Annotated in this window: 51 protein-coding genes (2 of these 51 running past the window's edge); 26 read left to right on the top strand and 25 right to left on the bottom strand. The window is 63.4% G+C overall.

From position 1 onward, the window contains the following. Positions 1-20, top strand: the 3' end of a protein-coding gene (gene gcvA / locus ACFWXH_RS15025) for a transcriptional regulator GcvA (RefSeq protein WP_379121499.1). The gene continues 922 nt to the left of window position 1, outside the view; only the last 20 of its 942 coding nucleotides appear in the window; its start codon lies beyond the left edge, outside the window; the stop codon is at positions 18-20. 27 nt (positions 21-47) lie between these two features. Here gcvA and ACFWXH_RS15020 read toward each other — a convergent pair whose 3' ends face one another. From ACFWXH_RS15020 to ACFWXH_RS14985, 8 genes are all read right to left on the bottom strand, one after another. Further along, positions 48-464, bottom strand: coding sequence for an NUDIX hydrolase (locus ACFWXH_RS15020; protein WP_379122220.1), 417 nt, complete (start codon positions 462-464; stop codon positions 48-50). Positions 465-512: 48 nt separating this feature from the next. Then, complete coding sequence (locus tag ACFWXH_RS15015; RefSeq protein ID WP_054312533.1) at positions 513-1,205, bottom strand: response regulator; 693 nt, start codon at positions 1,203-1,205, stop codon at positions 513-515. Beyond that, positions 1,202-3,898: a DUF4118 domain-containing protein gene (locus tag ACFWXH_RS15010; protein ID WP_379121497.1), complete on the bottom strand. Its 2,697-nt coding sequence runs from the start codon at positions 3,896-3,898 to the stop codon at positions 1,202-1,204. The genes ACFWXH_RS15015 and ACFWXH_RS15010 overlap by 4 nt, the downstream gene beginning before the upstream one ends. Positions 3,899-4,018: 120 nt before the next feature. Next, entirely contained in the window at positions 4,019-4,588 is a 570-nt protein-coding gene (gene kdpC, locus ACFWXH_RS15005) for a potassium-transporting ATPase subunit KdpC (protein WP_379121495.1), read from the bottom strand. 2 nt (positions 4,589-4,590) lie between these two features. Then, the gene (gene kdpB / locus ACFWXH_RS15000; protein ID WP_379121493.1) at positions 4,591-6,630 is read right to left on the bottom strand and encodes a potassium-transporting ATPase subunit KdpB; all 2,040 of its coding nucleotides are present in this window, start codon (positions 6,628-6,630) and stop codon (positions 4,591-4,593) included. Positions 6,631-6,743: 113 nt separating this feature from the next. Beyond that, entirely contained in the window at positions 6,744-8,453 is a 1,710-nt protein-coding gene (gene kdpA / locus ACFWXH_RS14995; protein ID WP_379121491.1) for a potassium-transporting ATPase subunit KdpA, read from the bottom strand. Between the two features lie 26 nt (positions 8,454-8,479). Then, positions 8,480-8,572 (bottom strand): K(+)-transporting ATPase subunit F, encoded by a 93-nt coding sequence (gene kdpF, locus ACFWXH_RS14990; protein WP_244483472.1) that lies wholly within the window; start codon positions 8,570-8,572, stop codon positions 8,480-8,482. Positions 8,573-8,784: 212 nt separating this feature from the next. Next, the gene (locus ACFWXH_RS14985) at positions 8,785-9,546 is read right to left on the bottom strand and encodes a DeoR/GlpR family DNA-binding transcription regulator (protein ID WP_379121489.1); all 762 of its coding nucleotides are present in this window, start codon (positions 9,544-9,546) and stop codon (positions 8,785-8,787) included. 368 nt (positions 9,547-9,914) lie between these two features. On the opposite strand from ACFWXH_RS14985, the gene ACFWXH_RS14980 reads away from it, so the two are divergent. From ACFWXH_RS14980 to ACFWXH_RS14970, 3 genes are all read left to right on the top strand, one after another. Further along, complete coding sequence (locus tag ACFWXH_RS14980; protein WP_379121487.1) at positions 9,915-10,802, top strand: phosphotransferase; 888 nt, start codon at positions 9,915-9,917, stop codon at positions 10,800-10,802. Further along, the gene (locus ACFWXH_RS14975; protein ID WP_379121485.1) at positions 10,799-13,252 is read left to right on the top strand and encodes an FAD-dependent oxidoreductase; all 2,454 of its coding nucleotides are present in this window, start codon (positions 10,799-10,801) and stop codon (positions 13,250-13,252) included. Before ACFWXH_RS14980 ends, ACFWXH_RS14975 begins: the two co-directional genes overlap by 4 nt. Before the next feature lie 118 nt (positions 13,253-13,370). After that, positions 13,371-14,000 (top strand): CDGSH iron-sulfur domain-containing protein, encoded by a 630-nt coding sequence (locus ACFWXH_RS14970; protein WP_379121483.1) that lies wholly within the window; start codon positions 13,371-13,373, stop codon positions 13,998-14,000. 16 nt (positions 14,001-14,016) lie between these two features. Here ACFWXH_RS14970 and ACFWXH_RS14965 read toward each other — a convergent pair whose 3' ends face one another. Both ACFWXH_RS14965 and ACFWXH_RS14960 read right to left on the bottom strand, forming a co-directional pair. Further along, entirely contained in the window at positions 14,017-14,931 is a 915-nt protein-coding gene (locus tag ACFWXH_RS14965) for a DMT family transporter (protein WP_379121481.1), read from the bottom strand. A gap of 142 nt (positions 14,932-15,073) precedes the next feature. Continuing rightward, positions 15,074-16,015 carry a LysR family transcriptional regulator gene (locus ACFWXH_RS14960; protein ID WP_379121479.1) on the bottom strand — a complete coding sequence of 314 codons (942 nt, stop codon included), beginning with the start codon at positions 16,013-16,015 and terminating at the stop codon, positions 15,074-15,076. 114 nt (positions 16,016-16,129) lie between these two features. Here ACFWXH_RS14960 and ACFWXH_RS14955 point away from each other — a divergent pair, with 114 nt between their 5' ends. The 3 genes from ACFWXH_RS14955 (at position 16,130) to ade (ending at position 21,224) form a co-directional block, all read left to right on the top strand. Continuing rightward, on the top strand, positions 16,130-17,929 hold the full coding sequence (locus tag ACFWXH_RS14955) for an adenine deaminase (RefSeq protein WP_379121477.1): 1,800 nt from the start codon (positions 16,130-16,132) through the stop codon (positions 17,927-17,929). 49 nt (positions 17,930-17,978) lie between these two features. After that, on the top strand, positions 17,979-19,364 hold the full coding sequence (locus tag ACFWXH_RS14950) for an NCS2 family permease (protein WP_379121475.1): 1,386 nt from the start codon (positions 17,979-17,981) through the stop codon (positions 19,362-19,364). 72 nt (positions 19,365-19,436) lie between these two features. Further along, positions 19,437-21,224, top strand: a complete 1,788-nt coding sequence (gene ade / locus ACFWXH_RS14945) for an adenine deaminase (RefSeq protein ID WP_379121473.1) — start codon at positions 19,437-19,439, stop codon at positions 21,222-21,224. Between the two features lie 21 nt (positions 21,225-21,245). On the opposite strand, the gene ACFWXH_RS14940 is transcribed toward ade, so the two are convergent. Beyond that, positions 21,246-21,881: a methyltransferase family protein gene (locus ACFWXH_RS14940; protein WP_379121471.1), complete on the bottom strand. Its 636-nt coding sequence runs from the start codon at positions 21,879-21,881 to the stop codon at positions 21,246-21,248. 209 nt (positions 21,882-22,090) lie between these two features. Between ACFWXH_RS14940 and ACFWXH_RS14935 the strand changes: the two genes are divergently transcribed. Next, entirely contained in the window at positions 22,091-22,783 is a 693-nt protein-coding gene (locus ACFWXH_RS14935) for a response regulator (protein ID WP_379121469.1), read from the top strand. Next, positions 22,780-23,943 (top strand): ATP-binding protein, encoded by a 1,164-nt coding sequence (locus tag ACFWXH_RS14930; protein WP_379121467.1) that lies wholly within the window; start codon positions 22,780-22,782, stop codon positions 23,941-23,943. The genes ACFWXH_RS14935 and ACFWXH_RS14930 overlap by 4 nt, the downstream gene beginning before the upstream one ends. Before the next feature lie 20 nt (positions 23,944-23,963). Here ACFWXH_RS14930 and ACFWXH_RS14925 read toward each other — a convergent pair whose 3' ends face one another. Next, positions 23,964-24,227 carry a hypothetical protein gene (locus ACFWXH_RS14925; protein ID WP_379121465.1) on the bottom strand — a complete coding sequence of 88 codons (264 nt, stop codon included), beginning with the start codon at positions 24,225-24,227 and terminating at the stop codon, positions 23,964-23,966. Positions 24,228-24,431: 204 nt separating this feature from the next. On the opposite strand from ACFWXH_RS14925, the gene ACFWXH_RS14920 reads away from it, so the two are divergent. The 7 genes from ACFWXH_RS14920 to ACFWXH_RS14890 all read left to right on the top strand — a co-directional run bounded on the left by ACFWXH_RS14920 (position 24,432) and on the right by ACFWXH_RS14890 (position 30,884). Further along, positions 24,432-25,082: a helix-turn-helix domain-containing protein gene (locus ACFWXH_RS14920; protein WP_152979948.1), complete on the top strand. Its 651-nt coding sequence runs from the start codon at positions 24,432-24,434 to the stop codon at positions 25,080-25,082. A 157-nt stretch (positions 25,083-25,239) separates the two neighbouring features. Then, positions 25,240-26,322 carry an extracellular solute-binding protein gene (locus tag ACFWXH_RS14915; protein WP_244483465.1) on the top strand — a complete coding sequence of 361 codons (1,083 nt, stop codon included), beginning with the start codon at positions 25,240-25,242 and terminating at the stop codon, positions 26,320-26,322. A gap of 4 nt (positions 26,323-26,326) precedes the next feature. After that, positions 26,327-27,190 (top strand): ABC transporter permease, encoded by an 864-nt coding sequence (locus tag ACFWXH_RS14910; protein WP_379121463.1) that lies wholly within the window; start codon positions 26,327-26,329, stop codon positions 27,188-27,190. Beyond that, complete coding sequence (locus ACFWXH_RS14905; RefSeq protein WP_379121461.1) at positions 27,190-27,987, top strand: ABC transporter permease; 798 nt, start codon at positions 27,190-27,192, stop codon at positions 27,985-27,987. The genes ACFWXH_RS14910 and ACFWXH_RS14905 overlap by 1 nt, the downstream gene beginning before the upstream one ends. Further along, complete coding sequence (locus tag ACFWXH_RS14900) at positions 27,984-29,099, top strand: ABC transporter ATP-binding protein (RefSeq protein WP_379121459.1); 1,116 nt, start codon at positions 27,984-27,986, stop codon at positions 29,097-29,099. The genes ACFWXH_RS14905 and ACFWXH_RS14900 overlap by 4 nt, the downstream gene beginning before the upstream one ends. A gap of 23 nt (positions 29,100-29,122) precedes the next feature. Further along, on the top strand, positions 29,123-30,508 hold the full coding sequence (locus ACFWXH_RS14895) for an NAD(P)/FAD-dependent oxidoreductase (RefSeq protein ID WP_379121457.1): 1,386 nt from the start codon (positions 29,123-29,125) through the stop codon (positions 30,506-30,508). Positions 30,509-30,527: 19 nt separating this feature from the next. Continuing rightward, positions 30,528-30,884, top strand: a complete 357-nt coding sequence (locus ACFWXH_RS14890) for a cupin domain-containing protein (RefSeq protein ID WP_379121455.1) — start codon at positions 30,528-30,530, stop codon at positions 30,882-30,884. Positions 30,885-30,995: 111 nt separating this feature from the next. Here the strand turns inward: ACFWXH_RS14890 and ilvD are convergent, their stop codons facing one another. Beyond that, complete coding sequence (ilvD, locus tag ACFWXH_RS14885; RefSeq protein WP_379121453.1) at positions 30,996-32,831, bottom strand: dihydroxy-acid dehydratase; 1,836 nt, start codon at positions 32,829-32,831, stop codon at positions 30,996-30,998. A 280-nt stretch (positions 32,832-33,111) separates the two neighbouring features. Here ilvD and ACFWXH_RS14880 point away from each other — a divergent pair, with 280 nt between their 5' ends. Beyond that, positions 33,112-33,588 carry a VOC family protein gene (locus tag ACFWXH_RS14880; protein WP_379121451.1) on the top strand — a complete coding sequence of 159 codons (477 nt, stop codon included), beginning with the start codon at positions 33,112-33,114 and terminating at the stop codon, positions 33,586-33,588. A gap of 118 nt (positions 33,589-33,706) precedes the next feature. Here the strand turns inward: ACFWXH_RS14880 and ACFWXH_RS14875 are convergent, their stop codons facing one another. Then, a complete protein-coding gene (locus tag ACFWXH_RS14875) occupies positions 33,707-36,796 on the bottom strand; it encodes an efflux RND transporter permease subunit (RefSeq protein ID WP_379121449.1) in 3,090 nt (1,029 codons plus the stop codon). Further along, positions 36,793-37,989, bottom strand: coding sequence for an efflux RND transporter periplasmic adaptor subunit (locus ACFWXH_RS14870; protein WP_379121447.1), 1,197 nt, complete (start codon positions 37,987-37,989; stop codon positions 36,793-36,795). The genes ACFWXH_RS14875 and ACFWXH_RS14870 overlap by 4 nt, the downstream gene beginning before the upstream one ends. A gap of 153 nt (positions 37,990-38,142) precedes the next feature. Between ACFWXH_RS14870 and ACFWXH_RS14865 the strand changes: the two genes are divergently transcribed. Next, positions 38,143-38,712, top strand: coding sequence for a TetR/AcrR family transcriptional regulator (locus tag ACFWXH_RS14865; RefSeq protein WP_054312512.1), 570 nt, complete (start codon positions 38,143-38,145; stop codon positions 38,710-38,712). A 20-nt stretch (positions 38,713-38,732) separates the two neighbouring features. Here the strand turns inward: ACFWXH_RS14865 and ACFWXH_RS14860 are convergent, their stop codons facing one another. Further along, the gene (locus ACFWXH_RS14860) at positions 38,733-40,133 is read right to left on the bottom strand and encodes a sensor histidine kinase (protein ID WP_379121445.1); all 1,401 of its coding nucleotides are present in this window, start codon (positions 40,131-40,133) and stop codon (positions 38,733-38,735) included. Continuing rightward, positions 40,130-40,804, bottom strand: a complete 675-nt coding sequence (locus tag ACFWXH_RS14855; RefSeq protein WP_054312510.1) for a response regulator transcription factor — start codon at positions 40,802-40,804, stop codon at positions 40,130-40,132. The genes ACFWXH_RS14860 and ACFWXH_RS14855 overlap by 4 nt, the downstream gene beginning before the upstream one ends. 205 nt (positions 40,805-41,009) lie before the next feature. On the opposite strand from ACFWXH_RS14855, the gene ACFWXH_RS14850 reads away from it, so the two are divergent. The 8 genes from ACFWXH_RS14850 to ACFWXH_RS14815 all read left to right on the top strand — a co-directional run bounded on the left by ACFWXH_RS14850 (position 41,010) and on the right by ACFWXH_RS14815 (position 48,974). Then, a complete protein-coding gene (locus ACFWXH_RS14850) occupies positions 41,010-41,609 on the top strand; it encodes a class I SAM-dependent methyltransferase (RefSeq protein ID WP_054312657.1) in 600 nt (199 codons plus the stop codon). Next, the gene (locus tag ACFWXH_RS14845) at positions 41,606-42,223 is read left to right on the top strand and encodes a DedA family protein (protein ID WP_379121442.1); all 618 of its coding nucleotides are present in this window, start codon (positions 41,606-41,608) and stop codon (positions 42,221-42,223) included. The genes ACFWXH_RS14850 and ACFWXH_RS14845 overlap by 4 nt, the downstream gene beginning before the upstream one ends. A gap of 39 nt (positions 42,224-42,262) precedes the next feature. Then, positions 42,263-43,174, top strand: coding sequence for a LysR substrate-binding domain-containing protein (locus ACFWXH_RS14840; protein WP_054312508.1), 912 nt, complete (start codon positions 42,263-42,265; stop codon positions 43,172-43,174). A gap of 142 nt (positions 43,175-43,316) precedes the next feature. Then, entirely contained in the window at positions 43,317-44,477 is a 1,161-nt protein-coding gene (locus ACFWXH_RS14835) for an ABC transporter substrate-binding protein (RefSeq protein ID WP_379121440.1), read from the top strand. A gap of 183 nt (positions 44,478-44,660) precedes the next feature. Then, positions 44,661-45,659 carry an ABC transporter ATP-binding protein gene (locus ACFWXH_RS14830; RefSeq protein ID WP_379121438.1) on the top strand — a complete coding sequence of 333 codons (999 nt, stop codon included), beginning with the start codon at positions 44,661-44,663 and terminating at the stop codon, positions 45,657-45,659. Continuing rightward, a complete protein-coding gene (locus ACFWXH_RS14825) occupies positions 45,656-46,630 on the top strand; it encodes an ABC transporter permease (protein ID WP_054312506.1) in 975 nt (324 codons plus the stop codon). The genes ACFWXH_RS14830 and ACFWXH_RS14825 overlap by 4 nt, the downstream gene beginning before the upstream one ends. Continuing rightward, positions 46,620-47,435 carry an ABC transporter permease gene (locus ACFWXH_RS14820; RefSeq protein ID WP_379121436.1) on the top strand — a complete coding sequence of 272 codons (816 nt, stop codon included), beginning with the start codon at positions 46,620-46,622 and terminating at the stop codon, positions 47,433-47,435. Before ACFWXH_RS14825 ends, ACFWXH_RS14820 begins: the two co-directional genes overlap by 11 nt. 111 nt (positions 47,436-47,546) lie before the next feature. Then, on the top strand, positions 47,547-48,974 hold the full coding sequence (locus ACFWXH_RS14815; RefSeq protein WP_379121434.1) for a gamma-aminobutyraldehyde dehydrogenase: 1,428 nt from the start codon (positions 47,547-47,549) through the stop codon (positions 48,972-48,974). Positions 48,975-49,108: 134 nt separating this feature from the next. On the opposite strand, the gene ACFWXH_RS14810 is transcribed toward ACFWXH_RS14815, so the two are convergent. The 8 genes from ACFWXH_RS14810 to ACFWXH_RS14775 form a co-directional block, all read right to left on the bottom strand. Continuing rightward, the gene (locus tag ACFWXH_RS14810; RefSeq protein ID WP_379121432.1) at positions 49,109-49,423 is read right to left on the bottom strand and encodes a hypothetical protein; all 315 of its coding nucleotides are present in this window, start codon (positions 49,421-49,423) and stop codon (positions 49,109-49,111) included. A 110-nt stretch (positions 49,424-49,533) separates the two neighbouring features. Next, positions 49,534-49,896 carry a nuclear transport factor 2 family protein gene (locus tag ACFWXH_RS14805; protein WP_379121430.1) on the bottom strand — a complete coding sequence of 121 codons (363 nt, stop codon included), beginning with the start codon at positions 49,894-49,896 and terminating at the stop codon, positions 49,534-49,536. An 80-nt stretch (positions 49,897-49,976) separates the two neighbouring features. Then, positions 49,977-50,450 carry a carboxymuconolactone decarboxylase family protein gene (locus tag ACFWXH_RS14800; protein WP_379121428.1) on the bottom strand — a complete coding sequence of 158 codons (474 nt, stop codon included), beginning with the start codon at positions 50,448-50,450 and terminating at the stop codon, positions 49,977-49,979. A 109-nt stretch (positions 50,451-50,559) separates the two neighbouring features. Beyond that, positions 50,560-52,113: an alpha/beta fold hydrolase gene (locus ACFWXH_RS14795; RefSeq protein WP_379121426.1), complete on the bottom strand. Its 1,554-nt coding sequence runs from the start codon at positions 52,111-52,113 to the stop codon at positions 50,560-50,562. A 120-nt stretch (positions 52,114-52,233) separates the two neighbouring features. Next, positions 52,234-52,548 (bottom strand): formate dehydrogenase subunit delta, encoded by a 315-nt coding sequence (locus tag ACFWXH_RS14790; protein WP_379121424.1) that lies wholly within the window; start codon positions 52,546-52,548, stop codon positions 52,234-52,236. Continuing rightward, positions 52,538-53,362 carry a formate dehydrogenase accessory sulfurtransferase FdhD gene (gene fdhD / locus ACFWXH_RS14785; RefSeq protein ID WP_379121422.1) on the bottom strand — a complete coding sequence of 275 codons (825 nt, stop codon included), beginning with the start codon at positions 53,360-53,362 and terminating at the stop codon, positions 52,538-52,540. Before fdhD ends, ACFWXH_RS14790 begins: the two co-directional genes overlap by 11 nt. 33 nt (positions 53,363-53,395) lie before the next feature. Beyond that, a complete protein-coding gene (gene fdhF / locus ACFWXH_RS14780) occupies positions 53,396-56,308 on the bottom strand; it encodes a formate dehydrogenase subunit alpha (protein ID WP_379121420.1) in 2,913 nt (970 codons plus the stop codon). Between the two features lie 10 nt (positions 56,309-56,318). After that, positions 56,319-56,426, bottom strand: partial view of a formate dehydrogenase beta subunit gene (locus ACFWXH_RS14775; protein ID WP_379121418.1) — the 3' end only. The gene runs 1,449 nt beyond the window's last position; 108 of the gene's 1,557 nt are visible here — the last part of the coding sequence; the start codon falls outside the window, past its right edge — the gene reads right to left on this strand; it ends in the stop codon at positions 56,319-56,321.

Raw genomic sequence — 56,426 nt, 5'->3', positions numbered from 1 at the left:
TCGCTCATGCATCGGGCTGAATCTGCGGTTTGTGGGACCTGGGCGGCTCAGCTCGCCGCGCGCTTTGCCAGCGCTGGGTAATCGCAATCGACAAGATTGGAGAGCGCTTGCATCTCGGCGACGTCGAACCATCGAAGTTCGGTGTGTTCGTCGCACTTGTTAACGAGAGAACCGCCCTCCCACGCGGATACTTTGAACACGTGATGGATGGCGCTGCCATAAAGCTCGGGCCGCCGCTCTTCCACCGAGGCCAACAAGGTGAATTCGGTTGGCGTCACGCCGACTTCCTCCCACGCCTCGCGAACGAGCGCGGCCTCCAGGGTCTCCCCCGCTTCCACATGGCCGCCGATGGTATCCCAGTGCCCCGGCCAGGCACTTTTCCAGGCAGCACGAAGGCCCATCAGAACCTTGTGTTCGTCATTTATGAAGAATGCGCCGACGGTGACGACAGGAGTGACTGACATAGGCACAAGCGTATGCACACCGGTATGAGGAGACAAGTTCAACCGCAGTCAGGTCTCATCCCCGACGAAGCGATAGCCGACCCCAGGTTCCGTCCGGATGATCGCCGGCGCGGACGGATCGCGCTCGATCTTGCCGCGCACCTGGCCGACGAACACGCGCAGATAATGCAGGTCGTCGGCATGGGCCGGACCCCAGACTGATGTCAGCAGCGCCCGGTGCGTGACGACGCGCCCGGCGTGGCGGGCCAGCATCAGCACGAGATCGTATTCCTTCGGTGTCAGATGGATCGGCGCCTCGTCGCGGGTGATAAGCCGGCGCACGGTATCGATATGCAGCCCGTCGACCGAAATCTCCGTCACGCCGCCATCCTCGCGGGTACGGTGTCGCAGCGCTGTGCGGATACGGGCCGTCAGTTCGCCGATGCCGAAGGGCTTTTCGATATAGTCGTCGGCACCGAGGTCGAGCGCGGCGATCTTCTCGCTCTCGCGGTCGCGTGCCGAAAGGATGATGATCGGCAGTTCCGACCAGCCGCGCACATTCTTCACCACCTCCTTGCCGTCCATGTCGGGCAGGCCGAGATCGAGAATGATGAGGTCGGGCGCCGCCGTGGCGATCGCCTTCAGCGCCTGGGCGCCGGTGCCGGCCTCGATCACCTCGTAGCCGGCAGCCGTCAGCGCCGGGCGCAGGAAGCGCTGGATCTGCGGTTCGTCGTCGACGACCAGGACACGAAAGCCGCTCACGACATGGTCTCCGCTTCGACAGGCATGTCTTCGACCGGGAAGCGCAGGATCATGCGCGTGCCTTTTCGTTTCTGGGCCGGGCTTTCCGCCCTGATGGTGCCGCCCATTGCTTCGACGAAGCCGCGTGCGATCGGCAGGCCGAGACCCGTGCCGGGCGCGCGGCCGTCCGGCTTGCCGCGCCGGAAGAACTTCTCGAAGACCTGCTCGAGGTCCTTCTCGGGAATGCCCCTGCCCATGTCTACCACCGAAAGGGTGACTTCGTCGCGGTCGCGCCGGGCATAGATGCGGATCGGCTCGGCGCCGCCATATTTGTCGGCGTTGTCTATCAGGTTGAACAGCACCTGACCCAACAGCACGCTGTCGCCGCGGATGAGCGGCAGTTCGGGTTCGAGCTGCACTTCGATCGCACGACCTGGAAACACCTTGCGGGAACGCTCCACCGTTGAATTGATCACGTCGGATATGTCGACCCAGTCGCGCTTGGCTTCTACCGAGCCGGATTCGATGCGTGTCATGTCGAGCAGGTTGGCGAGGAAACGCGACAGCCGGGCGCTCTCTTCATCGATCGACGCAAGCAGGTCGTCGCGGCTCTGCCGGTTCATCCTGTCACCAAGTTCGCGCAGGCTGGTGATGGCGCCGGTGATGGTGGCAAGCGGCGTTTTGAGATCGTGCGACACTGAGGCAAGCAGGGCCGAGCGGAAACGCTCGCCTTCCAGGGCCGTGGCCTGCCGGAGGCTTTCCTTGGACAAGCGCGCCCGGTCGATGGCCACCGCCGACTGGTCGAGGATGGCGTTCAGCATCCTTTCCTCGGTTCCTTCAAGCAGTTCGCCGTCCTGCTGGATGCCGCAGACGCCGACCACGCCATGAGGGCTCATCAGCGGGATGAAGCGGAAGGCGCTGTTGGGCAGTGTGCCGGTGCCGCTGCCGGCCTCTTCGCTCTTCTCATAGGTCCAGCGGGCCGCGGCCATGTCCGAGACACCGAGCTCGGTGTCAGGCGGCCACGATGCCTGTAGCCGCAATTCGCCCTGGTCGGGAAGCAGCAGCGCAACGGTGCGCGACAGCGCTCCCTGCAACTGAGAAACCGTTGCCCACACCACGTCGTCCTGTTTCGCCGTGCCCGAAAGCTTGCGCGAATAGTCGTAGAGCGTCTGTGTGGTGACGGAGCGCTCGCCCGATACCTTGGCCTGCTCGCGCAGCCGCGAGGTGAGGCCGCCGGTGAGCATGGCGGCGGCGAGGAAGACGAACAGCGCGAAGACCTCGTGCGGCTCGGCGATGGTGAGCGTGTAGAAGGGCGGAATGAAGAAGAAATTATAGGCGATCGCGGAGCCGAGTGCGGCAACGATCGCAGCCAGATAGCCGCTGTTGATTGCCGAGACCAGCACCGCCAGCAGATAGATGATCGAGATGTTCGGCAGCCGCACCCATTCGCCGATCATGAGGCCGAAGCCGGTCGCGGCGGCAACCGTGGCAAGGGCCACGCCGACGTCGCGGGCGAGGCGAAGCGCCAGCGGCCTTTGCTTCACCGGTGTTGTCGGCGGCGGCATCGTATCGTCGCCAGTGACGACATAGACGCCGATGCCGGAGGCTTTTTCCATCAGGGCATCGGGCAACGAGCGCCGGAACAGGCGCCATGGGAAAGGCTGCCTGCGCCCGCCGATGACGATCTGCGTGGCGTGCTCCCGCCTGGCCAGCCGCAGGATCTCCTCGACGAAATCGCTGCCCTTGACCCTGCGTGTTTCCGCGCCGAGCCGCTCGGCAAGGCGGAAAGTATCATCCAGCCTGCGCTCGCCGGCTTGATCGGCAACGGCGCGATCCACCGGTTCGATCGACGCGACGATCCAGTGTGCGTTGAGGCCCGAGGCGAGCCGGCTGGCGATGCGCACGACCTTTTCGGAAAGCGCATCCGGCCCGATGCAGACCAGCAGCCGCTCGGCCGAAGGCCACGGGCCTTCGATGGCATTCTGCTTGAGATAGTCGACCATCTGGTCGTCGACGCGGTCGGCGGTACGCCGCAACGCCAGGTCACGCAGCGCGGTGAGGTTGCCGAGGCGGAAGAAGGAGTCCGCCGCCCGCGCCGCATTGGCGGGCAGATAGACCTTGCCTTCCTTCAGCCGCTCCAGCAGTTCCGCCGGCGGCAGGTCCACCAGCAGCACCTCGTCGGCCTTCTTCAGGACCGTATCCGGGATCTGCTCACGCACCGGCACGCCGGTGATCTGGGTGACGACGTCCGACAGGCTTTCCAGATGCTGGATGTTCAGCGCCGTCCAGACGTTGATGCCGGCACCCAGAAGCTCGTCGATGTCCTGATAGCGCTTGGGGTGGCGGCTCTCCGGCGCATTGGTATGCGCCAGTTCGTCGACGACGATGGTGTGGGGGCGGCGTTCCAGCGCCGCGTCGAGGTCGAATTCCTCGATCGCGCGGCCACGGTAGGGGATGCTGCGGAGCGGCAGCACCTCCAGCCCCTCGAGCAGGGCCGCGGTCTCGCTGCGCCCATGCGTTTCGACAAGGCCGATAAGGATGTCGCCGCCATCGTCCTTCACGCGGCGTGCGCGCAACAGCATGGCGTAGGTCTTGCCGACGCCAGGCGCAGCACCCAGGAACACGGTCAGCCGACCGCGTTCCTGTTTGCCTGCCAGTGCCAGCAGCGCGTCAGGATCTGCGCGCTTTTCTCGGTGACGGTCGCTATCGGCCATTCGCTAGAGCGGAATGCAGGCATTCCGCTCTATCTCCTTTTTCTTTCACGCATGATCCTTATCCGAAAAGTCTGCAACTTTTTGCTTCGCGGCCCTTCGGTTCGGGGTCATGCTCTAGATTTAGGACTTTAGCCGATCCAGCGCGAGATTTAGTTTCAACACGTTGACACGCGGTTCGCCGATCAGGCCGAGCAGCCGGCCTTCCTGCGTGTCGTCGACCAGTTTGGCCACGTCCGTTTCCGGCAAGCCGCGCGCCTTGGCGACGCGTGCCACCTGGTCGTGCGCGAAATCGGGCGAGATGTGCGGGTCGAGGCCCGAGCCGGACGTCGTCACGGCATCGGCAGGAACCGGCGCCGCAATGCCGGTTCCACCCAGGCGCTGGATGTCGGCCGCCACCCGGTCCTTCAGCTTCTGCGAGGTCGTGCCGAGGTTGGAGCCGCTCGAATTGGCGGCGTCGTAGGGCGTGCTGCCGATCGCCGACGGACGCGGCCAGAAATAGCGGTCGGTGGTGAAATTCTGGCCGATCAGCTCGGATCCGATGACGGTTCCGTTCTGCCTGATCAGGCTGCCATTTGCCTGTGCCGGCAGGACGATCTGCCCGACGCCGGTGATGGCGAGCGGATAGGCGATGCCGAGCAGGATCGTGAACAGCACGATCATTACAAAGGCGGGACGAAGATAGCTTGTCATGATTACACCAGATGAAGAGCCGAGACGGCGATGTCGACCAGCTTGATGCCCGCGAAAGGCAGGATCAGGCCGCCGAGGCCGTAGACGAGGAGATTGCGGCGCAGAAGGGCTGCGGCGCCCACCGGGCGGTAGGCAACACCCTTCAGTGCCAGCGGGATCAGTGCGATGATGATCAGCGCGTTGAAGATCACCGCCGACAGGATCGCCGATTCCGGTGACGTCAGACGCATGATGTTGAGGTAGTCGAGTGCCGGATAGGTCACCACGAACAGCGCCGGGATGATGGCGAAATATTTGGCGACGTCGTTGGCGATCGAGAAGGTGGTCAGCGAGCCGCGCGTCATCAGCAACTGCTTGCCGATCTCGACGATCTCGATGAGCTTGGTCGGGCTGGAATCGAGGTCGACCATGTTGGCTGCTTCGCGCGCGGCCTGGGTGCCGCTCTGCATGGCCACGCCGACATCGGCCTGGGCGAGTGCCGGTGCGTCGTTGGTGCCGTCGCCGCACATGGCGATCAGCCGGCCGCCTTCCTGCTCCTTGCGGATATAGCCGAGCTTCTGTTCCGGTGTCGCTTCGGCCAGATAGTCGTCGACGCCGGCTTCGGAGGCGATGGCCGCTGCGGTGACCGGGTTGTCGCCGGTGACCATGACGGTGCGGATGCCCATGGCGCGCAGCGCAGCGAAGCGTTCCTTGATGCCGGGTTTCACCACGTCCTTCAGGTGGATGACGCCGAGCAGCTTGCTGCCTTCCGCCACAGCCAGGGGCGTACCGCCGGTACGGGCGACCAGTTCCACCGCCTGCCGGAAGGCGGCTGGCACGCGGGCCTCGTCCAAGCCGGTGAACTTCAGCACGGAATCGACCGCACCCTTGCGCAGGTGGCGTGCGCCGAGGTCGACACCCGACAGCCTGGTCTCGGCCGCGAACGGCACGATCGCATCGGGCTGCTTGGCCGGCGCAGTGGCACCGAATTCGCCGGTGGCGAGCGCAACGATCGAACGGCCTTCCGGCGTCTCGTCGCCAAGGCTCGCCAGCATGGCGGCTTCGGCCAGTTCTTCCGCACTGATGCCGAGTACCGGCAGGAATTCGGTCGCCATGCGGTTGCCGAAGGTGATGGTGCCGGTCTTGTCGAGCAGCAGCGTGTCGACGTCGCCGGCTGCCTCCACGGCGCGGCCGGATGTGGCGATGACGTTGAAGCGCACCAGGCGATCCATGCCGGCGATGCCGATGGCCGACAGCAGGCCACCGATGGTGGTGGGGATCAGCGTTACCAGAAGTGCCGCCAACACCGTCACCGAAAGCACCGTGCCTGAATAGCTGGCGAGACCCCAGAGCGTCGTCACCGCGATCAGGAACACCAGGGTGAGGCCCGACAGCAGGATCGACAGCGCGATCTCGTTTGGCGTCTTCTGCCGTTCGGCACCTTCGATCAGGGCGATCATGCGGTCGACGAAGGACGAGCCCGGAGCCGCGGTGATGCGCACCTTGATCCAGTCGGACAGCACCTGGGTGCCGCCGGTGACGGCAGAGCGGTCGCCGCCGGATTCGCGGATGACAGGCGCGGACTCGCCGGTAATGGCGCTTTCGTTGACGGAGGCGATGCCTTCCATCACTTCGCCATCGCCGGGGATCAGTTCCCCGGCCTCGACCAGCACCATGTCGCCGACCTTGAGGTCGGTGGCCGGGATGCTGGCGATGTCCAGCCCGTCTTCCGACAGCAGCTTGCGTGCGGTGAGCTGCGACTTGGTACGGCGCAGGCTGTCGGCCTGCGCCTTGCCGCGGCCTTCGGCCACCGCCTCGGCGAAGTTGGCGAACAGCACGGTGAACCAGAGCCAGGCCGCGATCTGGCCGGAGAACAGCGGCTTGCCGCCGACGATGACGAGATCGCGCAGGAACATCAGCGTCACCAGCGCCGCCACCACTTCGGTGACGAAGATGACGGGATTGCGCATCAGCTTCTGCGGCGCCAGCTTGGTGAAGGCCTGCCCGAGCGCCGGCCACAGGATGGCCGGCTCGAACAGCTTGTGTTGGATAGCGGTCGACATGGAGGATGTCCTCTAGAGCATGACCCCGAAAAGTTGCAGACTTTTCGGATAAGGTTCATGCGACAAAACAAAGGGTTAGAGTGGAATGTCGTTCATCTTGAACGCATTCCGCTCTAGAAAGTCTGGCCGGCCAGCATCGCGAAATGCTCGACGATGGGGCCGAGGGCGAGGGCCGGGAAATATTGCAGGCCGCCCAGGATGAGGATGATGCCGACGAGCAGGCCGACGAACAGCGGCGTATGGGTCGGGAAGGTGCCGGCCGAGGCCGTCGTCTTGGTCTTGCCGACCAGCGAGCCGGCGATGGCCAGCACGGGCACGACATAACCGAAGCGGCCGAGCAGCATGGCGATGCCCAGCGTGGTGTTGTACCAGGGCGTGTTCGCCGTCAGGCCGCCGAAGGCCGAGCCGTTGTTGGCCGTCGTCGACGTATAGGCATAGAGGATCTCCGACAGGCCGTGCGGGCCGCTCATGCTGATCGAGGCGACGGCGAAGGGCAGCATGGCCGAGAGTGCGCTGAAGCCGAGGATCGACAGCGGCAGGATGAGCACCGCCAGCATGGCGTATTTCATCTCGCGGCCTTCGATCTTCTTGCCGAGGAACTCCGGCGTGCGGCCGACCATCAGGCCGGCGACGAAGACGGCGAGGATGGCGAAGACGATCATGCCGTAGAGGCCTGAGCCGACGCCACCTGGAAGCACCTCACCGAGCTGCATCAGGAACATCGGGATGAGGCCGCCAATGCCGGTCAGCGAGCCGTGCATGCCGTTGACGCCGCCATCGGAAATGCCGGTCGTGACGGCGGCATAGGCTGCGGTCATGGCCTGGCCGAAGCGCACTTCCTTGCCTTCCATGTTGCCGAGCGCATTGTCGAGACCGAGCGCGGTCAGGATCGGGTTGCCCTGCGTCTCGGCCCAGTAGATGACGCCGACGCCGGTGATCAGGAGGATCGCGATGGTGGCGACGAAAGCCCAACCCTGACGGCGGTCGCCGACCATCTGGCCGAAGGTGTAGGCAAGTGCCGCCGTCACCATCAGCATGGCGAGGATGTTGAGATAGTTCGACAGCGCCGTCGGGTTCTCGAACGGATGCGCGGCGTTGACGTTGAAGAAGCCGCCACCATTGGTGCCGAGCTGCTTGATCGCTTCCTGGCTGGCGACGGGTCCAAGCGCGATGGTCTGGTTGGTGCCTTCGAGCGTGGTCGCGGTCACCGAACCGTCGAGCGTCTGCGGCAAGCCCATCGCCACGAAGGCGATCGCTATGACGATGGCGATCGGCAACAGCACGTAGAGCGTGGAGCGGGTCAGGTCGACCCAGAAATTGCCGACGGTCTTGGCGTTGGAGCGGATGAAGGCGCGGGTCAGCGCCAGCGCCATGGCGATGCCGCTGGCGGCCGAAACGAAGTTCTGCACCGTCAACCCGGCCATCTGGGTGAAATGGCTCATCGTGGTTTCGCCACCGTAGGACTGCCAGTTCGTGTTGGTGACGAAGGAGGCGGCGGTGTTGAAGGCGAGGTCGGGCGCCACGCCTGCGAAGCCTTGCGGGTTGTAAGGCAGGTAGGCCTGCAGCCGCTGGATCGCGTAGAGCAGCACCAGGCCGGCAATGGAGAAGGCGATCATCGAGAACGCATAGGCCAGCCAGCCCTGCTCTTTCTTCGGGTCGACGCCGGCCAGCGCATAGAAGCCGCGCTCGACAGGGCCAAGCACGGGCGACAGGAAGGTTCGTTCATTGGAAAAGACTTTTGCCATGAACAAGCCAAGCGGCTTGAGCAGCAAAAATGTAACGAGAAAAAGCAGGCCGATCTGCAGCCATCCGATCAAAGACATGGCGGAACTCTTTTGTTCTTATGTTCTTAGAATTTTTCTGGCCGCAGCAGCGTCACCAGCAGGTAGACGCCAAGGGCTGCGGCAACGGCGAGGCCGAGTAAGGCTTCCATCAGGATCACCTCCCTCAAAGCCGCGTCAGTGCACGCGCGTAGAGCGCGAAAATCAGGAAGGATCCTATGCCAAGGGCAAGGTAGGCGAGGTCGAGCACGATGCTTCTCCGCAGTTCAAGAAGTGCGGAAAATGCTCCCGATGCCGGTCAAATATCGATTGGGAATCAATCTGCCGGGTATCAAGAAAAGATAAGGATCGCGTCAGGCAGGTTTGCCCTGGTTCAGCCGGCCACGTGCAGGCGTGCGCCCGCCGTTTCCAGGGCCGTGACGATGTCGGCCGGCGGTGCTTTGTCGGTCGCCAGTTCGGAGAAGCCGGAAAAGCCGCATACCCGCACCAGACCTTGCCGGCCGAATTTGCTCTGGTCGGTGATGACGACGGACCGTTGCCCGCGCGACAGCACGATTGCGGCGAATTCCGCCTCTTCGAGATCGAAATCCATGACGCCGCCCGCTGCATCGATCGCGCCGGCGGAAATGATGGCGTGGTCGACGCTGAAACGGCCGACGAAGTCGATCGCCGAGACGCCGAAAGCCGCGCCTGAATCGCTGCGCAGCTCGCCGCCGGCCATGTAGACCCGGTTGCCGTTGGCGGTGGCCAGCGTGCGGGCGATGTCGGAAGAATTGGTCACCACGGTGAGGCGGCGATGACCGAGCAGTTCCCGGGCGAGGAAGCTGGTGGTGGTGCCGCAGTCCAGCATGATCGACTCGCCGTCACGGATCGTTGCCGCCACCATGCGCGCGATTGCGCGCTTGGCGTCGGCATTGTCGCGCATGCGCCGCTCGAACGGCGCTTCGCCGATGATGCCGGGCAGGCTGATGGCGCCGTGCATCTTCAGCACCGAACCGTCTTCGGTCAGCGGCTTCACATCACGCCGCACGGTCTCCAGCGAGACATCGAGCCGCTCGGCGAGATCGGCGATGGTGACCGTGCCTTCCTCTTTCAGGAGGCGCAGGATTTCACCGTGCCGCTTGGAATGGTTCACTGGGAGCCCGCTTGGTCTGGTATGCTAATGACCGATTTGTAGGACTTTGCTGGATCGAAAACAACAGAAGCGGTCAGAAAAACATAAAAAGCCACAGAATTGCGTTGACAATCCAACCTTGTCGTTCGACTTTGAGGGTGAGGAGATGCGGCTGGCGGTGCTGCAGGCCCCCTCTCCGTCTCGCCCTTCGGGCGATCCACCTCTCCCCCGCCTTTGGCAGGGGCGAGGAATCGCGGTGGCGGCGCTGGCGTTTATCCAGCTTGGGTTCCTCGCCCCCACAAAGTGGGGGAGAGGTGGCGCCGCGAAGCGGTGACGGAGAGGGGGCTTTGGCGCCATATACGATTAGGCGCCGATCGAAGGGAGGAGATGTGACGAGCGAAGATCGCATTCGCCGCCTGCCATGCTGGAAGGGAAGCGTTAATGTCGCTCCCTTGTCCGGCGGCCTGAGCAACGAGAACTTCCTGGTGACCGATGCCGCGGGCAAGCATGTTGTTCGGCTGGGGCGCGATTACCCCTTCCATCACGTCTTGCGCGAACGTGAGTTGATGACGGCACAGGCGGCCTCGGCGGCGGGTTTCGGGCCAGCGGTCGAATATGCCGAACCCGGCGCCATGGTCACGCAGTTCCTCGGAGCTAGGACCTACGGTGCAGCGGATGTGCGCGCCAATGCCGAGCGAATCGCGAAGCTGATGCAGAGTTTCCACCGGCATATGCCCGAACATGTCTCCGGCCCCGGCTTCATGTTCTGGGTCTTCCACGTCATCCGCGACTACGCCCGCACGCTGAGCGTTGGAAAAAGCCGCATGATGCCGGTGCTGCCGCTTTACCTTGCGCTGGCGGATCGGCTGGAAAGCGTGCAGACGCCGCTGCCGATCGTGTTCGGCCACAACGATCTGCTGCCGGCCAATTTTCTCGACGACGGTGACAAACTCTGGCTGATCGATTTCGAATATGCCGGCTTCGGCACGGCCATGTTCGACCTCGCCGGTATAGCCTCCAACTCCGGCATGCCGGATGCGGAAGCGGAGCCATTGCTTGCCGCTTACCTTGGCCACAAGCCGGATGAGGCCCTGCGCCGTTCCTTCGCGGCCATGCAATGCGCTTCGCTGCTGCGCGAGGCGATGTGGAGCATGGTCTCCGAACTGCATCTCGATGCACCGGGCGTCGACTATGTCGCCTACACCACCGAGAACCTCGCCCGCCTCGATGCGGCGCTCGAAAGCTACAGCTCGAAATACGGAAAAATCCTGTCATGACCCTGCCAAGTCACGCCGAAATAGTCGTCATCGGCGGCGGCATCATCGGCTGTTCCACGGCCTATCATCTGGCGCGCGACCACAAGGCCGACGTGATCCTGCTCGAACAGGGCGCCATCACTTCCGGCTCGACCTGGCATGCCGCCGGCCTGGTCGGGCAGTTGCGGTCGTCGGCCTCGATCACGCGCGTGCTCAAATATTCGGTCGAGCTCTACAAGGGGCTGGAGGCTGAAACCGGGCTCGCCACCGGCTGGAAGATGACCGGCTGCCTGCGCCTTGCCACCAATCAGGACCGCTGGACCGAATTCAAGCGGCTGGCGACGACGGCACGCAGCTTTGCCATGGACATGCATCTGCTTTCGCCGGCCGAGGTCAAGGCGATGTGGCCGCTGATGGAGACCGGCGATCTCGTCGGCGCCAGCTGGCTGCCGACCGACGGCCAGGCAAGCCCGTCCGACATCACCCAGTCGCTCGCCAAGGGCGCGCGCATGCATGGCGCAAAACTGTTCGAGAAGGTCCGCGTGACCGGTTTCGACATGAAGGACGGCCGCATCGTCACGGTGAAGACCGACCAGGGCGACATCGCCTGCGAGAAAGTGGTCAATTGCGCCGGCCAGTGGGCGAGGCAGGTCGGCGCCATGGCCGGCATCAGCGTGCCGCTGCAGCCGGTCAAGCACCAGTACATCATCACCGAGAAGATCCCGGGTCTCGCCACCGATGCCCCCACCATCCGCGATCCCGACCGCCGCACCTACTTCAAGGAGGAGGTCGGCGGCCTCGTCATGGGCGGCTACGAGCCGAACCCGCAGGCCTGGGAAACCGGCTTGCCCGGCGGCGACGTGCCGAACGAATGGGAGTTCCGCCTGTTCGACGACGACTACGATCATTTCGAACAGCACATGACACAAGCCATAGCGCGCGTGCCGGCGCTCGAAACCGTCGGCGTCAAGCAGATGATCAACGGTCCTGAGAGCTTCACGCCGGACGGCAATTTCATCCTTGGCGTTGCACCTGAATGTTCGAACATGTTCGTTGGCGCCGGCTTCAATGCCTTCGGCATCGCTTCGGGCGGCGGCGCCGGCTGGGTGCTGGCGAAATGGGTGGTCGACGGCGAGGCGCCGCTCGACCTCTGGGTGGTCGACATCCGCCGTTTCTCCGACCTGCATCGCGACCGGCAATGGGTGTGCGACCGCACGCTCGAAGCCTATGGCAAGCACTACACGGTTGGCTTTCCGCATGAGGAATATGACAGCGGCCGGCCGCGCATCGTCTCGCCGCTCTACCAGCGCCTGCACAAGCACGGTGCCGTCTTCGGCTCCAAGTTGGGTTGGGAACGGCCAAACTGGTTCGCTCCGGTCGGAGCAGAGGCAAAAGACATCTATTCGATGGGTCGCCAGAACTGGTTCGAACCGGTCGGCGACGAACATCGCCATGTGCGCGAGAAGGTAGGCATCTTCGACCAGTCGTCCTTCGCCAAATACGAGCTGAGCGGCAAGGATGCCGGCAAAGCGCTCGACTGGATCTGCGCCAACGATGTGGCCAAGCCGGTCGGGCGGCTCACCTACACGCAGCTCCTCAACACACGCGGCGGCATCGAGGCCGATCTCACCGTGGCGCGATTGGCCGACGACAAATTCTACATCGTCACTGGCACCGGCTTCCGCACCCATGACCTCGCCTGGATCCGCGATCACATCGGCGCGGGTCTGGATGTCGGCGTCGCCGACGTGACCGAAGCCTTCGGCACGCTCTCGCTGATGGGGCCGCAGGCGCGAGCGGTGCTGGAGAAGGTCACGACGGCCGATGTCTCCAACGCCGCTTTCCCGTTCGGTCACGTGCGCGAGTTCGCCATTGCGGGGCATACGGTGCGGGCGCTGCGCGTCACCTATGTCGGCGAGCTCGGCTGGGAACTGCACGTCCCCATCGCCGCCACCGGCGACGTGTTCGATGCCCTGATGCAGGCAGGCAAGGCCCAGGATATCCGCCCGGTCGGCTATCGCGCGCTGGAATCGCTGCGCCTCGAAAAAGGCTACCGCGCCTGGGGTTCCGACATCACGCCGAACGACACGCCATTCGAGGCCGGCCTCGGCTGGGCGGTGAAGCTGAAGAAGGAAACCGATTTCGTGGGCCGCACGGCGCTGCAAAAACTGGACGGGCTGCCGCTCGCGAAGCGTTTTGCCGGCTTCACCGTGGATGATCCCGAGATCGTCCTGCTCGGCCGCGAGACGATCCTGCGCAATGGCGAACCGGTCGGCTATCTCACCTCGGGCGGTTACGGCTACACCGTGGCCAGGAACATCGGCTACGGCTATGTGCGTGATGCAGCCGGTGTCGACGATGCGTTCCTGCGCGACGGCGATTACCAGCTGGTCGTCGCGACGCAGAGCGTTCCGGCGCGCCTGCATCTGGAACCGCTCTTTGATCCCGGCATGAGCCGCATCAAGGCCTGAACGGCAGGGCGGAGCACCTAGGCTGATGGCCAGCTCCGCGTTTCAGGCACGGGTTCGCCCTTGCACCTGCGATCCAGCTTGCTCTACGCTTCATGCAGGCAAGCTGAGGAGCTACCCAATGGTGCGGAAATTCATCGAAGGCGAAAACATCGACATCGGTTTCGATGGCAAGCTCTGCATCCACTCACGCAATTGCGTGCTCGGCCACCCCGAGGTCTTCGTGCCCAATGCGCCGGGTCAATGGATCCATCCGGAAGCCGGAGCGATCGAAGCGATCGTCGGTGTCGCCCATTCCTGTCCTTCCGGTGCGATCACCTATCGTCGCAAGGATGGCGGAGCGGAGGAAGCAGCACCCGTGGTCAATCTGGTCAGGGTGCGCGAAAACGGGCCGCTCGCGTTCAATGCGGAAATGGACATCAACGGCGAGACGATGCTGCGCGCGACGCTTTGCCGTTGCGGCGCCTCCGAGAACAAGCCGTTCTGCGACGGCAGCCATACCAAGGCCGGCTTTGCCGCCACCGGGGAACCGGAGACGAAGGAGTCCGTCGCGCTGGAGGCGCGCAATGGCACGGTCAAGGTAACACCCTTGCCCAACGGATCGCTCAAGGTGGAAGGCAATCTGGAGATCGTCTCGGGCACTGGCCGTACCGTCGACCGCGTCACCAAGGTGTTCTTGTGTCGTTGCGGCCACTCGAAGAACAAACCGTTCTGCGACGGTAGCCACAAGGCGGCCGGCTTCGTCGGTTGACTGAACCCGATCTAGTTTAGTTCACGCCCTTCGGCACATTCTCCGGCGGCACGGTGTCGACCACTTTCTGCCGGTGGAAGATGAACAGGCCGGCCAGCACGACGATGGCAGCACCCACGAGCACGCGCGGGCCTGGCACGTCGCCGAAGAACACCATGCCGAACACCACAGCCCATAGAAGCAGGCTGTAATGGAGTGGGGCGAGCGTCGAAGCCGGTGCCAGTTTCAGCGCGCGGGTGATCATCAGATGGGCGGCGCAGGAAACGACGCCGAGCAGGAGCATGGGGCCGATATCGACGAGACCCGGCGTTTGCCAGTCGGGAATCGCGAAGGCGAGGCCCGCTATCAAAGCGGCGATGGTTTGCCAGGTCACCAGCGTGGTATCGGGCGTTCCGCGCAATTGGCGGCTGTAGACGATCGACAGGGCGAAGGCGACGGAGCCGACAAAGGCAAAGATCGCCGATTGCGAGAAGGCCGCTGCCGAAGGGTTGAGGATGACGAGCACGCCGCAGAAACCGACCAGGATGGCGGCCCAGCGGCGCCAGCGGATGCGCTCGCCAAGCATGAAATGCGAAAGCGCTGCCACATAGATCGGCCCGGCCATGTAGAAACTCATCACATCGGCGAGCGGCAGGTGCACGACGGCGGCATAGAAAAGACCGGTATCGATCGTTGTCATGATGGCGCGCAGGACCTGCGTGCCGGGTCTCTCGACCTGGACAAGTTTGGCGACACCCTGTCGGGCGATCATCGGGCCCAGAATGATGAAGGCGCCGATCGAGCGCACCGCGACCACCAGCCCGACAGAAAAATTGGCGACCAGCCATTTGCCCATCGCGTCGTTGAGCGCGAACATGAAATCGCCAGCCAGCATCAGCAGGATGCCGGCCACGACAAGGTTTTTGGGTGCAAGTGCCCGAAGCGACGCCATGGGTCGACAATCCTTCACGCCGATCGTTCAGCCGACGGCCCACTAGCCGTTGGCAGAGAGTTTGGCGAGAGGGAAGCAGAACTTTTGGTTACGCCAGAAGCGTCCGATGGTCCTTGTGCAACAAGCTTCGAAAAGCCTCGGCCTATCGGTGGATTTTTTCGACGAAGTAACGCGGGATCTGATCTCGTTCGCGCCGACGATAGAAGTCGACACAGAAACCGACGAAAGCCTTGAAGCGCCGTGAGACATGTCGCCGTCGCGAATAGATGAGGTTGATCGTCGTTTCGCGCGAGTGCCACTCCGGCAGAACCGGTACAAGCAGATCGCTCTGACACTCCGTCTCGACGAAAAAGTCGGGAAGATAGGCAATGCCCTGTCCGGCTACGGCGAAATATTTTAGGGTCCAGTAGTCGTTTGCCATCAAGCTGGCTGAAAGCAGGATCTCGGTCTCCTCACCGCCCTGGGTGGAGAGATACCAGGGCTGCAGGCGCGTGGTGTTCCGGAAGAGAAGGCCACGGTGGCGGGGGAGATCGTCCGGGGTTGCCGGCTGACCGTTCTGGGCAAGATATTCCGGGCTGGCATAGAGCCCGTAGGAGGCAGTGGCCAGCCTGCGGCTGACATAGTCAACATCCGATGGTTCGCCCCAATGGAAGATCCCATCCAGTGCCATGTCGGAGACGTCGGTGAATGGTTGGCGTGCTGAAAGGAAGACAACGTCGAGAATGACCTGCGGATAGGTCTTCTGGAAGGCATAGAGCAGTTCGGAAGTGATGGTGGTACCGAACTCACCGGTCGAGCCGACCCGCAGCGTTCCCGCCACCTCCTGATGCATTTCGGCCATCGCGGTTGCGGCATCATCGCAACTGGTCTGGATCTTTCGCGCATGACGCAGGAGTTCCGAGCCCGCGTCGGTCAAATGCAACTGGTGGCCTTCGCGTACGAACAGCTCGACGCGGAATTGGTCTTCAAGCTGCCGAATACGATGACTGAGTGTTGATTTCGGCAGGCGGTGCAGGCGCGACGCTGCGGAGATCGACCGTGCATCTGCCACTTTAACGAAACAGTCGATCACTGAAAGGTCCATTTCTCAGCCCTTTCGTTCATAAAATTGGACGATACGTTCGATAATAGCCAGGATTCGGCTAGTTGTTCAAACGGTATGCGGCTGAAATACTTCCCATGGAATAGGGAGGTCTGAATGTCCGACATTCGAGAATTCATCCGCGCAGCGTCCGGCGGATCCAAGGCAACCGCCGTCGTCCGCGGTGGCCGGCTGGTCAACGTTGTTTCCGAGGAAATCTACCAGGCTGACGTGGCCATCTACGGCAACCGCATCATCGCCGTCGGCGATGTCGGCGACCATGTCGGACCGCAGACCGAGATCATCGACGCGACCGGCAAATACCTCACGCCTGGGATGATCGACGGCCATCTCCACGTCGAATGCTCGAAGCTGTCGCTGACCAGTTTCGCCAAGGCAGTCGTGCCGCTTGGCACGACGTCCATCGTCTCTGGTCTGGACCAGATCATCGTCGTCGGCGGCCCGGATGCGGCGCGCGAATTCCTCGACGAGGCGGCGCAGACGCCGCTCAAGGTATTCTGGGGTGCGCCGTGCAAAACGCCCTACACCATGCCCCGCTCTACTGTCGGGCACTATTTCAGCCCGAAGGATCATCGCGACACGCACCACTGGCCGGAATGCGTCGGGATCTGGGAGACGGTGCGCGAGTTCATCCAGGAAGAGGACGAGGATGTCCTTGAGGCGATCGAGATAGGCCAGGCGAGCCGCCTGCCGGTTCTCGGTTGCTGCCCGATGACCCGCGGCGCTCGCCTCGACGGCTACATGCAATCGGGGGTGCGCGCCGACCACGAAAGCTACACGCCCGAAGAGATGCTGGAGAAACTGCGCGCAGGCATGCATGTCGTCGTGCGCGAATCCTCCATTTCCCATTTCCTCTCCGACAATCTGCGTATCGTCACGGAAATGGGCGTAAAGGCGCTGCGCCGTATCAGCTTCTGCACGGACGACGTGGTTGCCAGCGACATCCTGTCCCGCGGCCATTTGGACAACATGGTTCGCATGGCGATCGCCATGGGTATTTCACCGATGGCAGCCATTCAAATGGCAACGATCAACGGTGCGGAAGCCTTGCGCATCGACCACAAGGTTGGGTCGATCTCGCCTGGCCGCACCGCTGACATCCTCATCGTCAACGACCTGCGTGAGTTCCGCGTCGAGGCGGTGGTGGCGAACGGGACGCTTGCTGCCCGCGACGGACGCATGGCGATGGAACTTGTTGCGCCGCAGCGCAGCGCTGGCCTGCTGCAATCGGTCAAGGCCAAGCTGGTGACGGCCGCCGATATCGCCGTCTCTTGTCCCGACAACGCATCGTCCGCAGAGGCTTTGGCGATCGCGGTCACGCCGGAGAAAATCTTCGTGCGCACCCGGCGCAACGTCACCCTGCCGGTCGTCGACGGCAAGGTTCTCGCCGACACCAGCCAGAACGTCCAGTATGTCACTGTCGTCGAGCGTTACGGCAAAACGCGGAATCGTCCGGTCGCTTTCACTTCCGGATTCAGCCTGAAGTCGGGCGCTATCGCCAGCTCCACCGCACCCGACGATAACAACATCATCTGCGTCGGCGCCAATCCGGAAGAGATGGCGATTGCGATCAACCACCTGATCACCAACAATGGCGGCCAGGTGGTGGTCGACAACGGCAAAGTGGTCGAATTCCTGCATCTGCCTATCGGTGGCATCGTATCCGACATCGACCCCGAGGAGATGGCGGCGGCCGAGATTCGGCTGGACGAAGCGGCAAGACGCCTCGGCTGCGACCTGCCATGGCCTTTCATGTACATGTTCGTTCTGCAGATCACCGCCATCCCCGACTATGCCATCACCGATCTCGGGGTCGTTGACTGCGTCAATCTGCGGATCATTTCGCCATTGGACCCCGACGGGTCTGCGTCGGCGGATACACTCGCGGCGGAATAGGAGAACCCGCCAAGCGAGATTGATGGTGCTCAAAAAGGGGAGGAGCAACATGAATTATCAATCGAAAGTCGCGGAGGATTCCGCGAGCCGGCAATCCTGGCTCGACCGCTTTTTTGAAGTCAGCAAAAGCGGATCGACTGTCCGCACGGAAATCATCGCAGCTCTCACGACGTTCCTGGCAGCGTCTTACGTCATCGTGGTCAATCCGGCGATCCTGCAGAACGCTGGTATTCCGTTTTCAGCCGGCGTCACGGCCACCGTACTGGTCAGTCTCATCGGCAGCTGCGCCATGGGTCTCTATGCGCGCAGCCCCATTCTTGTCGCGCCCGGCATGGGTATCAATGCCCTCTTTGCCTATACGATGGTGATGGGTGCGAAGGTGCCGCTGGAGATCGCGCTCGGCTGCGTCTTCTGGGCGGGATTGCTGTTCACCGTCCTCGCTGTGCTCAACCTGCGCACAGCCGTCATCGACGCGATCCCCAAGGACCTGCGCTACGGCATCGCCTGCGGCATAGGCTTGTTCATCGCACTGATCGGCTTCGAGAACGCCAAGTTCATCGTCGCCAACCCCGACACGATCGTCGCGCTGACCCCGTTCACGGCGGTCACGCTCACATTCATTGCGGGCTTCATCATTACCGCAGCGCTGGTGGTGCGCCGCGTGCCCGGTGCCATGATGGCAGGCATGGTGATCACCACCCTTCTCGCGATCCCGATCGGACGCTGGTGGGGTGATGGCAGTGCCTTTGCCGCTGGCACGCCAGACCTGCACACGCTCGTCAACTGGAACGGCCTCTTGGCTGCGCCCGATTTCAGTTTCGTCGGCAAGATCGACCTGATCGGCGCGCTGCAGTTCGCCTACCTGCCTTTCATCTTTGTCTTCCTCTTCACCAATTTCGTGGAAGCGCTTTCGACCTTCCTGGGCCTGGCGGAAGCGGCCGACCTGAAGGACGAGAACGGCATGCCGCGCAATGTGAAAGAATCGATGCATGTCGATGCGGTCGCGGCGCTGATCTCCGCACCGCTCGGCACGAGCCCGGCGACGGTCTATCTGGAATCGGGCGCAGGCATCGCGCAGGGCGGTCGTACCGGCCTTGTCGCGTTCATTGCCGGCCTGCTGTTCCTGCCGTTCCTGTTCCTTTCGCCGCTGCTCTCGCTGGTTCCCGCGATTGCCACTGCACCGGTACTCATCCTTACCGGCCTCTTCATGTCGGAGCCGATGGGTCGGATCAACTGGTCAGACATGGAGGACGCCATCCCGGCCTTCCTCGCAATCGTGCTCATCCCGCTTACGTTCTCGATCACGCTCGGCCTGTCGCTTGCGATGATCGGCTACGTCGTCATGAAGCTCGCGCTGGGCAAGGCACGGGACGTGCGGCCCGTCATGTGGTTCGTGGCGGTACTCGCTGCCATGCTCGTGGCGCAGGTCCAATGACTTTGAGGGCGGCGGCACGTCACCGTGCCGCCGCCAGCCCACAGAACAGTTCGGATTGGAAGGATAGGCAGCATGCTGCAATCATGGCCTGAGATCGCACCGCTTCTCGTGGATGTCGCGATGGGCCGCAAACCGGCGGATCTCGTCATCCGCAATGGCCAGTGGGTGAACGTCTACTCGGGCGAGATCGTCGCGAACACCGATGTTGCGGTTGCAGCAGGTCGTTTTGCCTATATCGGTCCCGACGCCAGCCACACCATCGGCGATGGCACCAATATCGTGGACGCGGCAGGTCGTTATCTCGTGCCTGGCCTTTGCGACGGCCACATGCATGTCGAAAGCGGATTGGTGACGGTGACGGAATTTGCCCGTGCCGTCATTCCGCACGGCACGACCACCATGTTCATCGACCCGCATGAAATTGCCAATGTGCTCGGCATGGCCGGCGTGAAGCTCATGAACGATGAGGCGCAGAGCCTGCCCATCAACATCTTTGTCCAGGTGCCGAGCTGCGTTCCGAGTGCGCCGGGGCTGGAAAACGCCGGTGCGACCTTGAGCGCCGATGACGTGCGCGACGCTCTGTCTTGGCCGAACATCATCGGCCTTGGCGAGATGATGAATTTTCCCGGCGTTGCGGCGAACGACCCGAAGATGGTCGCAGAAATCGCGGCAACCCAGGCTGCTCGCCTGACTGTCGGCGGTCATTACGCCTCTCCGGATCTCGGCCGGGCCTTCCATGCCTATGTGGCTGGCGGTCCGGCCGACGATCATGAGGGAACGACGGTTGACGATGCTATCGCGCGCGTGCGGCAGGGCATGCGCGCCATGTTGCGCCTCGGTTCGGCCTGGTTCGACGTCGCAGCGCAGGTAAAGGCCATTACCGAACGAGGCATCGACCCCCGCAATTTCGTGCTCTGCACGGACGACAGCCATTCCGGTACGCTGGTCGACGAGGGTCACATGAACCGCGTGGTCCGCCATGCCATTGCGCAAGGATTGAGCCCGATCACCGCCATCCAGATGGCGACGCTCAACACGGCCCAGCATTTCGGCCTTGAACGGGAGCTTGGCTCTATCGCACCCGGCCGCCGCGCGGACCTGATCATGACCTCGGATCTCGCCACTCTGCCGGTCGAAACGGTTTTTGCCCGCGGCAAGCTTTTGGCGGCAAAGGGCGCGCTGGTCGCCGATATCCCTGCCTACGACTACCCGGCGAGTGCCAGGAATACGGTGAAGCTCGGCAAAGGGCTCGCCGCTGCCGATTTCGATATTTCCGCGGTTGGCGCATCGGAGGTGGATGTGCGGGTCATCGGCGTTGTCGAAAACCAGGCGCCAACCAGAGCCCTGCAGCACTGCCTCCCGGTGAAGGATGGGGTCGTGCAGATGGATCGCGCCGTCGATGTCTGCCAGATCGCGCTGGTCGAGCGTCATCAGGCGACCGGCGGCGTGGTGAATGCCTTCGTCTCCGGTTTCGGCTATGACACCGATTGCGCGATGGCCTCGACAGTTGCCCATGACAGCCACCACATGATCGTCGTTGGCACCAACAAGGCCGACATGGCGCAGGCAGCAAACCGGTTGCAGGAGGTGGGCGGAGGCATCGTGCTGATTGCTGGCGGGCGGGAGCTAGCCCTCGTCGAGCTGCCTGTCGCTGGCCTGATGTCGGACGAGCGTGCCGAAATCGTAGCTGAAAAGGCAAATCGGTTGGTGGATGCTATGCGTGCCTGCGGCTGTAGCCTCAACAACGCCTATATGCAGCACTCGCTGCTCGCGCTGGTGGTAATCCCGGAGCTACGCATCTCCGATATCGGCTTGGTGGACGTCACACGTTTCGAGAAGACCGACGTCATCATCCGCTAGTCCGGCGGCACAATGACTTGCTTAATAAAGGCTGAAAAACACCGGCAGATAGCCTTCGTCCTGTAGATATTCGACCATCAGCATGGCCGGCACGGCGGCAAGGAAGACAAGGCTGTCGATCAGGGTGCCGTAGAGCCGCTTCGGCGTGATCTCGATCGTCTCGCGGTCGATAAACAGCCGGCAATCCAGGCAAAATGCCGGGACGCGATTGCAATAGTCGGCATAAGCCTGTCCGAAATGCACCCGCAGCACGTGTTCTTCCAGCGTTGCTGTCCTGAGCAAGATGGCATGCACCACGAGGGCGCAGATCAGAGCGGGGGCAGCGCTGCCCGTCTGTGCGCCGACACCAGTCGCGCCGATGATCGAGAACAAATAGAGCGGATTGCGGCACATCGAATAGGGACCGTCATCGACCAGCACCTTCGATTTCTTCCCGCCGATATAGAGTGTGCACCAGAGCCGTCCCAGGATCGCCGTGCCGATGAGGCCGATGCCGGCGATCCTGATTGTCAGCTGCAGATCCACGCCGCCCGGCGGATAGAGTTTCCAGGCGGACTGGAACAGCAGCGCAAAGGCGATGAGGACCAAAGTGACGATCCACAGGGCTGTTATGCGCGGACGCTGAACGTGTCCGAAGGTCTTTGGTGGCGTTTGCATGATGGTCCCGACGAGATAGCGCCGGCGCGCCGTTGGGATCCGCCCATACCGTGACGACGCGTCGACGGCCGGACCTTTGTCGAGTTTCACCAAGGTTTGGCGGAGAGCCCGTCGAGGTTTGCCGAGGAACCTAACAATTACAGGTGTTTGCGATTGCCTGCCGGTTCATGTTGCGGAATATGGCCCTGCAAACCATTGAAGGGCGGGGCATGGACAAGGGGCTGATCCTTATCGTCGAAGACGAACCGCGCATCGCCGAGATTCTCGAGGCTTATCTGGCGCGGGAAGGTTTTCGCACGGTCACTGCGGCGAATGGAGAACTGGCACTCTCCCACCATGCGATGCTCTCGCCTGATCTGGTGTTGCTGGATGTACGCATTCCCCGCCTCGACGGTTTCGAGGTGTTGGCGCGCATTCGCCAGGAGGCGACGACGCCCGTCATCATGGTGACCGCGCTGGCCGAGGATATCGACCGTCTTTCCGGCCTGCGGCTGGGTGCCGACGACTATGTCGTCAAGCCGTTCAACCCGCAGGAGGTTGTGGCGCGCGTCAATGCGGTGTTGCGTCGGTCGCGCGCTGCCGGCGCCTCCCGGACGTTGCGATTTGCTCCGGTCGAGGTCGACCTCGACGCGCATGCTGTCTTCATCGATGCCGGGACAAGTCGCCAGCCCCTTGCGCTGACACTCAGCGAATTCCGCATCGTCGCCTACATGATCCGCCGGCCGACACACGCCTTTGGACGGGCGGACATCCTCGATGCCTGCCTGCCGGAAAACGATGCATTGGCGAAGACTGTCGACACGCATGTCGCCAACCTGCGCCGCAAGTTTGAAAATGCCGGAGTCCCCGGCCTCTTCCAGGCGGTGCGCGGCATCGGCTACCGGTTCGCGGCACCGAAATGAGACTGCGCCGCCTGTCCCTCTCAACCGTTACGGCCATGACGATCGCGGCGATGATCTCGCTTACCATGTTCATCGCCTATTTCAGCTTCTTCTGGATCATGAAGCGCGTGACGGACGTGCGATTGCTGGAATTGCCGGCGGATGCGGCCCAGGCATATCGTGACATCCAGGCAGGCGTGACGCCTCCTTTCGAGAGCTTTCAGAAACTCATGCTTCTGATGCCCGAGTTCGAGAAGAGCCTGGACAGCCAGCTCAACTGGACCTTTGGCGGGCACATCCTGTTCGCTGCCTTCGTCTGCAGTGCGATCGGTTTCTGGCTCGCGCGCCGCATCGCTCGTCCGCTGAAGCGACTGGTATCGGCTGCCGAAGCGCTGCGAGAGGGCGATTTCGCAATTGGCCTTGGCGATTTTCGCGGTGGCACCTCGGAGGTTCACCGTCTCGGCAAGACCATCGACGCGCTGGCGACCGATCTCGACCATATGGAGAAGCGCCTGCGTTTCAACACCATGGCCGTTGCGCATGAACTGCGCACGCCGCTCACCATCCTGCAGGGCAATCTGCAGGGCATGATCGACGGCGTTTTCCCCGTCCGCCAGCAAGGCCTTCAGGATCTGCTCATGCAGGTCCAGGGTTTGTCGCGGCTGGTCGAAGACCTGCGCACGCTGTCGCTCGCCGCAGGCCACAAGCTGATCGCCGGGCGATCACACACCGACCTTGCGGTCGAGGCCAGGACCGTTCTTGCGGCGGCCCGCCCGATGCTCGAAGAAGCCGGCATGCGGCTCGAGACGGATCTTGGCTCAGCCCCGGCCGATGTCGATCCGGAGCGTCTGCGCCAGGCGATGCTGGCGCTTGTTCACAATGCCTGCCGCTATGCCTCGGCGGGTGGTGTACTTCGTTGTGAAACCGGCCTCGACAAGGACGGCAGCGCGTTCGTCCGCTTCCTGGATCGTGGTCCCGGCCTGCTCGAGGAGATCCGCTCGATTTCGTTCGACGTCTTCTGGCGCGGCGAGACCTCGCGCTCGCGTGCAACCGGCGGAACAGGCCTCGGGCTCTCCATCGTCGAGGCGATCGCCAGGGCGCATGGCGGCAGGCTGGAGGCAGGCAACAGGCCGGGCGGCGGTGCGGCGATCGCGATCGTTGTTCCGCCGCAGCCGCAATAAGCGCAGCGGAAGGGCCTGGCCTACTGTTTCACCACGACGGGGCGATAGATCACCACAGGCGGGCGGGCGTTGAAGCGCGCGAACTCCGCATCACGGGCTCGCATCTCGGCCGAGCGATCCAGGTCGATCCGCTGCAGGCATGCGGCGAAGGCGTCGGTATTCCTCTTGAAGCCGTAGGAGCTGCATTTCGCTTCATCCGCCGCGCGCCGTTCTTCCGGCGTCATCGTCTGGCAACCGGCCAGAAGGGCCGTAACAACCACCGCCGCCAGGACTTTGAGCGACATCGCCGTCTCCTCGGTTCAAAAGGTGAGGAGCATTGTAGACTTCATCCGTGGCGAAAGAAATGAGGGCCGGACGACGATTTTCCGCCCTGCTGCGTCTGTTTGATCAGGGATATCAATGACGTCCGGGCCATATCACGTGCCCTGATCTGCCATCTTGATCACTGTGCAGTCTCACTGTACATTTTGTTCAGTGGAGTTCACGACATGACGATTGTCGCATCTTCGTTGAAGCATGCCTCCGACGAGACCTCGCCTGAACAGGCCGGGCCCGAAACGACATTGCTTGGCCAGCGTCTCAAGGACCTGAGGCTGCGGCGACGGCTCTCGCTCCGCCAGCTCGCAGACAAGACCGGCACCAGCGCGAGCTTCATCAGCCAGCTCGAGCGGGGATTGACCGGTGCCAGCACCGCCTCGCTCAATCAGATCTCGGCAGCACTCGGTGTCACCGTCGCCGCGCTTTTCGAAGAGCCGGCCATGCCTTCACCCGAGGGTGTACTGCGTCGCAGTCAGCGGCCTGCCATCCCGACCAGCTACGGCTGCCGCAAAACGCTTCTGTCCCGCCGCCCTGCCACCGAGATGGAAGTCTATGTCGGTGAATTCGAGATTGGCGGTTCCACCGGTCCCGACCTCTACACCCATGGCGATGCCCACGAGATGCTGGTGGTGACGCGTGGCGTTGTCGAGGTCAGCCTCGGCGACAGCCGCCACGTGCTCGAAGAGGGCGACAGCATCGAATACGCGACCTCCACGCCCCATCGAACCGAGAACATCGGCAATGGCCGGGCCGAAGTGATGTGGATCATCGCGCCGCCGACATCCGGAGGCGAGGAGCTCGATCAATACGTCAGCTGGTAACCGCTCGCGGCCAGTGACGCTTCACAGAACGTGAGCCAATGGGAGAATGACGATGACCATCTTACGCTCCAGACTGGAGCAATTCCAGGAAAAGTGTGCAGCGGTTTTCCGTCCGGAATTGCGTAAAAACAAAGAGTTAGAGTGTTCCCGCGTTTCCGTGAAAAACGGAAACGCTCTAGCAACGATCAGCGCTCTTGCAGTGCTGGGTCTTGCCACGACGACAGGTGCCTTTGCGCAGGAGAAACCGGTAGCCGGCGCGGTTGCCGAGGGCTCACTCAAGGACAAGACGCTGACCTTTGCCTCCTTTGGCGGCATCTTCCAGGACGGACAGATCGCGGCCCTCAAGGAATTCGTCGACAAATCGGGCGTGAAGCTGCTGAGCGACGGCCCGACCGAGATCGCCAAGGTGCAGGCGCAGGTCGAATCGAAGAACGTGACCTGGGATGTCGTCGATACCGCCGACTTCCCGCCCTACGTCCATTGCGGGACGCTGTTCCAGAAACTCGACTTCACCAAGATCGACACATCGAAGATCCCGCAGGGCCAGGTCAGCGACTGCTCCGTGCCGGCGATGAACTACGGTGTCGTGCTGATGTACAACACCGAGAAATACAAGGATAACCCGCCCAAGAACTGGGTCGATTTCTTCGATACGGAGAAGTTCCCGGGTGTGCGCGGCATCGATGGTTCCGGCGACTTCACCGGCGGCCTTCTCGAACAGGCCTTCCGCGCCACCGGCGGCGATCCGAAGGCGATGACGAAGGACGATATCGCCACCGCGATCAAGAAGGTTCACGACCTGGGTGGCGACACCATCTACTGGAAGACCGGTGCCGAATCCCAGCAGCTCGCCGAATCCGGCGAAGCCGACATGCTCATGATGTGGACCGGCCGCGCGATGACAGCGGTGAAGAACGGCGCCAAATACACGCCGGCCTGGCAGGACTGGCTCGTCGTCATGGATCAGTTGACGATCCCCGTCGGCGCCAAGGATCCGGATGCGTCCCACGCCCTGATCAACGCCTATCTCGGCAAGAGCGCGCAGGAGATCCTGACCAAGGAGACCTCCTATACGCCGATCAACAGCGAGGCGAAGCCCGTCGTCGACGACTCGGTCGCGGCCTTCCTGACCAATACGCCGGAGCGCCAGGGCCAAGGCTATCAGCAGAACATCAAGTTCTGGGTCGAGAACTTCAAGGATGCCTCCGAGCAGTGGGCTGCCATGATGGCCGGCGGCTGATCCGATGAGCGCGAGCGACGCCCCGTCCGAAAGGGCAGCTTCATCCCGCCGCTCCTGGGGTCCGCTCGCGCTGGCTTTGCCGGCGCTCGTCCTGCTCGTCGCCGTCATCGGTTATCCGCTGGCGACGATTGTTCTGAGAAGCTTGGCCGAACCCCAATGGGGTTTGCAGAACTACAGCTGGTTCTTCAGCACGCCGGTCAATCTCATCGTGCTGCAGCGCACCTTCGTCATCTCGGCCTGGGTCACGGTCGTCTGCATGGTCTGCGCCTACCCTTTCGCCTATGCCATGACCGCCGTTGGCCCCAAGGTCCGGCTGCTGCTCACGCTCTGCGTGCTCATCCCGTTCTGGGTCAGTGGCGTGGTGCGCACGCTGTCCTGGGTCATCCTCCTGCAGGATTCCGGGGTCATCAATTCCCTGTTGCGCTCGGTCGGTCTTGATGGCGTCAGGTTGATCCGTACCCAGACCGGCGTCATCATCGGCATGGCGCAGGTGCTGCTGCCCTTCATGGTGCTGCCGCTCTACTCGGTCATGAAGGGCATCGACCTGCGCCTCGTCCAGGCGGCACGCAGCCTCGGTGCCGGTCCGGTCCGCGCCTTCTTCACCGTCTACCTGCCGCTGTCGCTGCCCGGTGTCTATGCCGGTGCGATCATCGTCTTCATCCTGGCGCTGGGCTTCTACATCACACCCGCTTTGCTCGGCGGTCCGCGCTCGACCATGCTGTCGACACTGGTCCAGAACCAGGTGCTCAGCCTGCTGCAGTGGGGGCGCGGCGGCGCCATGGGTGTGGTGCTGCTCGTTGCCACCTTCATCCTTCTGGCGCTGGCAGGCCCGCTGATGCGCCAGAAACACAAGCAGGGAACGCGCTGATGGCGATGCATCCGCTCACCCGCGTCCTGCTGGGGCTGGCCTGCATCCTCGTCGGCCTATGGCTGGTCGCGCCGACACTGGTCGTCGTGCCCATGTCCTTCAACGAGAACAAGTCGCTGGCTTTCCCGCCGCAGGGCTTCTCCTGGCAATGGTACCAGAACTTCGTCACCAATCCGGAATGGTCGACGAGCTTCCTCAATTCGCTGAAGGTCGCCACGGTCGTCGCCATCCTCGCCACCGTCCTCGGCACGCTCGCCGCCTTCGGGCTCGACCGCATGCGGGCCCGGCCCGCGGGGCTGCTGCGCATGCTGTTGCTGACGCCCATGGTCGTGCCGGGCGTCGTGCTGGCGATCGGCATCTATGCCGTCTACCTCGATGCGCGGCTTGTCGGCACCATGACCGGCTTCGTGCTCGCCCACACCATCCTGGCTTTGCCTTTTGTGCTGATCGCCGTGCAGGCCAGCCTCGAAGTCTTCGACAAACGCCTGGAAACCGCCGCCGCAAGCCTCGGCGCCGGCCGTATCGCCACCTTCCGCACAGTGACGCTTCCGCTGATCGCACCCGGCATCCTGTCCGGGCTGCTCTTCGCTTTCGTGACGTCCTTCGACGAGATCATCGTCTCGCTGTTCATCACCAGCCCCTACATGAAGACATTGCCGGTGCAGATCTTCACTTCGATCACGCGCGATGCGGATCCGACGGTCGCCGCCGTCGGTACGATCCTGCTTTGCGCCACCACCATCCTGATCGGCGGCGGCCTGCTGCTGCTCGGACGCGACAGAAGGAGCAGCCTGTGAGCGAGACCGGCAAACAGCGCGGCGCGGCGATCGACCTGAGCGCGGTCAGCAAGGCCTATGGCAGCTTCCGGGCGCTGGACGACATCTCGCTCCATGTCGAGCCGGGCGAGTTCATGACGCTGCTCGGCCCCTCCGGCTCCGGCAAGACCACGACGCTCAACGTGATCGCGGGCTTCACCGAGGTCACCTCCGGTAGCCTGCAGGTGGGTGGGCGCAGCGTGGTCGGCGTGCCGGCGCACAAGCGCAACATCGGCGTTGTCTTCCAGCACTATGCGCTGTTCCCGCATATGACGGTCGGCCGCAACGTCGCCTATCCGCTAAGCCTGCGCGGCGTTGCCAGGACCGAGCGCGAGGCCCGGGTGAAGCGGGCACTCGACATGGTGCGGATGGCGGATTTCGCCCATCGCTATCCCAGCGAACTTTCAGGCGGCCAGCAGCAGCGCGTTGCACTCGCCCGTGCCATCGTCTTCGACCCGCCGCTGCTTCTCATGGACGAGCCGCTCGGCGCGCTCGACAAGAAGCTGCGCGAATGGTTGCAGTTGGAGATCAAGCGCATCCACCGCGAACTCGGCACCACCTTCGTCTATGTCACGCACGACCAGGAAGAGGCGCTCGTGCTGTCCGACCGCATAGCCGTCTTCAATCGCGGCAAGATCGAGCAGGTGGGCACCGGGCGCGACCTCTACGATTCACCAGCCACGCTTTTCGTCGGCCGTTTCATCGGGGATTCCACCGTGCTGCGCGGCCAGTCGCGCGGCGACGGCTCGAGCACCGCGCTCGATATCGCCGGCGAGACCGTGACGGCACCACACAAACATGCGGGCGGCAATCCGCCGGTCATGCTCCTGCGCCCGGAGAAACTCGCCATCCGCCGGCCCGGCCTCGACCGACGCGACGGCGACAACCGGCTTTCCGGCACGATATCGGAAGCGATCTATCTCGGTTCCGGCTCGAAATATGAGGTCAGGCTGCGCGACGGCTCGACGGCCATCGTGCGATCGACCTTGACCGACGAGAGCTTCGCGATCGGCGACGCGGTCGAGCTCTGCTTCCGTGGCGAGGACGCCAAGCTCCTCGCCGACGACAGCACGGCTGACACCACTCTCACCTGAACGAACACTGGAAGACCTTCACCATGCATGCTGAGCGCAACGGCGACATCTCGTTCTGGTATGCCGACATAGGCGGCCGGCCAGCGCCTCGGCCGCCCATGCCGGGCAACCTCGAGGTCGACGTCGCGATCGTCGGCGCCGGTTATACCGGGCTTTGGACGGCGTACTATCTCAAGCAGGCGAAGCCCGACCTCTCCATCGCCATCCTGGAACGCGAATTCGCCGGCTTTGGCGCCTCGGGGCGCAACGGCGGCTGGCTTTCCGGCGGCTTCGGCTGGTCGCGGGAGAAATATCTGAAGACATCAACCCGCGAAGGCGTGGTCGCCATGCAGAAGGCGATGGCCGGCACCGTCGATGAGGTCATCCGCGTGGCGGACAAGGAAGGAATCGACGCCGATATCCGGCGCACCGGCAACCTTACCGTCGCGACCAACGGTCCGCAGCTCGAGCGAGCCAAATCCGAATTCGAAGAAACGCGGTCCTGGGACTTCAACCCTTCCAGGCTGGAATGGCTCAATGCGGCCCAGGCGAAAGCACGCATCAACATCCACAATGTGCTCGGCGGCTATGTCATCAACGGTCAGGCGCGCGTGCAGCCGGCAAAACTGGTGCGCGGCCTGGCGGAGGCGGTCGAACGGCTGGATGTTGCGATCTACGAGCAGACCACCGTCACGGACATCGAACCGGGTGTCGTTTCGACCAATCGCGGGACGGTGAAAGCCCGGACCATCATTCGCGCGACCGAAGGGTTCAGCGCCGGCCTGCCTGGGCAGGAGCGCACCTGGCTCGCGCTCAACAGCGCGCAGATCGTCACCGAGCCGGTGCCGGACGAGCTCTGGGAAAAGATCGGCTGGGCCGGCCACGAACTCCTCGGCGACGCCGCCCATGCCTATTGTTATGCGCAACGCACCCGCGAAGGCCGTATCACCATGGGCGGGCGTGGCGTGCCGTATCGTTATGGTTCTGCGACGGATGTGAATGGACAGACCCAGCAGGCGACCATCGACAAGCTGCACGCCATCCTGAAGCGCCTGCTTCCGCAGGCTGCCCATCTGCGCATCGACCATGCCTGGTGCGGCGTATTGGGCGTCCCGCGCGACTGGTGCACCACGGTCGGCCTCGATCCGAAGACGCGGATCGGCTGGGCTGGCGGCTATGTGGGCCTGGGCGTGTCGAGCTCAAACCTGTCCGGCCGCACGCTGACAGACCTCGTCCTCGGCCGCGACTCCGAGTTGGTGCGCTTGCCATGGGTCAATCGCCAGGTGCGCAAGTGGGAGCCCGAGCCGTTGCGATGGCTCGGGGTCCATTCCATGTACCAGCTCTACCGCATCGCCGACGAGCGCGAGGAGCGCGGTTTGCAGCATTCCTCCCGGCTGGCGGCGATCGCCGATCGCATTACGGGACACTGAGTTTTCACGAACGTTGGGAATGAGCATGATCGATCTGGAGACTTTCAAAAGCCTCGCCGGTGTCGAGCTGGGTACGCCGGTGCCCAAGCCGACGTCCATCGAGGGCAACCAGATGGAAGCGGCGACGTCGCTGTGGAGTTCGCCGGACGGCAGGCTGGACGTCGGGGTCTGGGAATGCACGCCGGGCCGTTTCACCGCCGACCGCTCGGACTCGACCGAGATCTGTCACATCGTCTCGGGCAAGGCCGAGATGCGGGACCATCAAGGGCAGTCACGCATCCTCGGTCCGGGCGACCTGCTGGTGTTGCCGAAAGGCTGGAAGGGCGAGTGGCGGATCATCGAGACGACCCGCAAGCTTTATCTGATGCAGACATAGAGCCTTTCCGTTTTCACGGAGACGGGGAAACGCTCTCTTTGTTTTTACGAAATTCCGAACGGAAAACCGTCCCGGGCGATCGGATCGCCCGGGAAATGCTGTTGGTGGCGCTTATTCCGGCACGTGGCGGACCGCGCCCTTGTCGGCGCTGAGCGCAAAGGCGGCGTAGGCGCGCAGCGCCGGCGTCACATTGCGCTTGCGCTTTTCGGCAGGCTGCCAGCCCTTGGCGTCCTGCTCCTTGCGGCGTGCCGCCAGTTCCTCGTCGCTGACCAGAAGATTGATGGTGCGGCCGGGGATGTCGATGGCGATCTGGTCGCCTTCGCGCACCAGGCCGATGGCACCGCCGGTCGCCGCTTCCGGCGAGGCGTGGCCGATCGACAGACCGGACGTGCCGCCGGAGAAGCGCCCGTCGGTCAACAGCGCGCAGGCCTTGCCCAGCCCCTTCGACTTCAGATAGCTGGTCGGATAGAGCATTTCCTGCATGCCGGGCCCGCCCTTCGGGCCTTCATAGCGGATCACCACCACGTCGCCGGCCTTGACCTCATTGCTGAGGATGGCCTTCACCGCCGCGTCCTGGCTCTCATAGACCTTGGCCGGGCCGGTGAATTTCAGGATCGAATCGTCCACGCCGGCGGTCTTCACCACGCAGCCGTCGAGCGCGATGTTGCCTTTCAGCACGGCGAGGCCGCCATCCTTCGAGAAGGCGTGTTCAGCGGAGCGGATGACACCCTTTTCGCGGTCGAGGTCGAGCTCGTCCCAGCGGCGGTCCTGGCTGAAGGCGACCTGGGTCGGCACTCCACCGGGCGCAGCCATGTAGAACTTGCGCACGTTTTCGGCCGTGGTGCGGGAGATGTCCCAGCGATCAAGCGCTTCACCGATCGTTTCCGTGTGCACGGTCGGCTGGTTGCGATTGATCAGTCCGGCTTTGTCGAGCTGGCCAAGGATGGCCATGATGCCGCCGGCACGGTGCACGTCTTCCATATGCACGTCCGCCTTGGCGGGTGCGACCTTGGAAAGCACCGGCACTTTGCGTGACAGCTGGTCGATATCGTCCATGGTGAAATCGATGCCGCCTTCCAATGCGGCGGCGAGGATGTGCAGCACGGTGTTGGTCGAACCGCCCATGGCGATGTCCAGCGCCATCGCATTCTCGAAGGCCGGCTTGGCCGCGATGTTGCGCGGCAGCACGCTTTCGTCGTCCTGCTCGTAGTAGCGCTGGGCAAGATCGACGACGAGATGGCCGGCCTCGACGAACAGCCGCTTGCGGTCGGCATGCGTGGCGAGCGTCGAACCATTGCCCGGCAGCGAAAGACCGAGCGCCTCGGTCAGGCAGTTCATCGAATTGGCGGTGAACATGCCCGAGCACGAGCCGCAGGTCGGGCAGGCGGAGCGCTCGATGACCTGGACTTCCTCGTCGGAAACCTTGTCGTCGGCGGCGGCTACCATGGCGTCGATCAGGTCGACGGCGGTCACCTTGTCCTTCCAGACGACCTTGCCGGCTTCCATCGGGCCGCCGGAGACGAACACGGCCGGGATGTTCAGCCGCATCGCCGCCATCAGCATGCCGGGCGTGATCTTGTCGCAATTGGAGATGCAGACCATGGCATCGGCGCAGTGCGCATTGACCATGTATTCGACCGAGTCGGCGATGATTTCGCGGCTCGGCAGCGAATAGAGCATGCCGTCATGGCCCATCGCGATACCGTCGTCGACGGCGATCGTGTTGAATTCCTTGGCGACGCCGCCGGCGGCCTCGATTTCGCGGGCAACCAGCTGGCCGAGGTCCTTGAGATGCACGTGACCGGGCACGAATTGGGTGAAGGAGTTCACCACCGCGATAATCGGCTTGCCGAAATCCGAATCCTTCATGCCGGTGGCGCGCCACAGGCCGCGGGCGCCGGCCATGTTGCGGCCATGGGTGGTGGTTCGGGAGCGGTAGGCTGGCATGGGTACTGTCCTTGATGCCTGTACGGCACGTTCCTGTGCGATAAACGTAGATAGGGAGCTGGCGTTATATACGCCATGATCCAGTCTGGCCACGGTTTTGCGACAAAGCCGGCTTCACGGAAATGCGACCCTTGCCAGCTTGCCCTTTGCGGAAAAGTTTCAGGCGCCTGTCGGATCGACGCGACCGGAGCCGTCCTTGGTATGACGGTAGCCTGTTTCGGCCTTCGGGTCGTGTCCAGAGCCGCCGCAAAATATTCGAAATGAACCTCTGGAGAAGAAGATGCAGAAGATCACCGCTTGCCTCTGGTTCGAGAACAACGATGCCGAGGACGCGATCAAATTCTATTCGTCGATTTTCAAGAACTCGAAGGTCATCAGCGAAACGCGCTGGGGCAAGGATGGCCATGGCCCCGAGGGCAGCTTGCTGGTCGCCGATTTCGAACTGGACGGCATGCGCTTTCAGGCGCTGAACGGCGGTCCGCACGCGACCTTCAACGATGCGATCTCGCTCAGCATCGACTGCAAGGACCAGGAAGAGGTCGATCATTTCTGGAATGGCCTGACCGCCGATGGCGGCAAGGAGGTCCAGTGCGGCTGGCTGAAGGACAAATACGGCATTTCCTGGCAGGTGGTGCCCGACATGCTGCCCAAGCTGCTGAAGGACAAGGATCAGGCGAAGGCAGGCCGCGTGATGCAGGCGATGATGAAGATGGTGAAGATCGACATCGCCGCGCTGGAAGCGGCTGCCAGAGGCTGATGTGTTTCCCCTTCTCCCCCCAAGGGAGAAGGAGTGTCGCGCCTGCAGCGATTTCCCCCAAACAAAAAGGGCGCCGGATTGCTCCGGCGCCCTGTCTTTTTTGCGTTTTGCCCGTCGCTTATTCCGCGGGCGCCGGCACTGCCGTCCCCGGCTGTTGCTCGGGAGCGTGGCCCCGATGCGCCAGGAATGTGTAGAACATCGGCACCACGAACAGCGTGAAGCAGGTGCCCACCAGGATGCCGGTGAAGATCACCAGACCCATGGAGAAGCGGGCGGCTGCACCCGCACCCTGGGCGGTGATCAGCGGCACGACGCCCAGCGCCATGGCGGCGGTGGTCATCAGGATCGGGCGCAGGCGAACCTTTGCCGAGGCTACGATGGCCTCCCGGATCGACAGGCCGTGTTCTTCGCGCTGCTGATTGGCGAACTCCACCAGGAGAATACCGTGCTTGGTGATGAGGCCTATCAGTGTGATCAGTCCGACCTGTGTATAGATGTTCAGCGTGGCCCCGGCGATACCGCCGTTGATCAGGTTCAGCGGCAGGATAGCGCCGAAGATCGACAGCGGCACCGACATCATGATGATGAGCGGGTCGCGGAAGCTCTCGAACTGCGCCGCCAGCACCAGATAGATCACGATGATCGCGGCCACGAAGGCGATGATGATCGTGTTGCCCTGTTCCTTCTCCTGTCGCGACTGGCCGGTGTAGTCGATGAAGAACCCGTCCGGCATGGTTGCCCGAGCGATATCCTCGATCGTCTTCAGCCCGTCGCCGGTGGTGACACCCGGCATCGGCAGCGCGGTGATCGTCGACGAGTTCAACTGGTTGAACTGCTCGATCGCTGCCGGCGATGCGTTGGTTTCGATCTTCACCACCGAGGTCAGCGGCACCATCTCATCCGTCACGCTGCGTACGAAATAGTCGCCGAGCTTTGCCGGGTTGTCGCGATAGATGATCGGCACCTGCGGGATGATCTTGTAGGCGTTGGAGTCGCGGTCGAACTTGGCCACCTCGTTGCCGCCGACCAGCAGCGTCAGCGTGCGGCCGATGTCGCTGATCGGGATGTTGAGCGCGGCCGCACGATCGCGATCGATGGTGATCGAGGTCTGTGGCGCGTTGTACGACATCGAGTTCTGCACGACGATGAAACGGCCGGAAGCCTGCGCCTTCTGCTTGATCTCCTCAGCCACCTCAAACACCTTCGAGGACTCGCCCGTCGAACGGACGACGAGGCCGACTGGCAGGCCACCACCGGAACCCGGCAGCGTCGGCGGTGCGAACACGAAGGCCTCGACGCCGGCAACCTTCTTCAGGCGCTCCGTGATATCGGCCTGAAGTTCCTTCGACGAACGCACGCGATCAGCCCAGTCCTTGAAGGCGAAGCCGACGAAGGCGCTGTTGGTGGCGCTGCCGAAAGCGACCGCCGAGAACAGCGCGCGCGTTTCCGGAATGTCCTTCACCAGGTCGAGCATCTGGTTGACGTATTTCTCGGTATAGTCCGAGGTCGCGTATTGCGGACCGGTGACGATCGAGAGCAGGAAGCCCTGATCTTCTTCCGGCGCCAGTTCGCTCGAGGTCTTGGTGAACATGAAACCCGTCACCCCGACCAGGGCGATGACGATCAGCAGCGTCACCCAGCGTGCCTGGAGCGACCGGTGGACCAGTCGCTCATAGACGTTTTCGACACGCGTGAAGGTGCCGTCCACGATCCTCTGGAACCGGCTGTGCGAGCCGGCCGTGAGAAGGCGCGCCGACATCATCGGCGTGATCGTCACGGCGACGAGGCCGGAGATGACCACAGCGCCGGCCAGCGTCACCGCGAATTCGCGGAACAGCGAACCGGTCAGGCCGCCGGTGAAGGCGAGCGGCGCAAACACAGCCGCCAGCGTGATCGTCATGGCCACGACAGCCGAGAAGATTTCACGCATGCCGGCAAATGCGGCCTGCATCGGCGTCATGCCTTCCTCGATGTGGCGGTGGATGTTCTCCACCACCACGATGGCGTCATCGACCACCAGGCCGATCGCCAGAACCATGGCGAGCAGCGAGAGCAGGTTGATCGAGTAGCCCATGAAATAGAGGATGAAGCAGACGCCGATCAGCGACAGCGGGATCGTGATGATCGGCATCAGCACCGAACGGAACGAACCGAGGAACAACAGGATGACCACCACGACGATGGCAACGGCCTCGCCGATGGTCTTGAACACTTCCTCGATCGAGGCGCTGATCTGTTCCGTGGAATCGTAGACGACCTCGATCGTCATGCCTTTCGGCAGCGTGTCCTGGATGACCGGCACCAGCTTCTGGATGGCTTCCGCCGTCGTCAGCGGGTTGGCCGCCGGCGTCGGGAAGATGGCCAGGAAGGTACCCGGCTTGCCGTTGAAGGTCACGCGGGTGTCGGTGTTTTCCGCACCCAGCTCGACGCGCGCCACGTCGCGCAGGCGCACGACATTGCCGTCGACCGAACGGATCGGCAGGGCCGAGAAGGCTTCCGGCGTCTGCAGCGTCGAACGCACGGTGATCGAGGAGATCACATATTCGTTCTCGGTCTTGCCCGGAGCGGACAGGAAGTTCGAATTGTTGATCGCCTGCACCACCTCCGCGGCCGTGACGCCACGCGAAGCCAGCCTGACCGGGTCGATCCACACGCGCATCGAATATTGCTGGGCGCCGAAGATCTTCACATCGGCGACGCCCTCGACCGTGGTGATGCGGGGACGCACGACGCGTTCGATGTACTCGGTCAGCTGCTCCTTCGTCATGTTCGGATTCTGCATCGAGATGTACATCATCGCGAACGAGTCGCCGGTACCCTTTACGATCACCGGGTCCTTGGCTTCCGAAGGCAGGTCGCCGCGCACGCCCTGCACCTTGGACAGGACTTCGGCCAGCGCGACGTCCGGATTGGAGCCGAGCTTCATGTTGACCGTCACGGTGCTGGCCGAAGGCGCACTGGAAGACGTGACGTAGTCGATGTTTTCCGTCGAGGCGACGGCACGCGCGATCGGGGCCGAAATGAAGCCCTGGATCAGGTCGGCGCTGGCGCCGGGATAGGCGGTCGTGACCGTGATCGCGGTTTCCTCGACCTTCGGATACTGGCGGATCGCCAGATTGAAGATGCCTTGGATACCCACGAGCAGGATCATGGCGCCGAGCACCGTCGACAGGACGGGTCGTTTGATGAAGAGGTCAGAGAAACTCATTGGGCGGAAGCCTTCTGCTCTGCCGGCTTGCTGGGGTCGACCGTGTTGTCGATCTTCACCAGCGCGCCGTTGCTCAACCGATTCTGTCCGGCGGTGACAACCTGATCGTCGGCCTTGACGCCCTCGACGATCTCGGCGACGCCGCCAAAGCGACGGCCGACCTTGACGAAGACCTGGTTGGCGACAAGCTGCGGGCCTTCTGCCGGCTTCTGCTCGGCGGCACCGTCGGCTGGCTTGGCGCCTTCGGCGGGCTTTGCTTCACCTTCCTTCGGCTTGGCCGGAGTGACGGTGTAGACATAGTCGCCGTAGAGGCTGGTGGTCAGCGCGGTCTGCGGAACGGTGATGACATTGTCTTCCTTAGGCAGCTCGACGCGCACCTGCACGAACTGACCGGGGCTCAGGCGCCCTTCCGGATTGTCGATGCGGGCGCGTACCGAAACCAGGCGGCTGCTCGGGTCGATCTTGGGGTCGATGCCGGTGACCACGCCCTTGAACGACATGTCGTCGGAGGTCGGGCCGAAGGTGACGGGCTGGCCGACCTTCAATTTCTCGAGCTGCTGCTCGGGAATGGTGAAGTCGACGCGCATCGTCTCCAAGTCCTGCAGGGTGACGATGGCGTTGCCGGGCGCGACATACTGGCCGAGCTCGATCTTCGGAATACCGGCGATGCCACCGAACGGTGCCTTGAGCAGCTTGAGATCCGCCTGGGCCTGCGCCTTGGCAACCTGGGCGACCGAAGTCTCGGCGTTGGCATTGGCGGTATCCAGCGCAGCCTCGGTGCCGACGCCGGTCTTGCGAAGGGCCTGCGCGCGCGCCAGCGCCTGCTGGTCGAGCGTTGCCTTGGTCTTGGCTGCGATCAGGTCGGCCTGTTCGACCGCATCGTCCAGGCGCACCAGCAACTGGCCGTTCTCGACCTTGTCGTTGGCCTTGAACAGGATCTCCTTGACCACGCCCGACGTTTCCATCGTCAGGTTGACACCCATCGAGGCGCCGACGGTGCCGATGGCCTCGATGCCCGGTGTCCAGGTGGTCGGCTCGATCTTCTTGGCCGAGACCGTCAGCACGTTCGCCGGCATGTTGGCGAAGAACCCGGCGATCATCTTGTCGCGGAAGAAGTTGAACCAGATGATGCCGCCGGCCACCGCGGCCACGAGGACAAGCAAAATAAAACGAATGATAAAGCGCTTGATCATGGGATCCCTCAGACGGCGCGTGGCAATGACAATTGAATCAAAATAGCCGGGTGTGTTTTGTGCGAAACCCCGGCTGTGATTTTTTTCGACGCCTTACTGTACCGTCTGGACGGTCTTGTCAATTGGGTCTAGTGTGTCTTATAGGCGACAGAGATGAAGAAACCACGAGCAAACTCACGCGACAAAATCCTGGCAGCCGCTGCCGATGTGGCGCGTGAGTCGGGACCGGGCAATTTGTCGCTGGATGCCGTGGCACAACGCGCCGGCGTCTCCAAGGGCGGCCTTCTCTACAATTTTCCAACCAAGGCAAAGCTGATGCAGGCACTGGTCGAGCATCACCTGCAGGAGTTCCAGGAAGCGCTGGAAACGGCCAGGCGGGACTGTGCCCAGGGCAATCTCCTGGCGGCTTATGTGAAACTCTCCGCGAAGAAGTTCGAGGAAGACCAGCCGCCTTCCGCCTGGATTTTCTCGGCGATTGCCGAAAATCCGGATTTCCTCGCGCCCATCCGCATCTTCCAGCGTGAGCTGTTCGACCGGTTGAAAGCGGAAACCCCCGATTTCAAGGCTCTGCTTCTCACCTATTTCGCGGTCGAAGGCATGCGCAGCGCCAGCCTGTTCGATTTCCAGGTCCTTTCGGAACAGGAGCGCCAGTCGCTGGTTTCCTCGCTCCTGTCGGTGGCCAGGGGCAACCTGACGCCGGTTCCTGCCCCCGCCCTCAACTAGGGCGTATCGGCACGTCCACATCAACATGCTCCCCGCGACGTCGCGGCTCCCTTCTGTCGTTCTGGAAACGTCATCCTGAACAGCGCGCCCGGAAAGCCGTCCAGCACCTCGATGCGGCCGCCATGCAACTGCATGATCTCCTGCACCAGGTTGAGGCCGAGCCCGGCGCCATGGTCATGCGGACGCAGGCGATAGAATGGCTGGAAGATCTTCTTGCGCTCGTCCTCGGGCACGCCTTCGCCTTCGTCCAGGATTTCGATTGCGGCCGGCCTGAAGACGCTGATGGTGATCTTGCCGCGATTGCCGCCATGTTCGATGGCGTTCTGAACGAGGCTGGTCACTGCACGTTCGATCGAGGCGCGATCGCCGGTGGCTGACAGCTTCTCGACGGCAGGCTCGAAAGCCATCTCATAGCCGGATGAAAAGGCGATCGGCGCCATGTCGACGACGACGCTGCGGGCGATTTCAACGAGATCGACCTTCGTGAAACGATCGACCTGGCGCCCGAGCCGCTGCAGGTCGAGCAACTGGTCGGTCAGTGTGGAAAGCCGGGCGGCGTCGCGCAGCACACGCGCGCGTTCCGGCGTCGGCGGCAGGGAAGCGACGCGGGTGTTGAGGATGGCCACCGGGGTGCGCAGCTCATGCGCGGCATCGGTAAGGAAGCGGCGGTGGCGCTCATAGCCATTGTCCAGCCGCACCAGTGCCTCGTTCACGGCATTGACCAGCGGCGTCACCTCCATCGGTACGCCCTTGAGGGGCAACTGCACGCCGCGCTTGTCGATGTCGATCTGTCCGGCTTCGCTTGCCGCCGCCCCAAGCCCACGCAGGGCGCCACGCACGACCCAGGGCGTCACGAACAGTGTCGCCAGCGCCATGACGCCGGCCACCGGCAGGATGACGACCAGGAAGAAGTCCCAGGCGGCAAATGCCAGGCGGCTCCATGAAAGCCGGCCTTCGGTGCCGGCCAGGATCTGCACCGCTCCCGCCCCAGTGTTGTCCTCCCACACCACGATGCCCGCGGGCCGGTCGACCTTCCCCATCTTCCATGAGAAGCGCGCCTCGCTGATGTTGTCGAGCTGGCTCGCGAATGGGGCGAGTGCCGGCGGGATCGTACCTTCCTTTAGCACGTTACCCTGCTTGTCGCGGACGACATACCAGAGGCCCTTTTCCGTTCGGCGCAACTCTTGGAGTTCACGCGTCGGCTTGAGCGCCAGCTTGCCGCCGGCATCGCGGGTCAGCGCGTCCTTGATCACGTCGGCGGTGCCGCCTTCATAGTCGTTCATGCTGGCCACGCCGAACCAGATGAGGGCGACGATCAGCAGGGGGACGAGCAGCGTGATCAGGATGCCTTGAAGCAGCGCTATGCGCAGCACCAGGCTCCATTTCAGCGAGCGGGGGCGGCGGGGCTTACGGAAGATCATGAGGTTTCGCGCAGGAGGTAGCCGACACCGCGCACCCCGTTGATCGTCACCCCGACGCCGGCCTCGGCCAGTTTGCGGCGCAGGCGCGAGACGTGCGTGTCGAGGGCGTTGGACTGGATTTCGTCGTCGAGGCCGAACACCGCCTCCATCAGGGACTCGCGCTGCACCATGCGGCCCATGCGCCGCATCAGCGCCTCCAGCACCAGCAATTCGCGTCTCGGCAAGGCCATCGGCTCGCCGCGGATGCTGGCCTCGCGGTGGCCGACGTCGAAGGCAAGGTCGCCGGCACGGATCACCTGGGAATGCACCGTCGCCGGCCTGCGCAGCAACGCGCGCAGCCTGGCCATCAGTTCCTCGAAGGCAAAGGGCTTGGCCAGATAATCGTCCGCGCCGACATTCAGCCCGTCAACCTTGTCGGCGGTGTCGCCGCGCGCCGTCAGGACGAGCACGGGCGTGGCGCTGCCTCCGGCCCGCAGCTTGGTCACCAGGGAAAGCCCGTCGCCGTCGGGCAGCTGGCGGTCCAGCAGGATCGCGTCGTAGCTGTCGGTCGCCACGAAGTCTTCAGCCTCGAGAAGCGAGGCGGCATGGTCGGTGACCATGTCGTGACGCTTGAGCGCCACGCGCAGCGCCGAAGCCATTTCCTGTTCATCCTCGACCAGAAGGATACGCATTGTCGTCTCTTGTGATGGAGCTCGTCACGGCGGGCTACGACCTCAACATTGCGTAAACATGGCAAAACGATGTGAGTGTCCAGAACGCGTTTTTCATACCGGAGCGCCAATTTCCGCAATGTTTATGCAATCCAGCGGCAGCAAACAGCGCTGCATCGGCTGGCGTTCGATTCGCCGGCAGTTCGATTTCGGATCGAGGATTGATATGCACACCAACGACGCCTTCTCCTTTCTGATGGCCTGGGCGGCGGCGCCATTCAGGATCGGATCGGTCGCGCCTTCGGGCTCCACCCTGGCTGGGCTCATGACCCGCGAGATCGGCCCGGATACCGGTCCCGTGCTGGAACTTGGACCCGGTACCGGCCCCTTCACGCGGGCCCTGATCGAGCGCGGCGTGCGCGAACAGGATCTGACTTTGGTCGAAGCCGACAGCGATTTTGCCGCCATGCTCACCAAGCGCTTCCCCGCGGCGCGCATCTTCGAAATGGACGCCACCGGCTTGCGCCACCTGGCGCTCTACAACGGGCCTGTGGTGGGTGCCGCTGTCAGCGGCCTGCCGTTCCGGCTGATCTCGCCGCGCCGCACGCGACTGATCCTGGAAGGCGTTTTCGCCAATCTGCGGCCAGGTGCCTCTCTTTATCAGTTCACGCTCGGCCTGCGCTGCCCGATCGACCAGAGCATGCTCGACCAGCTCGATCTGAAGGCCAGTCGTGTCGGCCATACGCTGCGCAATTTCCCGCCGGCCACGGTCTACCGCATCAGCCGCATTCCGATCGTCAAGTCGTACGACTGGCGCTACGCGTGACCGGATCGCTGCAGGTCGTCCTGGGTTCCGGGCTTCTCGGTGTGTTCTGTGTCGCGTCGGTCGAGAAGATCTTTCCGGCGCCGCCGTCACACATCGTGCTGCTGTTCCTCGGCATGACGGCGGCGCCGGGTCTCGATCGGCTGGAGTTGCTGCTGGCGATCACCGTCGCCGGGTCCACCCTGGGCTCGCTGTTCTGGTACATGATGGGCCGCCGCCTCGGCGAAGCGCGTGCGGAAGCGCTGGTCGGCCGCTTCGGCAGATATGTCTTTCTGCCGCTTGCAACCTATCGCAAGCTGGCCGAAGCCTATCGCCGCAGGGCTTTTGCTGCTTCGCTGGTGGCGCAGCTCATTCCAACGGTGCGCAATTATCTCGGCATCGGTGCCGGTGCGCTGCGGCTGGCTATCCTGCCTTTTGCCTCGGCTACGCTGCTTGGCGCGATGATCTGGAATTCGTCGTTCCTGCTCATTGGCTATCTGCTGCGCGGTGGTGACCATAACCTGGTTTCCATCGGCTTCCGCATCATCGCCGTCGTCGTGCTGGTGGAAGCGACGTTCTTTCTTGCCTTGCGGTATCGGACGATGCGCCGCCGCCGTGCTGAACTGGCCGGCGGCTGAGCACCTTTCTTCCTGCCGGCGCCCGTGGTTATTTGGTGCATGGCATTCACGCTCAGGCAGCTTCAGTTCTTCGTCGCCGTCGCGGACCAGGGTTCGGTCTCGCGGGCCGCGCAGAAACTGTCCATTTCGCAATCTTCCGTCACCGAAGCTGTCAAGGAGCTGGAGAGCGACCTTGGCGTCGAGCTGTTCGAGCGCCATTCACGCGGCCTCAACATCACGCACAAGGGGCACCAGTTCCTGCGCCACGCAACCAAGATCCTGTCCGACGTGTCGGATGCGCGCCGCACCTTCCTCGGCGAGCAGGAACAGACCAAGGGCCGCCTGCAGCTCGGCGTCACTTCGCTGGTTGCGGGTTATGTCCTGTCCGACATCCTGGCGCGTTATCGCCGCGCCTATCCCAGCGTCGATATTTCGGCGATCGAGGACAATGGCGATTACCTCGAACACCTTTTGGTCGGCGGCAAGCTCGACGTCGCGGTGATGGTGATTTCGAACCTGCGCGACCGCACCGCGCTGCAATCGGAAATCCTCGAGGTCTCGGCCTATCGCCTGTGGATGCCGCTCGGGCATCGCCTGACCGGTGCCGATATCATCGGCGTCGGCGACATCGTGAGCGAACCGCTGATCATGCTGACAATCGACGAGATCGAGGAGAACACCGGCAAGCTTCTGGCCGCGATCGGCGCCAGGCCGCATGTCGCTTTCCGCACCCGTTCTGTGGAGGCCGTGCGCAGTCTCGTCGCCACCGGCGCGGGCGTGGCCCTGCTGCCGGACCTGATCTATCGCCCATGGTCGCTGGAAGGCGATCGTATTGAATCGCGTGATGTTTCCGGCTCGCTGCCCGTGGTCCAGGTCGGCATGGTCTGGCGCCGTGGCTCGGCTTTGGCACAGCCGGCGCGCGACTTCATCGGCATCGCGCAGTCCCAGCGCACCATCCGGCAGCGGCAATAGTCGCGGGAAGGTCATAAGCTATCGGAAAAACCGATATCGCCTTTCTGATAAATGAATTTGCGAAAGCGGCTTTTTCAAGACACCTTCCATTGCAGGGAGCGAAGCCGCCGTCAGAGCGCGGCCCCTGAGATGGGAGACGACGATGAATTCTTTCCTCAAATCATGCACCGCCCTGACGATCGCGCTGACCTTTGCCGGTCAGGCCGTGGCGCAGGAAGCCTTGAAGGAAGTCGGCAAGGGCGAAGGCCAGCTCAACATCATCGCCTGGCCGGGCTACATCGAACGCGGCGAAACCGACAAGGCCTATGACTGGGTCTCGGATTTCGAGAAGAAGTCGGGCTGCAAGGTCAACGTCAAGACCGCCAACACCTCCGACGAGATGGTTTCGCTGATGAACGAGGGCGGTTTCGACCTCGTCACCGCCTCCGGCGACGCTTCGCTGCGCCTCGTTGCCGGCAAGCGCGTGCAGCCCATCAACACCGACCTTATCCCGAGCTGGAAGACGGTCGACGACCGCATCAAGGATGCACCCTGGTTTACGGTTGATGGCAAGCACTATGGCGTGCCCTACCAATGGGGCCCGAACGTGTTGATGTACAATACCAACGTCTTCAAGGAAGCGCCGAAGAGCTGGAATGTCGTCTTCGAGGAGCAGACGCTCTCCGACGGCAAGTCCAACAAAGGCCGCGTCCAGGCTTATGACGGCCCCATCCATATCGCCGACGCCGCCAACTACCTGATGGCGCACAAGCCCGACCTTGGCATCAAGAGCCCGTACGAATTGAGCGAGGACCAGTACAAGGCGGCACTCGACCTGCTGCGCGTGCAGCGCACTCTGGTCGGCCGTTACTGGCACGACGCCGCCATCCAGGTCGACGACTTCCGCAACGAAGGCGTCGTCGCCTCGGGTTCGTGGCCGTTCCAGGTGAACACGCTGGTTGCCGCCAAGCAGCCGGTCGCCTCGACCATCCCGGAAGAGGGCGCCACCGGTTGGGCCGACACCACCATGATGGAAGCCGACGCCGCCAATCCGAACTGCGCCTATATGTGGCTCGAGCATTCGCTGTCGCCGAAGGTGCAGGGTGATGTCTCGGCCTGGTTCGGCTCGCTCCCCGTCGTGCCGGCCGCCTGCAAGGGCAATGAATTGCTGACCGACGAAGGCTGCAAGACCAACGGTTACGACCAGTTCGAGAAGATCAAGTTCTGGCGCACCCCGACTTCGAAATGCGCCAGCCAGAACGACCAGTGCGTGCCTTACTATCGCTGGGTCTCGGACTACATCGGCGTCATCGGCGGGCGTTGATCTCCCTCCCTCCCCGTAATCGGGGAGGATCGCCCCTGAGGGGCGGGTCGGGAGCCGCGCGGACCTGAGCTTTCACCCGCCCTTTGGCGCAGCCTCCCCGTGATGGGAGGTGACCGCGTCTGCCCAACGGCTGTCGAGCCGCCAGGTTAGGCATGATCGTTCGAAACAATGATCGCAGATGAGATGACCCCAGCTGTTTCCTTCCAGAAAGTGGCCCGTCACTTCGGCGCGGTAAAAGCCGTCGACGCGCTCGACCTCGATATCGCCGCCGGCGAGTTCTTCGCCATGCTCGGCCCTTCCGGTTCGGGCAAGACGACCTGCCTGCGCCTGATCGCCGGTTTCGAGCAGCCCACCGCCGGCACGATCTCGATCTTCGGCGAACGGGCCGAGGGTGTGCCGCCCTACCGGCGCAACGTGAACACCGTCTTCCAGGACTATGCGCTGTTCCCGCACCTCAACGTGCTCGACAACGTCGCCTACGGCTTGATGGTCAAGGGTATCGGTAAGGCCGAGCGCCTGAAGGCCGCGGAAGAGGCGCTGGCGCTCGTGCAATTGCCGGGCTATGGCGCGCGCCGTCCGGGCCAGCTCTCCGGCGGCCAGCGCCAGCGTGTCGCTCTGGCGCGCGCGCTGGTCAACCAGCCCAAGGTGCTGCTGCTCGACGAGCCGCTCGGCGCGCTCGATCTCAAGCTGCGCGAGAACATGCAGGAAGAACTGAAGTCGCTGCAGAAGGCGCTCGGCATCACCTTCGTCTTCGTCACTCACGATCAGGGTGAGGCCTTGTCGATGGCCGACCGTGTCGCCGTCTTCAACGAAGGCAGGATCATGCAGGTGGGCTCGCCGCAGGAAATCTACCAGCGCCCGAAGACACGTTTCGTCGCCGATTTCGTCGGCTCCTCCAACGTGCTGCCGCCGGATTTCGTGCAGCGTTACGCAGGCCAGCGCCGCTGGGGAAGCCTGCGTCCGGAGGCGATCTGCATCACGCGCGAGACGGGCAGTGACGCCATTCAGGCGCGGGTTTCCGGCGTCTCCTATCTCGGCGCCGCCACGCGGCTGGCGCTCGACACGGAAGGGTTGCGCCTGCATGCCAGCGTGCCATCGGGCACGGCGGTGCCGGAGCAGGGCGACGCGGTGGCCTTCACCTTCAACCGCGACGCCATCCACCTGATGGACGAAGCGCCATGAGCATCGCTTCCGTCACCGCAACGCGCGATGCGCCTGTCTCGGCGATCCTGCCCGCCCGCGGCGGCATGCTGGGAGCGCTGTCCGATCTGTTCTGGCGCCGGCCCCGTTTCCTGCTCGTGCTGATGCTGATGCCGCCGCTTCTCTGGCTCGGCGTCGTCTATATCGGCTCGCTGCTTGCCTTGCTGTTGCAGAGCTTCTTCTCGATCGACGAATTCTCGGGCCTCATCAACCGGCAGTTCACGCTGAAGACCTATGCCGATCTGTTGCAGCCTGCGAATTTCGACATCATCGTGCGTACGGTGACGATGGCGGCCTTGGTGACGCTGGCCTCCATCGCGGTCGCATTTCCCATTGCCTATTACGCCGCCCGCTACGCGCAGGGCCGCTGGAAGGCGCTGTTCTACCTGGCGGTGATGCTGCCGCTGTGGTCGAGCTATCTCGTCAAGGTCTATGCCTGGAAGCTGATCCTTGCCAAGGAAGGCATCCTCACCTGGCTGCTCGCCAAACTGCACCTGCTCTGGCTTCTCGACGGTTGGCTGGCGCTGCCTTATGTCGGCGGCAACTCGCTGTCGGTGTCGGCGACCGGTACCTTCATCGCCTTCGTCTATGTCTGGCTGCCGTTCATGATCCTGCCGATGCAGGCAGCGCTGGAACGTGTGCCCGGCAATCTGGTCGAGGCCTCGTCGGATCTCGGCGCCTCGCCGGGACAAACCTTTCGCAATGTTCTGTTCCCGCTGGCGCTGCCCGGCATCGTCGCCGGCTCGATCTTCACCTTCTCGCTGACGCTGGGCGACTACATCGTGCCGCAGATCATCGGCACGTCGCGCCTGTTCATCGGCCAGGCCGTCTATTCGCAGCAAGGCACCGCCGGCAACATCCCGCTGGCCGCCGCCTTCGCGGTGGTGCCCATCGTCATCATGGGTTTCTACCTGTGGGGCGCCAAGCGCATGGGGGCTTTCGATGCGCTCTGACCGTAGCCAGTCGGCCCCGCTCGGCCTGAAGATCGCCGCCACCTGCGGCCTGCTTTTCCTGCACCTGCCGATCCTGCTGATCTTCATCTATGCCTTCACCACCGAAGAGAAGAGCTACCAGTGGCCACCGCCCGGCCTCACCACGCAATGGCTCGCCGTCACCTGGAATCGGCCCGATGTGTGGGAGGCGCTGTCGCTTTCGGTCCGCGTCGCGGCGATCTCGACGCTGGTTGCCCTTGTCCTCGGCACCCTGTGTGCGGCGGCTGTCTCGCGTTCACGCTTCTTCGGCCGCGAAACGGTGTCGCTGCTGGTCATATTGCCGATCGCGCTGCCCGGCATCATCACCGGCATCGCGCTGCGCTCGGCCTTTGCACTGACCGAGATACCTTTCTCGTTCTGGACGATCGTGCTCGGCCACGCCACCTTCTGCGTGGTGGTGGTCTACAACAACGCCGTCGCCCGCTTCCGCCGCACCTCGGGTTCGCTGATCGAGGCGTCCTACGATCTCGGCGCCGACGGTTTCCAGACCTTCCGGCATGTCGTGCTGCCCAACATCGCGACGGCTCTGCTTGCCGGCGGCATGCTCGCCTTCGCGCTGAGCTTCGACGAGGTCATCGTCACCACCTTCACCGCCGGCCAGCAGCAGACGCTGCCGATCTGGATGCTGGAGGAACTGATCAGGCCGCGCCAGCGCCCGGTCACCAACGTCGTCGCCATGGTCGTCGTGCTGGTGACGCTGCTGCCCATCCTGCTTGCCTATTACCTCACCCGCGACGGCGACCAGGTCGCGGGGGCGGGAAAATGAAATCAGTGAGTAGTGAGTACGGAATAGTGAGTAGGGATATCCGCATCCGCGGCAGTCACCACTGCTCACTACTGACTACTCCCTATTCACCCAAGAAAGGGAGTTACCATCATGGACACTGAAATGCTGATCGGTGCCGCGTTCGAAAAGGGCGCCGAGGCCGAGGAAGCCGTGCTGAACCCGCGTACCGGCGCCACCATCCTCAGCTTGGCCGAGGCGAGCGAGGCGCAGATCGAGCGCGCCGTCGCGGCAGCCGAGAAGGCTTTCGCCACGTGGTCGCGCACCACGCCGGCGCAGCGCTCCGCCTACCTGCTCAAGATTGCCGACCGTATCGAGGCCGAGGCGCAGGAATTCGCGGCACTCGAGGCGCTGAACTGCGGCAAGCCGATCAATGCCGTGCTGAACGACGAGATCCCGGCCATCGTCGATTGTTATCGTTTCTTCGCCGGTGCGGTGCGTTCCATGCCGGGCCAGGTGGCGGGCGAATATCTGCCCGGCCACACTTCGATGATCCGCCGCGACCCGATCGGCATCGTCGCCTCGATCGCGCCCTGGAACTATCCGCTCATGATGATGGCGTGGAAGCTGGCGCCGGCCATCGCCGGCGGCAACACCGTGGTGTTCAAGCCATCGGAGCAGACGCCGCTCACCGCGCTGAAACTGTCCCGCATCCTGGCCGACATCCTGCCGGAGGGCGTCGTCAACGTCGTGCTCGGCCGTGGCGAAAGCGTCGGCAGCCCGCTCATCAATCATCCCAAGATCAACATGATCTCGATCACCGGCGACATCGCCACCGGCAAGAAGGTGCTGCAGGCAGCCGCCAAGTCAGTCAAGCGCACCCATCTGGAACTCGGCGGCAAGGCGCCGGTCATCGTCTTCGACGATGCCGATCTCGACGCCGTCGTCACCGGCCTGCGCGCCTTCGGCTATTACAATGCCGGCCAGGACTGCACCGCCGCCTGCCGCATCTATGCCGGCAAGAAGATCTACGACAAGCTGGTCTCGCAGCTTTCGTCGGCGGTATCGACCATCAAATTCGATCAGGCGGACGATACCGAAAACGAGATCGGACCATTGATCTCGCGGCGCCAGCGTGACCGCGTCGCTTCCTTCGTCGAGCGGGCCTCGGAGCTGAAGCACATCGAGATCACCACCGGCGGCAAGCCGGGCGAGGGCTCGGGTTTCTACTTCCAGCCGACCGTCGTCGCCGGCGCCCTGCAGGATGACGAGATCGTGCGCCGCGAGGTGTTCGGGCCGGTTGTGTCGATCACCCGCTTCTCGGATGTCGATGAGGCGGTCGGCTGGGCCAATGACAGCGACTACGGTCTTGCCTCGTCAGTGTGGACCAAGGACATCTCGCGCGCCATGGCCATCGCCGCCCGCCTGCAATATGGCTGCACCTGGATCAACACCCACTTCATGCTGACCAACGAGATGCCGCATGGCGGTCTCAAGCAATCCGGTTATGGCAAGGACATGTCGGTCTATGCGCTGGAGGACTACACCGCCGTGCGCCACGTGATGGTGGCGCACGGATAGTGCAATTCCAGGAAAAGTGTAGCGGTTTTCCGTCCGGAATTGCGTAACAAAAAGTTAGAGCGTTTCCGCGTTTCCGTGAAAAACGGAAACGCTCTAGGGACCTTCTCTCCGTTCACGGGGAGAAGGAAAGAGCACTACTCCACCACCCGGAAGATCTGCCAGAGGCTGGAGCCCGAGACGACATAGGGCTCTATCTCCTTGCCCCACTTGGCGTGGGCGTCGATCTTGGCGATCTTGGCGAAGAACTCCTCCAGTCGAGCGAGACTCTCGACCTGGTGATGCGTCTCGATCGTCGCCTCGCGCGCGCCGATCGATCCGGTCATGATCTGGAATTTGAGCTCGGCGATATCGACCTGGGAGCCGATCTCGCGCTCCCATTTCCGCATCAGCTCAAGCACGGTCTGCTTGTGCCCGAATTTGGCGTCGATCTGCCATCTGGCGCTGAACATGCTGGTTTTCCTCCCGCGATTTTGCGGCTCGAACACGGAAAGATCGTGCTCGACCGCTGAAACAGAGCCCCATCCCGATGGGATCGGGATGGGCAGGCTCCCCCGTTGGTCTACTCGTCCCAGGCCTGCACGACCGTCTGCCGCGCGATGAGACCGTTTTTCAGCTCAAGTGTCGCCGCGCAGAACACCTTCGTGCCGTCTGGATAGGCGCAGGCCTGGGTGAAGGCGAGGCTGTCGCCCTCGGCGATGGTGGTGTCGACCTTGTGGGTCATGGCCCGGCTGCAGATGTCGTCCCAGAAGGTGCTGATCGCCGCGCGGCCGCGAATTTCGCGCGGCTTGCTCGGCGGATTGTTGCGGTCGATCACCCGCACCAGCGCATCGTCGGCGTAGAAGCTCGACAGCAATTTGCCGTCGCGGCCTTCGATCGCCTTCTTGATCGCCGCGCCATCCACTGCTTTTGTCCTGGTCAGCATTTTTCATCTCCATACCCGTTTGACTGGGGTGTTCGAGTTGATCGGATGCTGCCCGGCGCCCATCGCCGGGCGGCCTGTAATCACTGCGACTTCGCCTTGGCGGCGGCGAGCAGTTCGTCGGTCTGCTTCTTGAAGGTGGCGAGGTCGACCTGGCTGCCGTTGAGCATCGTCGACCAGTGGCGCACGATCGCCGCCATCGCCACGGCCTCCTTGATCTCTTCGTCGCTCGCGCCATTGGCCTTGGCCGCCAGCGTGTGGAAGTAGATGCAGTACTGGCAGGGGATCTGTGCGGCCACCGCGAGCCCCATCAGTTCCTTGGTCTTGCCGTCGAGCGCGGTGTTGGGATTGAGCTGGACCCCTTTGATCTCGGCCCAGGCGCCGGCCACGGCCACGTCCGGCAATGTCTTGAACATGTCGGGCACCGAGCCGAGCGTGGCCTGGATGTCCTTGTAGGCTGCGGTTGCCGAAGCATCTTCGGCCCGCGCCGGTGTGACGGCCAGCAGTGCTGCTGCCGCCAATGTCAGCAATCCGGTCTTGCCAATCAGTCTCAGCATTTCATCCTCCATTTCGCAGCGCCGTAACGGCGAGATCGCCTGGCCTGCATGGAGACAAATCGTAATCCTCAAGGCGCCCCGAGCGCTTCGCTCGAAAGCGCCATGGCTCTCATGGCCCGTCCGGGCCAGCATGCCGGGCCGAAAAGGCCGCCGCTGCCGCCCGCGACGGCAGGTCGAGTTTGAGCAATATGTTGGCGACGTGTCGCTTCACCGTATGCTCGCTGAGCTTCAGTTCGGCGGCGATCGCCGCGTTGCTCTTGCCGTCGGCGATCAGGCTCACCACCTCGCTTTCCCGCGCCGTCAGCGCCGCCGGCTCCACGGGCTTGGCCTTGGAACGGCAGGCCGGTTCCAGATGCTGTTCCGAGGTTGCCTGGACCACCGGCAGCGGCTCGCCCAGCTCCTCCAAGCTGACGCGGCCTGCGTCGACGAAATGGAGGCCGGAGCCCACCGCAAGTTCGGCGACGAGCCGCGAGGCGATGATGTCGCCGCGCCCGGCATGGGTGGCGAGTTGCATTGTGACCCGTGCCGTCAGGCCGGCTGGCAGGCCGCGCAATTCGATCTCTCCGACGTGGACGCCCTGCGCGCTGGCCACCCCGATCTGCTGCGCCGCTTCGCGCAACGCCGCCGCGCAGCGTATGGCGCGTGCAGGCCCGTCGAAGCGCGCAATCATCAGCTCGCCATGCGTGCCGGCGACGCGTCCTCCGTGGCGGCCGACCAGCAGCCGCCATGTCTCGTGGAAGCGCTGGCTCCGCTCGCTCCACATGCGGTCGCCGAGCCTGGCCGTGTCGTAGATGCGCGTTGCCAGCAGCGCAGCGAGCACGCGCTCGGTGTCCGCCACTGCCGGTTGACCGGTCAGGAATTCCTCGATCAGGTCGGACACTCGGTCGACGTCCCCGGTCCAGACCGGATGGTCGCGCCCGGCTATCTCGATGAGGTGGGCGTCCTGGATCTTCCTGGCGAGGAAGCGGCTGGCCTGCGGGTCGACGCGCACGTCGTTGCGGCGGTGGATGAGCAGCGTGGGTGCGCCGATCGACGAAAGGATGCTGCGCACATCGATCCCTGCATCCATGCAGGCAAGAGCCGCAGCCGCGGTTGGACTGGCCGACAACCTCTCGAACCGTGCCCACCATTGGATGAAATGCGTGTCGTCCAGCCGCCCCGGCGCGAAATTGGGCAAGGTGGCACCAGTGCCCCACGAGGTCTCGGCTGTTTCGAGGAAGGTTTCGAGACGCTCCGGCGACATCACCCATTTGTGGAAATGTGCATAGCCGCCATAGAGAACCAGCGCCTTTATCCGCTCCGGATAGGTGGCGGCGAATAGCATCGCCATCGGCGAGCCTTCCGAGGCGCCGAGCAGTGCCGCGCGGCCACTGCCGGCGGCATCCATCACCGCGCGCACGTCGTCCATGCGGGTTTCGAGGCTGGGCAGGCGATGGCTGTCGACGCGGTCGGATAGGCCGGTGCCGCGCTTGTCGAACAGGATCAGTCGCGAGAAGGCGGAGAGCCGTTTGAGCAGGCGGCTGTAACCCTCGTCTTCCCATTGCAGGTCGAGATTGGAGATGAAGCCCGGCACGAAGACGAGGTCGAGCGCGCCTTGTCCGACCACCTGATAGGCGATCCGCACATCCCCGCTACGCGCGTATCTGGTCTCGATTGGCCTCACGCAATTGTCCCGCCGGCCAGACGATAGGGTCGTCAACCATAGCAGAGAACGCGACCGGGCGCGCAGACAAATTTTAGAGACTGAAAATAGATTTATGAGGCCGACGGCATGCCGCAGCTCTTATTTGAGCGGCACAGCGCCTTCGGCTCCCTTTGACCTGATGTAACCGAGGTTCTTGTCGGCCTGCTCCGGCGTCAACGGACGCTTGATCTTGGCCGAGGCGGCGACCACCAATTCATCGAAGTCCGCCGGATCGGCGTCCAGCATCTCGAAGAATTGCCGGCGCATGCGCGGCTCCCAGAATTTGTTGATGTGCTCGGCCACGCCCGTTACACCTTCCTCCCGCGACTTGGAATGGAAGAAGCTCGCGATCTGGTTGGCCATGCGCACCAGCTTCTCGCTGGTGGAGGCGACATGATCCTCGTCATGCGACATGTTGGGAAACTCCACTGCTGACCCGCTCCGGGCGGGTGAAGATGTCGAATTCGTCGCCGCGCACCAGCGCCACCAGCGTCATGCCGGCTGCCTCGGCGGTGCGGATGGCAAGCGCTGTCGGCGCCGAGACGGCGATGATGAAGGGTGAGCCGATCGCCGCCGTCTTCTGCACCATCTCGACAGAGACACGGGAGGTGACCACGACCGCGCCGCTGCTGCCGTCGACACCGGCCTTGGCCAATGCGCCTGCCAGTTTGTCCAGCGCGTTGTGACGGCCGACGTCTTCTCGCGCAGCAACGATGCCTTTGCCTGGCAGGTAGAAACCTGCGGCATGCACGGCGCCAGTCTCGGCATGCAGCGGCTGCTGCTTCGAAAGCGCCCTCACCGCGCCGGTGATGTCGTCGGCGCTCAGCGTGAGCTTGGAAGTGTCGACGGCGTCGACCGAGCGCATCGCTTCCTCGATCGATTCGATGCCGCACAATCCGCAGCCGACCGGACCTGCCAGCCGTCGGCGCCGTGCCTCGAAGCGCGTGTTCGCTTTGTCCTTCAGCCGGATCTGGATGTCGATGCCGGCCTCGACGTCTTGCACCTCGACGGATTCGATTTCGTCGGGCGAGCCGATGATGCCTTCCGTCAGCGAAAAGCCGAGCGCGAAATCCTCGAAGTCGGCCGGCGAAGCCATCATCACCGCATGGGTGGTTCCGGCATAGGAAAGCGCGACCGGTGTTTCCTCTGGCACCATGCGCGCAGCCGCCTTGGTTCCGCCGGCACGGCGGGCAATGCGGGTGGTCGACGTGGTGGCGGGGCGGATCATGGTGCAGCCCTCAGTGGGAGGTCGACGTTGTCCTCACTCCGCCGCCTCGAGGTGACCCTTGATGCGCCGGCTCTGGCGGGCCTGCTCATTGTAGTCCTTCTGCCATTCGGTCGGACCGTTGGACGGCGCCACCTGCACGGCCGTGACCTTGTATTCCGGACAGTTGGTCGCCCAGTCCGAGAAGTCGGTCGTGATGACGTTGGCCTGCGTGTCAGGGTGATGGAACGTCGTGTAGACAACGCCCGGCGAGACGCGGTCGGTGATCAGAGCGCGAAGCGTCGTTTCACCCGAACGGCTTGCAAGCCGCACCCAGTCGCCGTCGCGGACGCCACGGTTCTCGGCGTCGTGCGGATGGATTTCCAGACGGTCCTCCGAATGCCACATGGAATTCTCGGTACGCCGGGTCTGCGCGCCGACATTGTACTGCGAGAGGATGCGGCCGGTGGTCAGAAGCAGCGGATAGCGCGGTCCGGTGCGCTCGTCCGTCGCCACATATTCGGTGCGGATGAATTTGCCCTTGCCGCGCACGAAACCGTCGACATGCATGATCGGCGTGCCGAGCGGTGCCTTTTCGTTGCAGGGCCACTGCACCGAGCCGACACGGTCGAGCAGTTCGAAGGAAACCCCGGCAAAGCTCGGTGTCGTCTTGGCGATCTCGTCCATGATCTGAGACGGATGCGTGTAGTTCCAGTCCAGCCCGATGGCGCGGGCGAGCTCCTGCGTCGCTTCCCAGTCGGCGTAACGCGCCTTCGGCTCCAGCACCTTGCGCACCATGTTGATGCGGCGCTCGGCATTGGTGAAGGTGCCGTCCTTTTCCAGGAAGGTCGAGCCCGGCAGGAAGACATGCGCGTAGTTGGCGGTCTCGTTGAGGAAGAGATCGTGCACGACCACGCATTCCATGGCGGCAAGGCCACCGGCGACATGCTTGGTGTCGGGGTCGGACTGCAGGATGTCCTCGCCCTGGATGTAGATGCCCTTGAACGAACCGTCGACGGCTGCGTCCAGCATGTTGGGGATGCGCAGGCCGGGCTCATCGTCCAGCTTCACGCCCCACAGGCTCTCATAGATGTCGCGCACCGCCTCGCCGGAGATATGGCGGTAGCCGGGCAGCTCGTGCGGGAAGGAACCCATGTCGCAGGAGCCCTGCACATTGTTCTGGCCGCGCAGCGGGTTCACGCCGACGCCCTGGCGGCCGATATTGCCGGTGGCCATGGCGAGGTTGGCGATCGCCATCACCGTGGTCGAGCCCTGGCTGTGTTCGGTGACGCCGAGGCCGTAATAGATCGCGCCATTGCCGCCCTTGGCATAGAGGCGGGCAGCACCGCGAACCAGCTCCGGATCGACGCCGGTCAGCTTGCTGACGGCTTCAGGACTGTTTTCGGGCAGGGCGACGAACGAGGCCCAGTCCTGGAACTCCGCCCAGTCGCAGCGCTCACGGATGAAGGCTTCGTCGAACAGGCCCTCGGTGACGATGACATGGGCGAGCGATGTCAGCACGGCGACATTGGTGCCGGGCTTCAGCGGCAGGTGATACGCCGCCTCGATATGCGCCGACTTCACCATCTCGGTGCGACGCGGATCGATGACGATCAGCTTGGCGCCCTGGCGCAGCCGCTTCTTCAGCCGCGAGGCGAAGACCGGATGGGCGGAAGCGGGGTTGGCGCCGATGATGACGGCGACATCGGTGTATTCGACCGAGTCGAAATCCTGCGTGCCGGCGGAAGTGCCATAGGTCTGGCCGAGGCCATAGCCGGTCGGCGAATGGCAGACGCGGGCACAGGTGTCGACATTGTTGTTGAGGAAGCCCTGGCGCACCAGCTTCTGCACGAGATAGGTCTCTTCATTCGTGCAGCGTGACGAGGTGATGCCGCCGACGGCGCCGCGTCCATATTGATACTGGATGCGGCGGAATTCATTTGCAGTATGGGCGATCGCCTCTTCCCAGCTCACTTCCCGCCACGGATCGGTGATCTTTTCGCGGATCATCGGCGAGAGGATGCGGTCCTTGTGGGTGGCGTAGCCATAGGCGAAGCGGCCCTTCACGCAGGAATGGCCATGGTTCGCCTTGCCGTCCTTGTAAGGCATCATGCGGATGACCTCGTCATCCTTCACCTCGGCCTTGAACGAGCAGCCGACGCCGCAATAGGCGCAGGTGGTGACGGCTGAGCGCTCCGGCATGCCCTTTTCCAGCACCGCCTTTTCGCGCAGCGCATCCGTCGGGCAGGCCTGCACGCAGGCGCCGCAGGACACGCATTCGGAGGCGATGAAGTCCTCGTGCATGCCGGCGACCATGCGCGATTCGAAGCCGCGGCCCTCGATGGTCAGCGCGAAGGTGCCTTGCACTTCTTCGCAGGCCCGCACGCAGCGCGAGCAGACGATGCACTGTGCCGGATCATAGCTGAAATAGGGGTTGGTTTCGTCGCGGGCGATGTAGTCGACCGCCAGCGAACCGTGGCCGGGAGCAACGCCGTTCTCATGAACGTGGTTGCGGCCTTCGACACCGTAGCGGTTCTCGGCAAGGCCGACCGATTTGGCCACCGCGTCGAATTCGCTGGCGCCGGTTCCGGCCTTTTCGTTCCAGCCGGTCGGGTGGTCGGAGACGTAGAGCTCCATGACGCCGCGGCGGATGGCGTCGAGTCGATCGGTCTGCGTGTGCACGACCATGCCTTCGCCGACCGGCGTCGTGCAGGAGGCCGGCGTGCCGCCGCGACCTTCGATCTCGACCAGGCAGACGCGGCAGGAACCGAACGAGTCCAGCATGTCGGTGGCGCAGAGCTTCGGGATCTCGACGCCGCCTTCCATCGCTGCGCGCATGATCGAGGTGCCTTCCGGCACGGTGATGCTGCGGCCGTCGACGGTCAGCGTGACCTGCTTTTCAGCCCTGGACTCCGGCGTGCCGTAGTCGGTTTCTTCGATAAGTGTCGGGAAGTCGGCCTTGATGTTCATCTGCCAGCTCCTATTCCGCAGCCACGCGCGCAGGCGCCGGCTTGAAATCCTCGGGGAAATGGGTGATCGCGCTCATGACCGGATAGGGCGTGAAGCCGCCCAGCGCGCACAGCGATCC

Origin of the sequence: Mesorhizobium sp. NPDC059054 (assembly GCF_042739215.1) — a bacterium.
GTDB lineage: Bacteria > Pseudomonadota > Alphaproteobacteria > Rhizobiales > Rhizobiaceae > Mesorhizobium.
Note: the sequence above shows the minus strand (reverse complement) of the source record. Positions and strands in the feature narration are given on the sequence as shown.

Excerpts from the sequence above, each read along its gene's own strand:
- ACFWXH_RS15020 (WP_379122220.1), bottom strand. The coding sequence starts at position 464 with ATGTCAGTCACTCCTGTCGTCACCGTCGGCGCATTCTTCATAAATGAC.
- ACFWXH_RS15010 (WP_379121497.1), bottom strand. The coding sequence starts at position 3,898 with ATGGCCGATAGCGACCGTCACCGAGAAAAGCGCGCAGATCCTGACGCG.
- kdpC (WP_379121495.1), bottom strand. The coding sequence starts at position 4,588 with ATGACAAGCTATCTTCGTCCCGCCTTTGTAATGATCGTGCTGTTCACG.
- kdpB (WP_379121493.1), bottom strand. The coding sequence starts at position 6,630 with ATGTCGACCGCTATCCAACACAAGCTGTTCGAGCCGGCCATCCTGTGG.
- kdpA (WP_379121491.1), bottom strand. The coding sequence starts at position 8,453 with ATGTCTTTGATCGGATGGCTGCAGATCGGCCTGCTTTTTCTCGTTACA.
- ACFWXH_RS14975 (WP_379121485.1), top strand. The coding sequence starts at position 10,799 with ATGACCCTGCCAAGTCACGCCGAAATAGTCGTCATCGGCGGCGGCATC.
- ACFWXH_RS14970 (WP_379121483.1), top strand. The coding sequence starts at position 13,371 with ATGGTGCGGAAATTCATCGAAGGCGAAAACATCGACATCGGTTTCGAT.
- ACFWXH_RS14965 (WP_379121481.1), bottom strand. The coding sequence starts at position 14,931 with ATGGCGTCGCTTCGGGCACTTGCACCCAAAAACCTTGTCGTGGCCGGC.
- ACFWXH_RS14960 (WP_379121479.1), bottom strand. The coding sequence starts at position 16,015 with ATGGACCTTTCAGTGATCGACTGTTTCGTTAAAGTGGCAGATGCACGG.
- ACFWXH_RS14955 (WP_379121477.1), top strand. The coding sequence starts at position 16,130 with ATGTCCGACATTCGAGAATTCATCCGCGCAGCGTCCGGCGGATCCAAG.
- ACFWXH_RS14950 (WP_379121475.1), top strand. The coding sequence starts at position 17,979 with ATGAATTATCAATCGAAAGTCGCGGAGGATTCCGCGAGCCGGCAATCC.
- ade (WP_379121473.1), top strand. The coding sequence starts at position 19,437 with ATGCTGCAATCATGGCCTGAGATCGCACCGCTTCTCGTGGATGTCGCG.
- ACFWXH_RS14940 (WP_379121471.1), bottom strand. The coding sequence starts at position 21,881 with ATGCAAACGCCACCAAAGACCTTCGGACACGTTCAGCGTCCGCGCATA.
- ACFWXH_RS14935 (WP_379121469.1), top strand. The coding sequence starts at position 22,091 with ATGGACAAGGGGCTGATCCTTATCGTCGAAGACGAACCGCGCATCGCC.
- ACFWXH_RS14930 (WP_379121467.1), top strand. The coding sequence starts at position 22,780 with ATGAGACTGCGCCGCCTGTCCCTCTCAACCGTTACGGCCATGACGATC.
- ACFWXH_RS14925 (WP_379121465.1), bottom strand. The coding sequence starts at position 24,227 with ATGTCGCTCAAAGTCCTGGCGGCGGTGGTTGTTACGGCCCTTCTGGCC.
- ACFWXH_RS14920 (WP_152979948.1), top strand. The coding sequence starts at position 24,432 with ATGACGATTGTCGCATCTTCGTTGAAGCATGCCTCCGACGAGACCTCG.
- ACFWXH_RS14910 (WP_379121463.1), top strand. The coding sequence starts at position 26,327 with ATGAGCGCGAGCGACGCCCCGTCCGAAAGGGCAGCTTCATCCCGCCGC.
- ACFWXH_RS14905 (WP_379121461.1), top strand. The coding sequence starts at position 27,190 with ATGGCGATGCATCCGCTCACCCGCGTCCTGCTGGGGCTGGCCTGCATC.
- ACFWXH_RS14895 (WP_379121457.1), top strand. The coding sequence starts at position 29,123 with ATGCATGCTGAGCGCAACGGCGACATCTCGTTCTGGTATGCCGACATA.
- ACFWXH_RS14890 (WP_379121455.1), top strand. The coding sequence starts at position 30,528 with ATGAGCATGATCGATCTGGAGACTTTCAAAAGCCTCGCCGGTGTCGAG.
- ilvD (WP_379121453.1), bottom strand. The coding sequence starts at position 32,831 with ATGCCAGCCTACCGCTCCCGAACCACCACCCATGGCCGCAACATGGCC.
- ACFWXH_RS14880 (WP_379121451.1), top strand. The coding sequence starts at position 33,112 with ATGCAGAAGATCACCGCTTGCCTCTGGTTCGAGAACAACGATGCCGAG.
- ACFWXH_RS14875 (WP_379121449.1), bottom strand. The coding sequence starts at position 36,796 with ATGAGTTTCTCTGACCTCTTCATCAAACGACCCGTCCTGTCGACGGTG.
- ACFWXH_RS14870 (WP_379121447.1), bottom strand. The coding sequence starts at position 37,989 with ATGATCAAGCGCTTTATCATTCGTTTTATTTTGCTTGTCCTCGTGGCC.
- ACFWXH_RS14865 (WP_054312512.1), top strand. The coding sequence starts at position 38,143 with ATGAAGAAACCACGAGCAAACTCACGCGACAAAATCCTGGCAGCCGCT.
- ACFWXH_RS14860 (WP_379121445.1), bottom strand. The coding sequence starts at position 40,133 with ATGATCTTCCGTAAGCCCCGCCGCCCCCGCTCGCTGAAATGGAGCCTG.
- ACFWXH_RS14855 (WP_054312510.1), bottom strand. The coding sequence starts at position 40,804 with ATGCGTATCCTTCTGGTCGAGGATGAACAGGAAATGGCTTCGGCGCTG.
- ACFWXH_RS14850 (WP_054312657.1), top strand. The coding sequence starts at position 41,010 with ATGCACACCAACGACGCCTTCTCCTTTCTGATGGCCTGGGCGGCGGCG.
- ACFWXH_RS14840 (WP_054312508.1), top strand. The coding sequence starts at position 42,263 with ATGGCATTCACGCTCAGGCAGCTTCAGTTCTTCGTCGCCGTCGCGGAC.
- ACFWXH_RS14835 (WP_379121440.1), top strand. The coding sequence starts at position 43,317 with ATGAATTCTTTCCTCAAATCATGCACCGCCCTGACGATCGCGCTGACC.
- ACFWXH_RS14830 (WP_379121438.1), top strand. The coding sequence starts at position 44,661 with ATGACCCCAGCTGTTTCCTTCCAGAAAGTGGCCCGTCACTTCGGCGCG.
- ACFWXH_RS14825 (WP_054312506.1), top strand. The coding sequence starts at position 45,656 with ATGAGCATCGCTTCCGTCACCGCAACGCGCGATGCGCCTGTCTCGGCG.
- ACFWXH_RS14820 (WP_379121436.1), top strand. The coding sequence starts at position 46,620 with ATGCGCTCTGACCGTAGCCAGTCGGCCCCGCTCGGCCTGAAGATCGCC.
- ACFWXH_RS14815 (WP_379121434.1), top strand. The coding sequence starts at position 47,547 with ATGGACACTGAAATGCTGATCGGTGCCGCGTTCGAAAAGGGCGCCGAG.
- ACFWXH_RS14810 (WP_379121432.1), bottom strand. The coding sequence starts at position 49,423 with ATGTTCAGCGCCAGATGGCAGATCGACGCCAAATTCGGGCACAAGCAG.
- ACFWXH_RS14805 (WP_379121430.1), bottom strand. The coding sequence starts at position 49,896 with ATGCTGACCAGGACAAAAGCAGTGGATGGCGCGGCGATCAAGAAGGCG.
- ACFWXH_RS14800 (WP_379121428.1), bottom strand. The coding sequence starts at position 50,450 with ATGCTGAGACTGATTGGCAAGACCGGATTGCTGACATTGGCGGCAGCA.
- ACFWXH_RS14790 (WP_379121424.1), bottom strand. The coding sequence starts at position 52,548 with ATGTCGCATGACGAGGATCATGTCGCCTCCACCAGCGAGAAGCTGGTG.
- fdhD (WP_379121422.1), bottom strand. The coding sequence starts at position 53,362 with ATGATCCGCCCCGCCACCACGTCGACCACCCGCATTGCCCGCCGTGCC.
- fdhF (WP_379121420.1), bottom strand. The coding sequence starts at position 56,308 with ATGAACATCAAGGCCGACTTCCCGACACTTATCGAAGAAACCGACTAC.